Raw genomic sequence first — 55,335 nt, 5'->3', positions numbered from 1 at the left:
TTCTGAGCGAAAGCTGGATATTCGACGGGAAGACGATCAAACCGTTTCCCTGGGCCAGTTCGTTCTTCGGATAAAAGCTCAAAAGCGCGTTGAGCACGGCAAGCGCCCGATCGCCAATGCCGAGCAGCGGCTTTGCTTCGCACAGCGCGCGAAACAATTTCCATTTATCGACCGACTGATCCGGTTTGATCTCCCCAGCCATGACCTGGTTTGCGAGCATGCCAAGCGTCATCGACCGCCGCCCGAAGGGCGTCGTCACACTTCCGGTTTCCATATCTTCCACCTCAACGAGGCAAAAGAAATCCACTCACCAAAACGGCGCCAAAAACTCTTGACAGCGATTCTCGGAAGTGCGATTCTCGGAGGTGTTCAAGACTACGAGGAAAGCTTCCGCGACGGTGACGTTCGGGGGCTTTTTTCTTTTGCGCGTTAACTCCTATCCGAATTGTCAGCTGACAACCGGTCTAATTGCCTCATTTTCCTTCATTTTCCTCTTCAAACTCGGCGGCGAGGCCTATCAACCGCTGAGCCAGGAATTCCGAAAACGCCGCCGATTTGACGGTGATGCGAAAGGTTTTGCCGGACCGGGCCACCAAAGCAAGCGGCGCGCCGCCTTGGGTCCGGAGCGTCTGCTCGGCCCGCTGAGGAGGACTCTTCTCCTCTACCGCCCTCCAGATGACATCGAAGCGGCTGTTGGTCTCCAACGTCACGAAACCAGCAGCTCTGATGGCAGCCTGCGCCTTTTTCTGCCCGCCCGTCTCCCTGAATTTCTCGGCAAACGCCAACCAGCGCGGGCGTCCGACCTTGGGGGCCGGCCCGATGGCGAGAATGATCTCGGGATCGATCGTCTGAGCCACCTGCAGGAGCCTTGACGTTTCCGGCTTGTCTGTCGCCAGCGCCTTGGAAATCATGTCACGGGTGAAGCCATGCTCGTCCATGCGGCGTGCAAACAGTGCCCGTTCGATAAAACTCAAGTCGACACGCGGGCCGTTCTCCTGACCCTGCGCGAGGATCAGCTCTTCATCTGTGAGCTTTCGTACAACGGCCTTAACAGGAACCCCGATCTCTGCGGCCGCCCGCAGGCGCCGGTGGCCATAGGCGGCCTGGTAGTGCCCGGGCCTTGCCGGGTCCGGCCGCACCAGAATCGGAACCTGCTGTCCGCTTTCCTGCATGGACTGCTTCAATCGCTCGAACTCGGCATCCTTGTCGACCGGGATACGGTCGCGAATGAAGGACATTTCGACCGCAGCCGGATCGATCTCCAGCACCTTGTCGCCGGAAGCCAGCGATTCGCGTAGCGCCTTGGCGGCGGCTGCTTCCTCTCCCAGCCGTCCAAGCGACAGGTTCATCGCCTTGACCGCTCCCGAAGGCCGATGCGGCTGTTGCAGGCTTGGTACGTCCGGCCGTGTCGGTTCGACAGCGCCGACCATGCTTTTCAGGATGTCGCGTCCTTTTGGGCTCATGTCCTGCTCCATGCGCTGCGAATGAGTTGCTCGACCTCGGCATTGACGCTGTCGACGGATTCCACCCCGCGGTCATAGGTCTGGCGATGCATCGTTTCGCGTCCGGCCTCGTAGATCGTCTGTTTCGACAGGCCAGCATCCGAGACCGCTGTCGACTTGACCATCATCGAGGTCAGCACACGCTCGCCAAACAGGCTGCGCAGGAAGGCAACGATCTGCGCCTGCGGTCCATCATTGGACTCATAGCGGGTGACCAGATAGCGCATCCAGTCGTAATCAAGATTGCCGCCTGCCTGCTTGACCACGGCCAGAAGGTCGGAGGTCATCGTCAGGAACTGGTTCATCGACGCAACGTCGAGCATCTGCGGATGGACGGTGATAAGGACGGAGGTGGCGGCACAAAGAGCAGAGAGCGTCAGAAAGCCGAGGGTGGGGGGGCAATCGATGATGACGACATCGTAGCTCTGCTCCAGCGAATGCAGCGCATTGCCGACCCGCATGAAGAACATGTCCTTGTCGTCGCGGTTGGTGTCGGCGAGCGCCTTTGGCGTATCGTGTTCGAACTCGTGCAGTTCGAGATTGCCTGGAATGAGATCGAGCCCCGGAAAATAGGTCTGGCGGACGATGTCGGCTACGTCGCGGCGCGTTTCGTCATATTTGATGGCACCGTAAAGCGTCTCGTTTTCGCCGACGTCGAATTCGGGTTGATATCCGAGCATCGCCGACATCGACGCCTGCGGATCCAGGTCGACGGCGAGCACGCGGTAGCCGCGAAGAGCCAGGAACTGCGCCAGGTGGATGGATGTCGTCGTCTTGCCGGAGCCACCTTTGAAATTGGTGACGGCAATCACCTGGAGATGGTCACCCGGCCGGCGCATCGGCAGATAGGACGGTTTGGTGCGCCCGAGATGGTGGCGCATCGCATGGATTTCCTCAAGCGAGAACACCCGTCGACCGGCCGCCGTCTTTTCCGGATTGATGCTTTCTACCTGGGCGGCAAGGTGACGAACATAGCTGTCGGTGACGCCGAGCAGCTTGGCTGTTTCGGTGCTGCTAAACCGCCGTAGCGATTTGCGGGCGTCGGGCGAAAACAACCGCTCGAACAGCACCTGCAATTGGCTGCTGAGCATCGTCGAGTCCTGCGCGATCGTCTCGTCGATCGAGACTCGACTCGCTCTCTTGGCTTTCTCAACAATCGCGGCCTTATTCGGCATTCACGCAAATCCTGATAAATCGGGTCATTTTGCGCAAATGATCGTGAGTCTGCCGATTCCGTCAAGCGATTTCTTGGTTAGCCAATGGATAACAGACAGGATTCAAGGAAAAAATGATGTGGAATTCCGGAATCTTAGCTCAATTGTCAGCTGACAATGGCGGCGGTGTCCGCACCCGTCGATGCCAGACGCCAACGCCGTTGCCGACTCACCGGAAAACAACACCCGCTGCTTGGGCACGTCGGACCAGACAATCCATTTCTCATTTATAGACAGATAAACGGCATAGGCTTTGGGCTTCCATCCCGCGGACAGGTTCGTTGCCGGAGGACTTGTCACTTGTGTCCTGGGGTTCGGCATCGCGCCGTGGCTGCGCAAGGCCGAGCATTTGTTCGAGACGACCGGCATTGAGCGGAGCGCTTATTCCCTTGAAGTTCATGATCCATCTTTCGTCTGCGCATCGATTGCGTGAAGCCTTGGAGATAAGCGCAATTTGAAGCCGCCGAGAACCGCCCGCCGGTGTTATCACCATCTTTTCCAAGCACGCGCGAAGGGGAGGGGAGACACCCATTTTCAATCGCCGATCCGAAACGCGGCCTTTGGCGGCGCCGCTCGCCGCTCCGGTCTCTTCCCTGCGCAAGGATAGAAGAGTGGCGCGCAGGAGCGGCCTGACATGCGAAAGGCCCCATCTTACCGGCACCGGCGAACTGGGCTATCTCGGATCATGCGGCATCGCCAGAATTCGGAGACTGCGATTTGGGTTTTACCACAGGGAAGGCTGCTGCTTCGGACCAACGGGGGAGGGGATCCGCAGCCCGAATTTTCGTGCCGATCGAAGTCGGTGAGATACTGGGGGCGGCTGGGGTCCAGGGGTTCCGGTTCGTTTGTACGGAGATCCGATAATCGCTAGGCCAGGTCGGTGGCACCAGTCTAGTCACATGCCGCCAGTTGAGCGCCAACAGGGTTGCAGACATCCCGGGCTCTCATCAACCGCCACGATGAATACAGCGCATGCTAGGCGAATCAGGTTTCGGCGAGTATCATCGACAGTGCTAGCAACGACCGTACCGAGATCCTGCTGACGTTATTGGTAGCCCGGGCGACCAAATCTCACCTCCATGTTGGCGAAGCCGCCGTCTTCTAGCGGAACTTATTGCCGACTTCGCTTCCGTCCACGGAATTCCTTCTTGTTTACCTGCTATTTACCATAAAGCGGCACGGCAACGCCCGCATCGCGCATCGCGTTCGATCCAGCGTTCCTGCCTGGAGTGGAGCGAGGCAGGCAATCACTATCGCACCTTCGTTCCCTCGCGATTGGTAAAGTGCGCATTGCCCAACCCCGTGCCTATGGTCAGCACGGCCCATCTCGACACGTCGTTCATAAAAGGGATCTGCGACAACCCCTGCACGACTGCATCGTTGTGCATCATCACGAATGTGCTGTCGTCGCCAATCTCAGGAATGGCCTTCATCAGTGCGGCGGGGAGGTTGAAACTGTCGCTCTCCCAGTTTCCGCCCGGCAGGTTCTGTCCGCCGCGTTCGATGGAACCATCGGCTTTGATGATGCCGGGGCATGCGATCCCGATGATCGGCGCCGGCTTGAGATTGGCCTTCTCGGCCTTGCCGATCAGATCCCGCAACATCGCCGCCAACCGATCGATGGTGGCGGTTCGGCTTGGCTCATCGTCGGCATGGCGCCAGATGGCTGATTGCCAGACGCTCGCATCCGCAAAATTCGGCACATCGTCCTTTCCGAATTGAACGACGCCGGCGCGAACATTCGTGCCGCCGATATCGACGGCGAGGATCGCCTCGTGGCCTTTGAACATCCAGCGCGGCATCAGGTGGACAGCGCCGATCAGTCCGGCCTCATCGGGGTGGTGAACGATCGGCACGACCTCGACGTCGATACCGGCCGCGTTGAGAATGACCATGGTCCTGGCGATTGTCAGTTCGCCAAAGTGGCTCCGACGGAAGCCGCCGCCAACGACGATGCGTTCTGTCTTTCCCCAGCCTTTGTCCTTCAGAAACTTGCCTATCACATCGGCAAAGCCTTGTGCAAAATCCTCCACTGCCCCCATGACCAACGCCGCCGCCGCCAAATCATCGCCCTTCAAAATAGCGTCGATTTTTTTCTTGGAGAGTTTCTCCGTCGCGGTCTTGCCGATCGGGTCGTCTCCAACCTTGCGGACGCGTTTTCTCCAATCGTCGAGCTTCTGTTGGAACGTCTTTTTGTTGGCGTTGTCGCCAACGAAACCATCCTTGTCACGCAGTTCGTTGTTATAGTCGTCTATCGTCACCAATGGCAGGTTTAAAGCGCCATGCGCTAGCGGGGCATTGACCTCATCACGGGGATCGGAACTGCTTTTGGCCATCAATGTACCTTCTACGGCGCGAGTGCTCGAATGGGCGGCGAGATACAACGCGGACTAGCCTCTGGATGTTCCGGAGTCTGAAAAGCCACCTTGTCCTCGTCGGCCGGCGACCTAGCTTTCATGGTTGCAGAGTTTGGAGAATGCCGTGCAAGACGACGACGCTACTCAGGAAATGCTTTCACTGGTCTTGGAAGAGCCCGACCATTGGGCGATGTTTCTCGACATTGACGGGACGCTGCTCAATCTTGCGCCCACGCCGGATGCGATCGAGGTCCCAGAGGCGCTTCCGGGACAACTTCATCGCCTGTCGAATAAACTCGGCGGTGCCTTAGCACTGGTCACCGGACGATCGCTTGCCTATGCAGATGAGCTGTTCAAACCCTTTGCATTTCCGACAGCAGGCCTGCATGGCGCGGAAATCAGGAACGCCTCGGGAATGCAGACGGTCGAGGCGACAGCTGAGTTTCAGGCCCTGAAGCATGCGCTGACCACTGAAGCCGAGCACTATCCTGGGGTCTTGATCGAAGACAAAGGTGCGGCCGTTGCCGCCCATTACCGCCTCGCGCCCGAATATGAAAAGATCCTCGAAGAACGCATGCACCACTATGCGGAGCTCGCCGGGCCGAACTGGGCATTGCAACTCGGCAAGATGGTATTCGAGCTGCGTCCGGCACGGTCGAGCAAGGGCGATGCGCTGGAGCGGTTCTTCCAGTCCGACCCGTTCAAGAACCGCTGCCCGATTACCATCGGCGATGATCTGACCGACGAGTCGATGTTTGCGATCGCCAATGCGCGTGGCGGCGTTTCGGTGCGTGTCGGCGCGATCGGCGCGCCGAGCTGCGCCACGAGCCGGCTCTCCTCTTCTGCGCTGGTCAGAAACGTCATTGCCGCCTTGGCGGCCTGAGGCCGGCCCTTGGACGATGTACAATGCGGATTGCTGTCGTCTTCGCGCCGGCTGCGCAGCGTCAATTGTCAAAAAAGTATCGGTTTTAGCCGGGAATCGTGGTGGCGGGCGTGACATGAGCCCATTACACTCCCCTTCAACAATAAAGCCAAAAAGGGAATTTGGCTGGCGGGCCTGGAACCGTCCTCGGAGGAGGAGACAATGGAACCTGACTTGGAAGTCATTCAGATCCGGCCCGGCGAATCTTTCGCAACGAAGGCGCATGGCTATCCCTACCATACGGTTCGTTGGCATTTTCATCCGGAATACGAACTTCATCTCGTCGTGGCGACAACGGGACGCTATTTCGTCGGCGACTTCATCGGCGAATTCGAGCCGGGCAACCTTGTGCTTGCGGGGCCTAATCTTCCCCACAACTGGATCAGCGATGTCCCGAAGGGATCGAGCATTCCGCTTCGATGCCAGCTCATCCAGTTCAGCGAGGGCTTCATCAACGACACGATGAAGGTGCTGGCCGAGCTCGGCCCGTTCGATCCGGTTCTGGAAGCCTCCCGCCGCGGCGTGCTCTTTGGCGCCGATACCAGCCGGCAGGTTGCGCCTCTGATGAACGAGGTGCAGCAGGCCCATGGTGTGCGTCGCATCGAACTCTTCATGATGATCGTCGGCCTGCTCAGCCGGGCGCAGGATTCCCAGCTTCTCGCCAGCCCGAACTATCTGCCCGATCCATCGGGCTACATGTCGGCCGGCATCAACAAGGCGCTCGCCTATATCAGAGAGAACCTGACGAAATCCTTCGACGAAGCCGATCTCGCGGCGATCGCCGGACAGTCGACCGGCGCCTTTTCGCGAGGCTTCCGACGCCACACCGGCATGTCGCTGGTACAATATGTGAAACGCCTGCGCATCAATCTCGCCTGCCAGATCCTGATGAGCGATGACCGCGCATCGATTACCGATATCTGCTTCGAGGTCGGCTTCAACAATCTGTCCAACTTCAACAGGCAGTTTCTCGCGGAAAAAGGCATGACGCCTTCCCGTTTCCGGCGGTTGTTGGGTGACAATATCAACGTGGCAAAGGCGGCCTAAAATAGCCGAAGAAGCACGGGACGAGGGAGGACGAGGAGGAGGAGGAACAAAAACTGACACTGACTTGAACGCGGGCACGCGATGAGCGGCTCGCGATAGAAGATGCTTGTCCTCAAAAACGTCAAACCACCGGGACAGGCGCGACCGTTAATTTAGCCGAACGGCCACAGCAGACAGTGCAATCACGAATCTACACAATTTTTCCAATGGGAGGAGATGGAAATGATGAAATTCTCAACCAAGGCGGCAGGCGCCGCAGTATTTGTCCTGTCCTTGCTGGGCGGTACTTCCGCCTTTGCGCAAACCGCCGTTGCGGATGCGACAGTGGCATTCCTCATGCCCGACCAGGGCTCGACCCGTTACGAGGAGCACGATCACCCGGGCTTCGTCGCGGAAATGAAGAAGCTCTGCGCGTCGTGCAAGGTTCTCTATCAGAACGCCGATGCCGATATCGCAAAACAGCAGCAACAGTTCAATTCGGCCATCACGCAAGGCGCCAAAGTCATCGTGCTGGACCCGGTGGATTCGGCGGCGGCCGCATCGCTCGTCCAGCTTGCACAGAGCCAGGGTGTCAAGGTCATTGCCTATGACCGTCCTATCCCGAAAGGCAAGGCCGATTTCTACGTCTCCTTCGACAACAAGGCAATCGGCAAGGCAATCGCGGAATCGCTCGTCCAGCATCTGAAGGCGCAGAACGTACCGACCGATGGAGGCGGCATCCTGCAGATCAACGGTTCGCCGACCGATGCGGCTGCCGGGCTGATCAAGGATGGCATTCATGAGGGGCTGGCGAGCGGCGGATACAAGACGCTTGCCGAATTCGACACGCCCAACTGGCAGCCCTCGAATGCCCAGCAATGGGCGGGCGGCCAGATCACCCGTTTCGGCAAACAGATCGTCGGCGTGGTCGCCGCCAATGATGGTACCGGTGGTGGCGCCATCGCAGCCTTCAAGGCAGCGGGTGTCGATCCCGTGCCGCCGGTCACCGGCAATGATGCAACGATCGCTGCACTGCAACTGATCATCGCGGGAGATCAGTACAATACGATCTCCAAGCCGAGCGAAATCGTCGCCGCTGCCGCTGCCAACGTCGCCGTGAAGCTGTTGGCCGGAGAAACGATCAAGGCCGAGATGACGGTCTACGACACGCCGGCGCAGCTCTTCGTCCCTGCCGTCGTTACCGCCGAAAACCTCAAGGCCGAGATCATCGACAAGAAGATCAACACCGCCGAGGAGCTGTGCACCGGCCGCTATGCCGACGGCTGCAAGAAGCTCGGCATCACCAAATAATCAAGCCAAGCGAAAGCGCGGCCGGGCCACCGGTCGCGCTTCCGGTTTTCGCTTTTTCGAAAGGCCAGGCAATGTCTGAAACATCTCATACTCCTGACCCTTCCCGTCGGCCCGTCCTCAGTCTGCGTGGAATATCGAAGAACTTCGGGGCAGTGTCGGCGCTCACCGATATCGAGCTCGACGTGTATGCTGGCGAGGTCGTGGCGCTCGTGGGCGATAACGGCGCCGGCAAATCGACGCTGGTCAAGATCTTGGCCGGTGTGCACCAGCCAAGCTCGGGCACGATCCTCTTCGAGGGCAAGCCGGTGCACCTGCCGAGCCCAAGTGCCGCTCTCGGGCTCGGCATTGCAACGGTGTTCCAGGATTTGGCACTTTGCGAAAATCTCGACGTCGTCGCCAACATCTTTCTCGGCAAGGAGCTCAGCCCCTATCAGCTCGATGAGGTCGCCATGGAGATCCGCGCCTGGCAGCTTCTGAACGAGCTTTCGGCCCGCATTCCAAGTGTGCGCGAGCCCGTCGCCTCACTGTCCGGCGGACAGCGCCAGACCGTGGCCATCGCCCGATCGCTGCTGCTCGAGCCGAAACTGATCATGCTCGACGAGCCGACCGCGGCGCTCGGCGTTGCCCAGACCGCCGAAGTGCTTGACCTCATCGAGCGCGTGCGGGAACGCGGCCTCGCTGTCATCATGATCAGCCACAACATGGAGGATGTGCGCGCCGTTGCCGATCGTATTGTCGTCCTTCGGCTCGGCCGCAACAATGGCACCATGCTGCCCGACGCATCCAACGAGCAGCTCGTCAGCGCCATCACCGGCGCATCCAACAATTCCGTCTCCCGCCGCGCGTCGCGCCGCCAGGCGCAAAGCCAACCGAACGAGGAGGGCAGGCCATGATGAAGTCCATCGAAAATGATCCGGCGGCACCGGCGCTGCTTGACCGGCGTGATGAGAGAGTGCGTCATGACGACAGTTTCGGTGGCTCGATCCAGGCCTTTTGGGATCGCATTCGCTCCGGCGATCTCGGTTCACTGCCGGTCATTGTCGGCCTGGCGATCATCTGGACGGTGTTCCAGGCACTCAATCCGGTGTTTCTCTCCAGCGCCAACCTCGTCAACATGCTGTTTGACTGCTCGACGGTCGGCGTCATCTCTCTGGGTATCGTCTGTATCCTGATGGTGGGTGAGATCGATCTTTCCGTCGGCTCCGTCAGCGGCTTTGCCTCGGCGCTGGTCGGCGTCTTTTGGGTCAATCAGGGCTGGCCAGTGGTTCTCGCGGTCCTCGCCGCCATGATTGTCGGCGCCCTGATCGGCTCGCTCTACGCGTTTGTCTTCAACCGCTTCGGCATGCCGAGTTTCGTATCCACCCTGTCCGGGCTGCTCGCGGTTCTCGGCCTGCAGCTCTATATCCTCGGAGCGACCGGTTCGATCAATCTTCCCTATGGTTCCTGGCTCGTGAGTTTCGGCCAGATCATGGTCATGCCGGACCCGATCGCTTATCTGCTGGTGGCACTTGCCGGCATTGCCTACTTCTTCGCCAGCTACCGCACGTCGGCGCGCCGGCGGGCGGCCGGCCTGTCGGCGAAATCGGCCCGCGGGCTTCTCCTGCGCGCCGTCATCATCACACTCGCCCTGGAAGCTGTCGCGTTCTATCTCAACCAGTCGCGCGGCATTCCGTGGATGTTCGGCCTTTTCGTCGGGCTCACCGCCGCCATGAACTACGCGCTGACGCGCACCAAATGGGGACGCTCCATGCATGCCGTCGGCGGCAACAGGGAGGCTGCCCGTCGTTCCGGCATCAACGTCTCGCGCATTTACACGAGCGCCTTCGTCATGTGCGCCCTGCTTGCTGCCACCGGCGGCGTTCTCTCCGCCGCGCGGCTGGCGACGGCAAGTCAGCAGGCCGGCACCGGCGACGTCAATCTCAATGCCATCGCTGCGGCGGTGATCGGCGGCACGAGCCTGTTCGGCGGGCGCGGCAGTGCCTATTCAGCCCTTCTCGGCATCATCGTCATTCAGTCGATTGCCAGCGGGCTGACGCTTCTCGATCTGTCGTCGTCGCTTCGATACATGATCACGGGCGCCGTCCTTGCCGTCGCCGTCATCGTCGACTCGCTGGCACGCCGATCACGGATCTCGCACGGCCGGGCTTAGAGCAATTTCAGCAAAAGTGCGCAGCGGTTTTGCGTCCGGAATTGCGTGAAAACAAAGAGATAGAGCACTTCCGTAATTCGAAGAAAACGGAAATGCTCTAATCAACCAGGAAACCAGAGGAAGAAAATGGGACAGGATCTGTCTGGAAAAGTCGCGGCCGTCACCGGAGCGGCGTCGGGTATCGGCCTTGAATGTGCCAAGGCTTTGCTTGCCACGGGCGCTCGGGTCGTGCTGGTTGACCGCAATGAAGACGCCTTGAAGGAAATCTGCTCGAAACTCGACGCGAACGCCATTCCCTTGGTCATCGATCTCACCGATCCGAAAAGCGTCGAACGGATGATGCCGCAAATTCTCGAAAAAGCGGGTCAGCTGGATATCTTCCACGCCAATGCCGGCTCTTATATCGGCGGCGAAGTGCTGGGCGGAGATCCTGATGCCTGGGACCGGATGCTCAATCTGAACATCAACGCCGCATTCCGTTCGGTGCATGCCGTTCTGCCGCATATGGTCAAGCGAAAGACCGGCGATATCATCCTGACGAGTTCCGTTGCCGGCATGATCCCTGTCGTCTGGGAACCGATTTACACCGCCTCGAAACACGCGGTCCAGGCATTCGTCCATACTCTGAGGCGGCAGGTGGCCAAGCATGGCTTACGCGTCGGCGCCGTCGCTCCAGGCCCAGTGGTCACGGCCCTCCTCAGCGATTGGCCGCAGGAGAAGCTGGATGAGGCGCTCGCAGCAGGCGGCCTGATGGAGGCGAACGAAGTGGCCGAAGCCGTACTTTTCATGCTGACGCGCCCACGCAACATTACGATCCGCGATCTCGTTATCCTGCCGCAGAGCGCAGACATCTGACGAAAGTGCGTCCGCCTTCAACACTCGCGGAACGCCCACTCAAGAGGAAACGGCCATGATCTTCGATAGATTCCGCCTAAACGGACAGGTGGCGCTGGTGACAGGCGGCACGCGCGGCATCGGGCTTGCCATCGCCGAGGCGCTCGGCGAGGCGGGCGCCAAGATCATCATCACCGGACGAAGCCGTAATACAGCGGCGGAAGACCGGCTTTCCAAGGCCGGCGTCGATTGCGATTTCATCGCTGCCGACCTGATGAAGGAAAGTGCTGCCGACGAACTCGTCGCTGAGACCCTTTCACGAGCAGGACGGCTCGACATCCTCGTCAACAATGCCGGCATCGCCATTCATGGCGACAGCGGCGAGTTCTCCGATGCCATCTGGCGGGAGATCATGACCGTCAATGTCGACACTGTCTTCCGCGCCTGCCGAGCCGCACTCGCTCCCATGCGGCGCCAGGGCGGCGGCGTCATCCTCAATATCGGCTCGATATCGGGCATCGTGTCCAACATTCCCCAGAACCAGGTCGCCTATAATACTTCCAAAGCGGCGGTCCACATGATGACGAAGAGCCTCGCCAGCGAGGTTGCCGCTGAAAACATTCGCGTCAACGCCATCGCCCCCGGCTATATCGAGACCGACCTGTCGCGCGGCGGCATCGACAATCCCGACTGGTTCCCGACCTGGCGCAGCATGACCCCAATGGGACGCGTCGGGCAGCCGGAGGAGGTGGCGAGTGCCGCATTGTTCCTCTGCTCGGCAGCGGCAAGTTATGTCACCGGCGAAGTGCTTGTCGTCGACGGTGGTTATACGACACGATAAGACGCGAACATCGGATAGGGGAGGGCGGTTTGTCGTCGCCCTACGATCTTAGGCACCATTCAGGGATCTCTCCTCAACCCTTTGAGAACTGCACGGGTATGGCAATTTCGAACTTGGCGCCGTCGCCGGTCGTCTGCAGCAGGCGGATCGTACCGCCATGGGAGCTCAGCCCACGCCTGATCGGCATCGACTCTGTCAGGGTGTTGGTTGTGTCCATTGCCGCTCCTCTGGTAAATGCCGCTTTTCGGTCACGATGAGCATGTTTACCGGGCTGCTCTCAGAGGCGGTCTCTCGAGGCCAGCCTGCCTCCGTCAGCCACCATCCGTCATTGCGGAGGCGATCCGGCAAAACGGGCGGTGTGACGCGAGGCGGGAAGTCGTTCTTGCTCATGGCGGAAGAATGCCGCGCCGGATTGCAGATTTTGTGCAGAGAGTGAGCAGCAATTCAGGAAAATCGCCCGGACCTATGAGGTCATGCAGCAGGCATCTCCAGATCATATCGCGTGAAGATGGCCTAGAATTTACGATTGCCGCGGACGGCTCTTTCCATTCGTGCGGGACGGCGTCGCCGGCCTGTTTCCGGCGATCGGGATCGAGGCAATCAGCCTGGCCAGAGCCGCCTGGGATCGCACCCCCGTTTTGCCAAAGCATCGGCCGGTGTGGGTTTTTACCGTGTTGGATGAAATTCCAAGAACCCGGGCAATCTCGGGCAGATTCATTCCGCTGCCGATCAGTGCAGCGACCCGGGTTTCGGCTTCGGTCAGGCCAAAGATGTGTTGCAGTTGTTGCGCTTGCCGACGCGTCTTCGCTTCTGGATCGACGATATGAATGAGGACGCGCGCTCCGCTATCAACCGCATCCCATATCGAAACCGCTGTCGGTGCAAGCGGCGTGATCATCACCAGATAGGGCGGCAAACCCGATGGCCGAGAGATCGACAATGCCCCGTCGAAAGGCGTGTCTTCGCCATCGGCTATCAGCAAAGCCTGACGAATGGCGTTCGCCAGCCGGATGGATGTCTTCGAAATATGGGCGGCAAGCGAGGGCCTCTCGGATCGGCTGAGAAAAATGCCGTCGGCCTGCTGGAGCAGTGCTTCGGCTGCCGCATTCAAGAGAAGGACTGCACCCCGACTATCGATCAGCACGGCCGCATCCGCGATTGCATCGATCAGCCGTTGCGGCAATTCGGGTGCGCGGGCGATCCGATTTACCTGAAAGGAAAGATCGATCGCCCGCGCCATATGAGGGCTCAGCCGCTCTAACCGCGCTGCCGCTTCCACGGCGTGTTCGTCTTGCTGACGAGACAGGAAAAGAGCGACACCGCCAATACCTCCCCGCTCGTGCAGGCTGGCATGCGGCAGGAAGAGCTGATTGAAGATGTTTTGAGGCTCGCAGATATCGGCGTAAAACGCGGAATGCCGGACGGCCTCTGCATCGATCAACCTATTGCCGACTGCAATCTCGCCCGGCTTTACCTTCTCGAATGCGCGGGCATAGGGGTTGCTCGTGTAATGCTGAAGATAGAGCGCATTCAAATCTTCACGCATGCGGCCGGGGATCAGAAAGCTGCCGCGGCCATCGGGCGCCTGATAGACAATATTTCCGGCGACGGCGCCGACGTAATCAACGATCGCGCACAGGGTATCCGGCCATAATTCTGAACGGATCGCCGCCTGATAGACAGCATCAACGATATCGACATGATCCATTTCAGCACCGCTCGTTTTCACGATGATGGTTCCGCCAAATGCAACGATCGCACCATTTCCATTACTGCCTAAATGTCTAAGGAGAGGCAAGATAGCGAGCGTCACCCGATCAGGCGATATCTTGCGCCGTCTCGTTCACCGAATGACTTGCCGGGATTTGTGAGAAGATCGTTGAAGAAATGGAGGAGGTCTCATCTGAACCTTGGCGCGCGCTTGGCATTGTGAAGCAATTCGGAGGCGGTCGCGAACGGCCCGAAGAGTTTGAGCAGCAGCGCTTGTTCCTCGGCATCTATCCGGTGACGAGCGCAGAACTCCGTCACGGACCAGACTTTCGTCAGATCGTCTGTTTCGACTTGCCTGGGTTCGATGTGTTCGGTCACGGCGTGTCCTCCGAACATCAAGACTACGCCACGCCGGCATTTATAAGAACTAGCTAAAAAGAATTATGCCGCTTTGCAGATCATCGAAATATGACTGGCCCCCGGCGGACTTGCGCCAATCAAGCGGAATACGAAGACGCCCGCCGATTGCGCGGCGGGCGTCGTGTCTCACTGATCTATGACTGCTGATCAAACGAGAGCGTCGGTGCCCGTGATGTTGAGCGTCAGAACGCCAGCATCCGTGTGGCCTTCGCCATCGGAGATCTTGTAGTACTGGACGGTTTCGGTGACGGTCTGGCCAGCAGCCAGGTCACCCGTCAGCTCATAGGTGAATTCGCCATTCGGCTTGACGTGGAAGATGCCATAGTCGCCGGCGATGTCGGTAACCGCGTCGGGACCGCTCTTGGCACTGACATTCGTGCCGTCGAACTGGCGGAGGAAGAGGTGACCATTGTCGCCGGCAATGTCGTTGTCCAGAACGTTGCCGCCGATGGCGTCGCCTTCGTTGAAGCTGTAGTGGTCGTCAACAGCGATCGGCTTTACCTGGGTTACGCCCTGGATGTTCAGGGTGAACAGGCCGACGTCGGTATGACCGCTGCCGTCGGAGATCTTGTAGGAAACCTTCTCCTGGAACGATTCGCCGTTGGCGAAACCGATCTTGGCAGCGTCGCTGAGGACATAGGTGTAGCTGCCGTCCGGCTTGACGAAGAAAGTGCCGTAGTCGCCCTGGATCTCGGTGACCTGGCTGTTGCCGGCCTTGGCGCCAACGCTTGCACCATCGAAGGCGCGCAGGAACAGGTGGCCGTTGTCGGAGGAATCGTTGGAAAGCAGATTTCCGGAAATAACGTCGGTTTCTTTAAATGTTGCACTATCATCAGTTGCATGAATCGGCGAAGCCATAGCTCTCTCCTCAAATTGTTTATTAGCGGGTCAATTTCGACCTCAGCGAGCGGCTCCTTTAACAACCTATTAATACTACAAGTCAATGGCCTATTTAACAGAAGGTTAATTTCGATGCCAATCTCCCCGTTGCTTCCCTTTCGGCGGAATAATGTCACTTTCAAGCCAAATTGAAGACAATTTGGCAAAAACTATACCCGGCTAACTTGAATAAAATGGCACTGAGTATATCTGAAGGCGATTAGCGATGCCCGCGCCATGCCATCCGGGCTATCCGTTGCAATTGTGCCCGCCGATAGCTATGTTGCAGGAATACCCGATCAAGCGGAAATCTAAGCCGTTGCTGGCTCATGATTGAAGCGCTTGTGCATCCGTGCGCGCCGTTATGGCTGCGTGACGGGCAATCCCACAAACAATCGATGACGCCGGCCGAGATCGGCAAAGGATTTCTTTTTGAACCACATAAATACAGCCACCGCGGTTGCGGCGGCGAAACCGCGTGAGAATGACGAGGCTGTCCGCCGCGTTGCTGGGAGCTGGAAGCCGTTTCCCTGCCTTCTCACCCGCCGCGAATTGCAGGCTCTGATCGCCGAGCAGCTCGGCTGAGCGGCGATCGTCGCACCACCCAAACAAGGAGAACTCGAAATGCAGGTACTCGTCAGAGACAACAATGTCGATCAAGCGCTCAGAGTCTTGAAAAAGAAAACGCAGCGCGAAGGGCTGTTCCGCGAAATGAAGGAACGGCGCGCCTATGAGAAGCCGTCCGAACGGCGCGTCAGGGAAAAGGCGCAGGCGATCAGCCGACATCGCAAGGCTGCACGCAAGCAGATGCAGCGTGAAGGCCTGCTGCCCACTCCGAAGCGGGCGGTGGCCGCCCGTTAGCGGCTTTATCCTCACCAGCCTTCCCGGGCTTTGGCGGTTACATTCCCCTGAAAGGACAGACAATGGACGAACTCAATAGCCTCACCGTTTCGGAAGAACGCCTCGAGGATTGCCGCGATGTCGTGGAGCCGGATCTGCAGGATCTGATTCAACGCGCTCTGACATCGGGCTTTTCCCGGGAGGAAGTTCTCATCGCTGTCAGCGAACTGGTCGCCGAAGACTTCGCAATGGTCATGAAAACCCCAAGCGTCCACTGATCGACTGCGTGCCTGGATCTCCTTGGGAATGGGCTCACTAGCCCCTCCGCTGGGAACATCGGCTTCGGTGGACGGTTACTTCGTCTCTTGCACAGATGGAGATGACAATGGCCAATCAAGACGATGCGACGCGGGTATGGGAATTGATCGACAAGATCGGGTTTTGCATGCTGACGACCCGCAGCGGCGACGACCTGCGAGCCCGCCCGATGTCCGCCTATACCGCGCAGATCGAGAATGCGATCTATTTTCTGACGGATGTCAGCAGTCATAAGGACGATGAGATCGTCCGCTGGCCGAACGTGTGCCTCGCCTTTGCCGACACCAAGGGGCAAAAATATGTTTCCTTGTCGGGCATAGCCGAAGTGCAGAACGATCGAGACAGGATCAGGGAATTATGGGCGACACCGGCAAAGGCGTGGTGGGACAATCCCGACGATCCTTCCATCCGCATCCTGAAGATTACCCCGTCTTCGGCCGAATATTGGGACAGCCCAGGCACGATCATCAGCTATATCAAGATGGCCGCCGCAGCGGTCTCGAACAGCAAACCTGATATGGGCGACAATGCCGAGGTCAAGCTCTAACGCATAGAAGCACTCAACGAAGATCGGGAGGCATGTCTCTAGCCGTCAAACATCAAGCCTGATTGGCTGATGCCTTGACAAAATCGACGAACGCCCGGAGCGGAGCAGGCACCAGACGCCGTCCGGGATAATAGAGGAATGGCCCGGAGAAGCGCTGCCACCACGGTTCGAGGATGGGCTCGAGCGCGCCACTGTCTATATGCGGGCGCAACCAGTCCTCGAAGAGGCAGACGATCCCTGTTCCTGATATAGCGGCATCGACGGCCAAATCGGTCGCTCCGCCGACCCGCACGATCAGCGGCCCCGTCGGGTCCACTCGCACTATCTCGCCATCGCGCTCGAACTCCCACGGCGCCGTCATCGCGCCGCTGTCGAAACGGCCCAAAAGGCAGGCATGGCCGAGCAGCTCGCTCGGATGTTGCGGCCGGCCACGGCGATCGAGGTAGTCGGGGGAGGCGGCGATGGCAAAGCGCTGGACGCGTGGCCCGATCGGTATTGCGATCATATCCTGCTCCAACCGCTCGTCATAGCGGATGCCGGCGTCGCAGCCGGCAGCGATTACGTCGACAAAGCTTTCGTCGGTGACCACCTCCAGCCGAATATCGGGATAGGCGGCGAGAAAGGGTGGGACGATGGCGGGCAGCACCAGCCGCGCCGCGCTGACCGGCACATTGAGGCGCAAGGCACCGACCGGCCTGTCGCGAAATCCGTTGACGACGTCGAGGGCAGACTCCACCTCGCTCAAAGCAGGGCCGAGACGCTCCAGCAAGCCCTTGCCCGCTTCGGTCGGGACGACGCTGCGTGTCGTCCGGTTGAGCAGCCTGACGCCGAGCTGGCCCTCTAGGCGGCGCACCGCTTCGCTGAGGAAGGAGGCGCTGCTACCACTGAAGCGCGCACCTTCGCGAAAACCGCCGGCACGTGCCACGGCAACGAAGGCATTGAGATCACCTAAATCCGCTTTCATTGTTCGCCGTCCCGCACAACCCGTGCGGATTATAGCCAATTTTCATGCGCTCCGACAATGCTTATCTTGGGTCTATCTTGGCGTCCTCTTGAAAGGAGTTAGATCATGTCCACTATCGATCAGTCCGGCACGTTTAACCTCGGCGGCCGCAGCGTAAAGCGGCTTGGCTATGGCGCCATGCAGCTTGCCGGGCCTGGCGTATTTGGCCCGCCCAAAGATCATGGCGCGGCCTTGGCCGTGCTGCGGGAAGCGGTCTCGAGCGGCGTGAACCACATCGACACCAGCGACTTCTATGGCCCGCACGTCACCAACCAGATCATCCGCGAAGCGCTGCATCCCTATCGCGACGATCTCGTCATCGTCACCAAGATCGGCGCCCGGCGCGGCGCGGATGGATCATGGAATCCGGCCTTCTCGCGTGAAGAGCTGACCGCGGCAGTGCACGACAATCTCCGCAACCTCGGCCTCGATGTGCTTGATGTCGTCAATCTCAGGATCATGTTCGACGTGCACGGCCCGGCCGAAGGGTCGATCGAAGCGCCCCTGACGGTGCTCGCCGAACTCCAGCGGCAAGGCCTGGTCCGTCACATCGGGCTGAGCAACGTTACATCCAAACAAATCGCCGAAGGGCGTGGGATCACCGAGATCGTCTGCGTGCAGAACCAGTACAATCTGGCGCATCGGGCCGACGACAGGCTGATTGAAGATCTCGCGCGCGACGGCATCGCCTATGTGCCGTTCTTCCCGCTCGGCGGGTTCAGCCCGCTGCAGTCGTCCACCTTGTCCGATGTCGCTGCACGCCTTGATGCCACGCCTATGCAGGTGGCGCTCGCCTGGCTGCTGCGTCGCGCGGAAAACATCCTGCTGATCCCCGGCACCTCTTCCGTCGGCCATCTCAGGGAGAACCTCGCCGCCGCCGGGCTGGTGCTGCCGGACGACGCTGTCTCGGAATTGAACCGCATGGCTTGATGTCGCCGCCGCCTGACGGCATCCGATCGCTACGCCACGCTCTCGCATGGCGTAGCGAAGCAATACGGCTCCCGCTATTTCCTCAACTCCGCCGACCCGTGGCGGCTATGATTTCAATAGCGCTCCGGCACATACATTTCAGGCGGAACCGGCGCCCTGTTGTAATCGGCGTTGCGGATGCGGTCCGGCAACTGGATCTCCGGTTTCGGAACATCCTCGTAAGGGATCTGCTCGAGAAGATGGGCAATGCAGTTCAACCGCGCCCGTTTCTTGTCCACGGCCTGAACCACCCACCAGGGTGCATCCTCCGTGTGGGTACGCGCCAGCATTTCCTCTTTGGCTTTGGTGTATTCCTCCCAATGGACACGGCTTTCCATATCCATCGGTGACAGCTTCCATTGCTTCAGCGGATCGTGGATACGCATATTGAAGCGGAATTCCTGCTCCTCGTCGGTGATCGAAAACCAATATTTGATCAGCACGATTCCGGAGCGGACCAGCATCCGTTCGAATTCCGGCACCGAGCGGAAGAACTCCTCGAGTTCATCGGGGGTGCAGAACCCCATCACGCGCTCGACACCGGCGCGATTGTACCAGCTTCGGTCGAAGAGCACGATCTCGCCACCGGTCGGAAGATGCGGGACATAACGCTGAAAATACCATTGATGGCGTTCCCGCTCGGTCGGGGCGGGCAGCGCGACCGTCCGGCAGACGCGCGGATTGAGCCGCTGGGTCACGCGCTTGATCGCGCCTCCCTTGCCTGCCGAATCCCGGCCTTCGAAAAGCACCACCACCTTCAGCTTCTTATGCTGAACCCAATCCTGCAGCCGCACCAGTTCGTGCTGCAAGCGGAAAAGCTCCCGGAAGTAGATCTTTCGCTCGAGCGTCTGCTCCGCCGGTTCCGACATTCCTTCGGCGACCAGATCGTCGAGCCGGTCTTCCTCCATCTGCATTTCCAGCTCTTCATCGAAGCTGTCGGCAATTTCGGCCTTTATACGGCTGAGTTGGTCCTGATGTGATTGCGACATGGCCTTTTCCCTTTGCTTCTTTTGACAGGAGCATGTCAGTGCGAAGTTTGTGTGACGATCGAAGACCAAAACGGCTACTCGCCTCTCTCGTTCCCCGCGCCCGGCGGAGCAGGCGCCGCGCAGGATGTGAGCGCCTACAGCTGCCCTGTTCGATATTTGTCGACAAGATTCCAGCAGGCGCGGATCGTCAGGGCCATGACGGTGAGCGTCGTCCCGGCGATGCCGCTGCCGGGGAAGGCGCTGGCGTCGGTGACAATGAGGTTCGGGACATCCCAGACCTGGTTGTAGGGGTTGAGCACCGAAGCCTCACGGGTTTCGCCCATGCGCGCGCCGCCCGTCTCATGGATTGCCGCACCCATGCACATGGTCTTGCGGAACCATTTGCGGAACATGAAGCGACTGAAGGCATCGGCTTCGGGAAAGGCGCCCTTGCCCATCTCCTTGAGGCCGGTGGGCGAGCCGATGAATTCGAGGTCGCCGCCGACCTCCTTGATCATCGCGATCAGCGTTTCCTCCTGCCTTCTGAGCAGCGCCTGCTCCTCCTCCTGCATGACGCAGCGGATATGCGGCACGGGAATGTTCCAGGCATCCTTGCGCCTCAGATCGAGCGTGATGCGGTTGTCGGCATAGGGCAGCATGCGTCCGAAACCGAAGAAGGCGAGACGTGCATCTCTGTCCCCGGAGACCGGCGCGCGGCCGACGCTTCCCTGGTAGTCGAAATCGCCGCGGGCGGCGTCGCCCTCGGCGAAGCGGGGAATGAAGATCCCGCCTGACGGATTGTAAAACGGGTCGGTCGGCGCGGATTCGTCGGGCGCCCAGCCCTTCGCCTTGGAAAAGGAGCCGAAGGCGAGGCACGGCAGCTGGTCCATGAAATAGCGACCGAGAGCGCCTGAGCTATTGCCGAGCCCATCCGGATGTTTCGCCGAAGCCGAATTCAACAACAGCCGCACGCTCTCTATCGGCGAGGCGGAAAGCACCACCGTCGCGGCGCGGACCGTCGATACCGCGCCCGTGTTGCGATCGATGTATTCCGCGCCGGTGGCGCGGCCGGTCTTCTCATCCGTGGTGATGCGGCGAACGACGGCGTCGTAGCGGATGGTCAGGTCGCCGGTCGCCTTTGCTTCTCGCAGCGGTCGTGGCATCCGGTCGGCGTCAGGCGCGATGTAACGCCAGGAGACGACGTGCCTTTCCGGCCAGCGGCTTTCAACCGCCTGCTTGAAGATCTGTTCGGCCGGCGTCAGGCTTGCCGGCTTCGTATAGATGCCGTCCGGCAGCGTGGCCACGTTGTCCTTGTTGCCGTAGAGCCCGAGATAGGCCTCAACCTCGTCGTAGAAAGGCGCCAGTTCGTCATAGGAGACCGGCCAGTCCACGCCCTTTCCGGCGCGTGAGTGGATCTTGAAGTCGTCGTCGGTCCAGCGCAGCAGCACCCGACCAAAACTGTGGAGGCGCCCGCCGCCCTGGCGGCCGCGGATCCATAGGAAGGGCTCGCCCTTCGGCGTCGTATAGGGGTTCTTGCGGTCGTTGACGAAGAAGTGGCTGAAACGCTCGGTGAAAAACGCCGCGCGGGCCTGGATCGGCTGGCCCTTCAAGGTGGCCCGCGCGCGCTCCCAGATATTGATGCTGCTTGCCGGCGCCTTCTTGCGCGCGGGATCGAAATCCTTCGGCCCGACGGCGGGACCGGCCTCGAGCAACAGCACCGACAGCCCCTGTGCCGTCAGTTCTTTTACCGCAAATGAACCCGCCGCGCCGGAGCCGATCACCAGCGCATCATAGACGATCTCAGACATGTCTTTTCAAATCCTGTCCTGAAGCAATCCTCAAAACGGCGCGAAATGCACCCGGAATTGCGGGAAAACAAAGGGATGGTGCGTCACAGCCGCGATCCGTCAGCGCCGAAGAGGGAGGCCTTGGCGATATCGAGCCCGGGAGCCAGAGCATCGCCGGGCTCAAGGGTCACCTCGCCCATCAGCCGGAGCGAGAGGCTTTGCTCCGCCCAGTCGAACCAGATAACGGCGTCCGAACCCATTGGCTCGACGACGACAACGCGGCCCGGAATGGTGGGCAGGCCGCTCGCGGCTCCATCGAGTACAAGGTGTTCCGGGCGAAAGCCGAGCGTTGCCGGTCCTTCCGCTGCGTCCGCTCTAACGGAATAACCGGAGAGATCGACAGTGAGTTCCTTGCTCCTGAAGACCGGCGCGCTATTGCCCCGCTCAATCCGGCCCTCGACGAAATTCATCGCCGGAGCGCCAATGAAGCCGGCGACGAAGAGATTGGCCGGGCGGCGGTAGATTTCGGCCGGCGAGGCGAGCTGCTGGATGACGCCGTCGCGCATGATGGCGATGCGGTCGGCCAGCGTCAGGGCCTCGACCTGGTCGTGGGTGACGTAGATCATGGTGTTGCCGAGGCGCTGGTGCAGTTTCTTAATCTCGACGCGCAATTCGTTGCGCAGCTTGGCATCGAGGTTCGACAGTGGTTCGTCGAACAGGAAGACATCCACTTCACGCACCAGCGCCCGGCCGATGGCGACGCGCTGGCGCTGACCGCCGGAAAGCTCAGCAGGACGCCGATCGAGCAGCTTGTCGAGCTGGAGAAGGGCGGCGGTGCGGGCGACACGGGCCTCGATCTCGGCCTTCGGCAGGCGTGCGACGCGAAGGCCGAAGGAGAGGTTCTTGCGGACCGACATGCGCGGGTAGAGCGCGTAGGACTGGAAGACCATGCCGATGCCGCGGTCTTTCGGCTCCTCCCAGCTGACATTCTTGCCCGAGATCCAGACCTCGCCTGATGTTATATCCTGGAGACCGGCAATGGCGTTCAAAAGCGTAGACTTGCCGCAGCCGGAAGGGCCGAGCAGCACCAGGAACTCTCGCGGCGCGATGTCGATCGACATCTTCTCGATCACCGTATGGTCGCCATAGGCGATCTTCAGGTCCTTGACGGAGACGGCAGATTGCATGGAAGCGTTACCCCTTGACTGCGCCGGCCGCGATGCCGCGCACGAACCAGCGGCCGGACAGGAAATATATGGCGAGCGGAACGATGGCGGTGAGGATCGTCGCCGCCATGTTCACGTTGTAGGTTCGCTCGCCCATCGTGGTGTTGACGATATTGTTGAGCTGCACGGTCATTGGCAGGTTGTCGCGCCCGGCAAAGACGAGACCGAGCAGGAAGTCGTTCCAGATGCCGGTGAATTGCAGCATGGAGACCACCACGATCATCGGCACGGCAATCGGCAGCATGATCTCGAAAAAGATGCGCCAGAAGCCCGCGCCGTCGACGCGCGCCGCTTTGCAGAGCTCCTCCGGCACGCTGACGAAATAGTTGCGGAAGAGCAGCGTCACCAGCGGCAGACCGAAGATGACATGCACGAGAATGATGCCGGCCAGCGAATTGTAGAGATCGATATTCGCCATCGCCCGGACCATCGGATAGAGGAAGATCTGGTAAGGGATGAGGCCGCCGGCCATCAGCAGGCCGAAGAGCAGGTTTGCCCCGCGCGGCCGCCAGAGCGAAAGCGCATAACCATTGATGGCGCCGATGAAGACCGAGAGCGCGACCGAGGGAAGGGTGATCGCCACCGAATTCCAGAAGCCGCTGCGAATGCCGACGCAGACGGTTCCCATGCAGGCGCCGGACCAGGCGGTCACCCAGGCAGAGAAATCGAGCGTCGCCGGCAGGGCAAAGATCTGCCCGAGCCGAATTTCGTCCATGGACTTCAGGGAGGTGACGACCATGGTGTAGAGCGGCAAAAGGAAGAAAAGTGCGGCGATGAAAAGGAAGGCATAGAGGCCGATGCGCCCGGCGGTGATCTGGGCCGGCTTCGGGCCGTTTGGATGAGGACGGGCCATCACGCAGCCCCCTTTGCTTTGTCACGCATGTGCATGATGTAGCGGAACGGGGCGACTGCGATGATCACGCCGAGGACAAGCACCGTCGCGCCTGCCGTGGCGAGGCCGAGGTTCTGGCGCCCGAATAAATTGTCCATGATGAATTTCGCCGGCACCTCCGTCGCATTGCCGGGGCCGCCATTGGTCATCGCGACGACGATGTCGTAGGTCTTGATCACGCCCATGGCGAGCAGCATGCCGGCCGCGGCCAGCGCCGGCCCGAGCTGCGGCAGGATGATCGAAACATAGATGCGCCAGACGGGAATGCCGTCGATCCGCGCCGCCTTCCATTGTTCGGCTTCGATGCCACGCATGCCGGCGAGCGCAATGACCATGACGAGCCCCGCGCCCTGCCATACGCCGGCAAGCACCAGCGCATAGATCGCCATGTCGCGATTGACCACCCAATCGAGGACGAAGCTTTCCCAGCCGAGCGAACGCACGCTCGCCTGGATGCCGAGCGTCGGATTGAGCATCCATTGCCAGATCAGCCCGGTCACCACGAAGGACATGGCGTAGGGATAGAGGAATATGGTCCTGAAGGCGCTTTCGAAGCGGATCTTACGATCCAGCGCCGCGGCGAGCAGGAAGCCCAACAGCAAACAGCCTGCGACGTAGAGGACGCCGAAGATCAACACGTTTTGCAGCGAGGCCAGCCACTTGGCGGAGGAGAAGAGCTTCGAATACTGCGCCAAGCCGACATAGGTCGAGGACGGAAAAAGCGTCGAATTGGTGAAGGACAGGCGGATCGACCACGCCATGGTGCCGATGAAAACCACGACCGCGACGAACCATGTCGGCAGCAAGGCGATGGTCGCGGAAAGATTGGGCTTGCGTTTGATGGACATCGACCAGCTCGTTGACGGAGTGGAAAGCAGGGCACGGGACGCCGCGTGAGGCGGCAGCCGGCAGCCGTGGCGTCGGATCGGGCCGACGCCACGGGTACTATCCTACTCGAAGATGGCGAAGAAATTCTCGGCCGCGGCATCTGCTTCGTTCGAGCCGCCGCTCCAGTATTCGTCGACGAAGTCGTCGAGCGCGCCGACCTGCTGGGGCGTCAGCACGATCGCCTGATCCGGCACGATTGCACCGGCGCTCATCAGCTCGACACCCTTCTGCGCGCAGGCGTCCAGCTTCGACTTATCGACGTCGGCTCGCATCGGAACTGAGCCCTTCTTCAGGGCAAATTCGACCTGAACGGCCGGATCCATGACGACTTCGGCGAGAAGTTTCTGCGCCTTGTCGGTCTCGGCATTGCCGGTCTTGGGGAACCAGAGGGAGTCGGCGATGTAAACCATGCCCTTCGACTCCGGCACGATCATGCAGCCATAATCCTTGCCCGGCTCCTTGCCGGCAACGGTGAATTCGCCCTTGGCCCAGTCGCCCATGAACTGCACGCCGGCCTTGGCGGTGATCAGCATGGCGGTCGCGTCGTTCCAGTTGCGGCCGGCTGCACCCGCATCGACATAGCCGCGCAGCTTGCCGAGGATATCAAGGGTCTTCTTCACGCCTTCGACGGATGCCGGGCTCTTGTCCTTGTCGACATAGATCTTCAGGAAGCCGTCGATCCCGACCTGCGAGAGCAGGATCATGTTGAAGACCTTGGTTTGCTGCCAGGGCTGGCCGCCCCAGGCGACCGGAACCATGCCGGCAGCCTTCAGCTTGTCGAGATCCGCAAAGAGCTCGTCCCAGGTCTTGGGCTCTTGCGCGATGCCAGCCTTCTCGAAGGCTTCCTTCGAATAGAAGATCCAGCTTTCGCCATGGGCGCCGGTCGGCGCAAGATAGACCTTGCCGTCATAGGAGATGAGATCGTGGATCGATTTCGGCAGGGCGTCTGCCCATTTGCCGGAGGAAGCCACGTCGTCGATCGGATTGAACAGGCCCTGGTTGATGAAATCGGCGGCAGCGAGACCGATGACGCCCTGCTTGGCGCCGGGCGCGTCACCCGCGACGATACGGTTCTGGAAGGCGGCATCGGCCGCACCGAAGCCGGCGATCGAGGAATCTTTCCAGACGCCGCCGCGCTTTTCGAACTCGGTCTTGATGACGTTGAGCGCGGCTGCTTCGCCGCCCGACGTCCAGGACGACATGATCTCGATCGTCGGCTTGTCCTCGGCATGGGCCGAGGCAGATAGGCCGGCGAATGCCACGCCGGCAAGAAAAAGCTTCATCATGTTCTTCATTGTTCCACCTCTTGAAAAATGCCCTCTTTGCGGGGCGTTTTGTTGTCTTAGGAATGACTGTCAGCGATAGATCGGCAGGAGCGCCTGCCGGACGAGCGTGAGCCCGTTGGCGATGTCGCGGACGGGATCCGGCGCGGCATCGAGTTCGAGGATCGCCCAGCCTTCATAGGCCCGGTCGCGCAGCAGCCGGATCCAGGCCGGCCAGTCGACCCGTCCGAGGCCGAAGCTGCAGAAATAGGGCTGGTGGCGTTCATGGATGTGCCTGTCGATCAGCGTGTCGGCGGGCATCGGGCCCCGCGCATCCTTCCAGTGGGCGATGATCATGCGCTCGTGATGGCGATCGACGAGCTGGACAGGATCGGAGCCGGCAACGATGATGTGGGCGGTATCCGGGCACATGTGCACATAGGCCGGGTCGGTCAAAAGCATCATCAGATCGACGTCGCGCGCGGCGGCAAAGATCGAGTGCGCTTCAGTGTGCAGCGCCAGCCGTACGCCCCTGGCATAGAGGGTCGCGCCGAGCCGGTTCAGAAAATCGGCGATCACCTTAGCGCGATCGAAATCATGGAACTGCACCGGCTGGGCACCGAGCGTCTGGCGTAGCGGCGCGCCGATCACCATGATGTCGCTGCCGCAGGCTTTCAGGAAGTCGGCATATCGTTCCGCCTTGTCGATCAGCGCGCGCTGGGCCTCGGGCTCGGCGAAGTCGCCGGCCGCCTCAAGTTCCGCGAAGAAGCCGCTGCACAGCGTCAGACCGCGTCTTGCCAGCTCGGCCGCGAAGGCGTCGACGGAACCGTAGGTCTTGATGGCGTCCTGCCAGTTGAAGGGAGAGAAGGTCAGCTCGACGCCGGTAACGCCGGAAGCCTGGACGCTGTCGAGGATCTTGTCCCAGAAGGCGCGCGGCTCGGCGCGTGCATAGTCGACGATCGCGTCATGGCTATCGACGTCCCAAAAGCCGGGATGGAAGAATGTCACGAGATCGACGCCGAAGCGCAGCCTGTCGTCAGCAGCCATAATCACTCCCTTTTCAAGGCATGACCTATCCGTTTGCGGAAAGGGCCGTTCCGCATTCATAAGTCGTAGAATTTTCAATGCATATCGCTTGGCAATCGTTTGCCATGATTAGATAATAGCCAAGCTGTTTTTTTACGCAAGCGGTTTTTGGCAAACGTTTGCTATAAGCTGCCGCTTGTCTTAGAGTTGCAAACAAAAGCATCCGAGGGAAAGAAAGAACCGTGAACAAAAACAAGGATGTAGTCGGAGAGGATCAATCAGGCGCGTTGATGGCCGATGTCGCGCGGCTCGCCGGCGTTGCGATATCGACAGTGAGCCGGGCGCTCGCCAATCCCGGACGGGTCAATGAAAAGACGCGCGCCAAGATCAATGCCGCGGCGAGGCAACTGGGCTACACCCCGAACGCGATGGCGCGCGGTCTCAGGGTCGGCAAATCCAACATCATCATGATCATTCTGCCGGGATCTCTCTACTATGGTGCTTCCCAGGTCATTCCGCAGGTGCTGCAGAGTATCAATAAATCGCTGATCCAGGGCGGCTACAACCTGATGATCGCCAACCTCGACCGCGACGAGATTTCCGAGCGGCACATTCTCGACCTCGCCTTCGGCGGCAGCGTGCGCGGAGCCATCATCCTGTCGTCGAAGCTTCCGGAGGTTGACGGACGCTCGCTGGCCAATTCCGGCCTGCCGATCGTGTCGATGCTGCTCGACATGAGCGATGCCGGCCTGCAGAGCGTCGTTACCAACGACCGCGAAGCCGTGCGCGACGTCACGGCCGAACTGATCCGATTGGGTCATCGACGGTTCTTCTATCTTGCAGGGCCTGAAGGCAACTATCACGATGTCGAGCGTTACGGCGGCGTGCTCGAGGCGCTCGAGGCGGCAGGATTGTCCGAGGACTCGGTGCATCGCTCGGGTGGCCATCTCGATTATCAGCACGGCTTCGACATTGGTGTCCAGGCGGCGGATGATTTCGCCGAGTTGACCGAAAAACCGACAGCAGTCATCGCGACCAGCGATGACATGGCCATTTCATTTGTCAGCCGTATCCAGCGGACGGGCCTAAGTATTCCCGGTGATGTGTCCGTCGTCTCCTTCGACGGCTCCCCCGTCTGCGAATTTTGCTCTCCGCCACTCTCGACGATCAAGCAGCCGGTGGAAGAGATGGGGCGCGCCGCGGTGGATCTCCTGCTCGACGCCATTGACCAGAGGCAGAATACGGCGGCGGTTCGCACCGTCATCCGCAGCAGCCTGATCTTGCGGGAGAGCATCGCTGCTCCGAAGAACTGACGGAGCTGGAACCGGCTATGCACAGAAGGACATGGTGATGTCACGGGCCTTTAGTTCAAGCCTCGTAACGGCCGTGATCCGTCAGAAAAGCTTTGTGCGTTCGTTGAACGCATTCATAGACAAACACTGTAGGAAAGCCTAAGTTAGCGCCGGGTAATACCTTTGACTAAGGAGGTCTCATGGCATCGCCAACCTCGCTCAAGCTCGATGATGAGCTAAAGGGCCGCGTTCAGCAACTGGCCGAAGCTCGCCGCCGCTCGTCCCACTGGATCATGCGGGAAGCTATTGCGCAATATGTTGAGCGCGAGGAGAAGCGTGAGACGCTGCGACAGGAGACGCTTGACGCCTGGAATGAATTTAAAGCGACGGGACTGCATGTCACCGGCGCCGAGGTCGAAAAATGGCTTTCGACTTGGGGAACTGACGACGAGTTGTCCGCACCCGAATGCCACAAGTAGTCTTCTCCCCCGCCGCAATTCGCGACCTTGAGCGGCTACGGGAGTTCTTGCGGCTGAAAAACCCATCGGCCGCAAAGCGAGCAGCCGAAACTATCCTCAACGGCTTGAGAGTCCTCAGCGCACATCCCCATATTGGACGCCTCATCGAGGACTTGCCCGAGCACTATCGGGAGTGGCTCATCGATTTTGGAGATAGCGGATACATCGCCCGTTATCGTATTGATGGCGACATTTTGACGATCCTAACCGTACGGCATCAGAAGGAAGCAGGGTTCTGACACGGGCGCCATTGCCGACGATAGGTTTCAGCAAGGCCGCTTGAACTCCATCAAAACTTCGTCTGACCCCATCAGTCGGCGCGTCGTGCTACGAAAATCACAACGCCGGGCGATCTGAAACTTCAGGTCTGCGCGGTGGAATTCTGAAATTCAGAGCACGCATATGGACCTCTCGAAGATCAAGACGCTGATCGACTTTGTCGGACGATCGAACATTACCGAGCTGACCGTGACCGAAAAGGACGTGACGGTGCGGATTTTCCGCACGTCGCAGGGTCAGGAGGCTGCTGCCGAGCCCCAGCAAAAGGCAGGATCGACGACGAGCTTTGCCGATGATGCCGGCTCCCATGCGCCTTCGAGCGTCGAGAAAACCTCCTATGCGGTGAAGGCGCCCGTCTTCGGCGTTCTGCACCGGACCCCGTCGCCCGGGGAACCGCCATTCATCGCAATCGGTGACGAGGTGGAGGAGGGGCAGACCCTTTTCATCATCGAGGCAATGAAGGTCTTCAACACGATCGCTGCGCCGCGGTCAGGGCGCATTACGCACCTCACCGAAATCGACGACGGCGAGGTCGAGACCGGCGACCTGCTGGCGGAGATTGCCTGATGCCGGAAACGCCTGAACAATCTGCGGCCGGCCGCTTCGATACCGTTCTGATCGCCAATCGCGGCGAGATCGCCGCCCGGATCCAACGCGCCTGTCGTGAGCTCGGCCTGAAGACGGTCGCCATCTGCTCCGAGGCGGACAGGGGAGCGCCCTACGGCAAGACCACAGACAGTTTTCTGTGCATCGGCCCGTCGACTGCCGCCAAGAGCTATCTCAATCAGGATGCCATCCTTCTGGCGGCGCGTCTTGCCGGTGCAGGCGCCATCCATCCAGGTTACGGTTTTCTGTCTGAAAACGCCGCCTTCGCCGACGCCATCGAAAAGGCGGGGCTGATCTTCATCGGTCCGACCGCGTCATCGATTGCGATTATGGGCGACAAGATCGCGGCAAAGCGCGCGATGACGGCGGCCGGCGTGCCCTGCGTTCCCGGTCCGGACACCGCGCTGCCCGATGACCCCGCCACGATCGAGCGCATAGCGCTGGAAATCGGATATCCTGTCATCATCAAGGCAGCCGGCGGCGGCGGCGGACGCGGCATGCGCGTCGTGCCAAAGGCCGATGTGTTGCATGAAGCAATCGCGCTGACGCGGGAAGAGGCCCGCAAGGCCTTCGGTTCCCCCGCGCTCTACATGGAGAAATTCTTAGAGCATCCGCGCCACATCGAGATCCAGGTCATTTGCGACGATCACGGCAATGCCGTGTGGCTCGGACACCGGGATTGCTCGATGCAGCGCCGCCATCAGAAAGTGGTGGAGGAGGCGCCGGCGCCGGGGATCGCACCCGACATCATCCAGCCGGTCGGCCTGGCTTGCGTAGAGGCCTGCCTTCAGATCGGCTACCGGGGCGTCGGAACCTTCGAATTCCTCTATGAGGACGGCGCTTTCTATTTCATCGAGATGAACACGCGACTTCAGGTCGAGCATCCCGTCACCGAGATGACGAGCGGCGTCGATATCGTCCAGGCGCAGATAAAGGCGGCTCAGGGTCACTTTCTGAATCTCGCCCAAGGCGATGTGACATGCGAAGGCCATTCCTTCGAATGCCGTATCAACGCCGAGGACCCGGAAACCTTCCTGCCGTCGGCGGGTGTCGTCACCCACCTGGCTTTGCCGGCGGGACCAGGCATCCGCGTCGATACGCATATTCATACCGGCTACAAGGTCTCGCCCTATTACGATTCGCTGATCGCCAAGCTGATCGTCCATGCGCCGACGCGGGCGGAAGCGATGGCAAGAATGCGCGAAGCGCTTGCCGGTACTGAGATCGAGGGGATTTCCACCAACATCCCCTTCCTGTGCGCCCTATTCGAGGACGGCGCATTCGCGCGCGGCGAGACGGACATTCACTATCTCGAACAATGGCTGAAGCTGCGGAGGGCGGCATGAGCGCGATCGATTTCAGCGATCCGGCGACGATCGCATTGCTCACCGAGGCGCTGATGGCCGCAGGCGTGGACGGTCTTGAAATCTCCCGGCCGGACGGACAGCTTCGCATCGTCGTCGCTGGAAAAGATGGCGCCCGGATCAGCCCGCCCGAAGCGACGCCCCATGCTCCTGGTTTGGCTCCCGGCTCCGCATCCGCCGTCGTGAAGGCGCCGATGGCGGGCCGCTTCTGCGTCGAGCACCCGGCCGCCTCCGCCGCGCCGCAAAATCTACCGCGATCCGTATCCGATGCGGATATCGTTGGCTTTGTCGGGGTAGGGCACATCCTGCTTCCTCTTCGCGCCGGCCGTTCCGGTGTTTTGACCAGGCTGCTCGCCGAGCCTGGTGCGCTGGTCGGCTTCGGTGATCCTCTGTTCGAAATCGAGCTCCAGTCATGATCGTCACGACGAACAGACATGCATCGCAACGCGAGATCGTTCCGGCCGCCAAAAGCCTGGCGCGGGTTTCCTCGATCGGCGCCAGATCCTTCCTGCTCGAAGCGCCAGGCGACTTCGACCTTATCGCGCAGCGGCGGATCTGGGCTCTGTCCCAGACTGTGAAAGGTTGGACGGACCTTGCGGAAAACATCCCGGGCATGACCAATCTGCTGGTGATCTTCAAGGAGACTCCCGAGGATCCCGATGCGGTGGTCGCTCGGCTGCTGGAGGCATGGGAGTATGCCCGCAGCATCGATCTCAAGGGCAAGACCATCGAGATCCCCGTCCATTATGGCGGCGAATATGCGACGGATCTTCCAGCCCTTTGCGATCTCTCGGGCTTGAGCGACCGCGAGGTCGTCCGCATCCATCATGAAGCGACCTACCGTGTGTTCGCCTTGGGCAGCGCTCCCGGTTTCGGTTATCTGCATGGTCTCGATCCGCGCATCTACATGCCGCGAAAGACCGTGCCCTCGCTGAAAATGCCGAAGGGCTGCGTGACCATCGGCGGCATGCAGACCGGCGTCGCCATGCTCACAGGTCCGAATGGCTGGAACTCCATTGGCTTCGCGACGCTTGAGATGTTCGATCCCACGTCACCGACCCCCGCGATGATGGCGCCGGGAGATACGGTGCGGTTCCTGCCAGCAGGGATTGAGCTATGATCGAGATCATCGAAAGCGGCCCGTTCAATACAGTGCAGGATCTTGGCCGCCCCGGCTATCGCGACATCGGCGTATCGGCGAGCGGCGCGATGGATCCGCTCGCGGTCCGGATCGGCAACATTCTCGTCGGCAATGACGAAGATGCCGCCGCGATAGAGGTGCAGACGTTCCCGTTCTGCCTGCGTTTCGAGCGGCGCGTCGTCTTTGCCGTTACCGGTGCCGACGGCAATCCCGATCTGGATGGATCGGAACTGCTTCCCTGGTGCGCCTATCTCGCGGAACCCGGACAGGTTCTCGGACTGAAACAGCCCCCGCGGCTTGCACGCTCCTATGTTGCGCTCGGAGGCGAGCTGGATATCCCAGTTGTCATGGGCTCGCAAAGCACATCGCTCCGCGGCGGCTTCGGCGGCAATGCCGGCCGGCCCCTGGCGAAGGGCGATCGGATCGCGGTCGGCGAGGACGCAGAGATGGCCATGTTGCCGGCCTCTGGTCTCGCCGTCGTCGAACCGGCCGTGGCGCTGCGCGATGTCTTCCCGGCCACTGTCGACGGCGTTTTGCCGATCCGCGCCCTGCCGGCCGGCGAGCATGATCTTTTCGCCGGAGATGGCGAAGCCTTCTGGAGCCAGACCTGGAGGATTTCCTCCCGAAGCGACCGGACGGGCTACCGCCTGTCCGGCGAGCCGATCACGCCGACAGCATCCATCGAGATGCGCTCCCACGGCGTCGTGCCCGGCGTGATCCAGGTTCCGCCCGGCGGCGAACCGATCGTGCAGATGAGCGATGCCAACACCGCCGGCGGATATCCGAAGATCGCCGGAGTGATCGAATGCGATCTCTGGCGGCTTGGGCAAGCCCGCATCGGCGCCCGCCTGAAATTCGTTCGCTCGACGCATGCGGAGGCGCGCACGGTGGAACAGGCTGTCGCCCGCTATGTCGAAGACGTCAGGCAGACATCCCGAATGGTCAAGCGCGCCTTGAAGGCGATGGCCTGATGCGTGTCGCCCAACAGGCCGTCAAAAGGAGGAACTGATGAAGATCGATCTGAATTCCGACATGGGCGAAGGATTTGGTCCCTACCGGCTGTGCGATGACGAAGCGATGATGAAACTCGTCTCGTCGGCCAACATCGCCTGCGGTTTCCATGGCGGCGACCCGGAGATCATGGGGCGAATGGTCCGGCTTGCGAAGCTGAACGGCGTCGGCATCGGCGCGCATCCCGGTTTGCCTGATCGGCTCGGCTTCGGCCGGCGCGAAATACCATTCCAGGCAGACGAGCTTCGCCAGCAGATGCTCTATCAGTTGGGGGCTCTAATGGCGATCGCCAAAGCCGAGGGTGTCACTGTCTCCCATATCAGCTTCCACGCGGCGATGGGCAATATGGTCAATCGCGATCCTGCGCTGGCCGATCTGATGATGGATGCGATCGCCACGGTGGACGCTGGTCTCGTCGTTTTCGTTACCCATGGCAGCGAGGTTCAGCAGGCGGCCAAACGCGCGCGTTTGAAGACGTTGGCGCTTTTCCTTGCCGACCGGGCTTATGACGCCAGCGGAAAACTCGTCGCGCGCGGGCTGCCGGGCGCCGTCATCAAGGACGAAGCCGCGGTGCGTGCGCGTGTGCGGCAATTCCTGCTCGAAGGCACGGTCGAGACAATCGACGGAGCCGTGATCGCGATGCCGGCCCGCTCCATTCTCGTCCACAGCGACACACCCGGCGCCCTCGAGCTTGCCGGCATCGTACGCGGCGAGATCGAAGCCACGGGTGCTGCGCTCGCGCCTGCCGCCGAACTCGCCGACTGACGCAATCCCGATCGCCCGCGGGCGGTTTCCCGTTCCCATCTCTCATCGAAGGACCATGTCGATGTCCGTCATCGCTGACCGCCTGAAAAACGTCTCCATCTCCGCATCCGCCGCCATGACCCAGCGCGCCAGGGAACTGGCCGCCAAAGGCATCAAAGTTGTCAGCCTCTCGTCCGGCGAGCCGGATTTCCCCACTCCGGCGCACGCGATCGAGGCGGCCCATGCGGCCGCTCTTGCCGGCGATACGAAATATCCTCCGATGGACGGCACACCGGCGCTGAAGGCCGCCATCATCAAGAAGTTCAAACGGGACAACAATCTCGACTATGATGCCAGCCAGATCGTGGTGTCGGGTGGCGGCAAGCAGGTGATCTTCAACGCCATGCTGGCAACCTGCAATCCGGGCGACGAGGTTGTTATTCCGACACCCTCTTGGGTCAGCTATGCCGATATCGTCAAATTCGCCGGCGGTGTCCCGGTCGCCGTCCCCTGCCACGAGCAGGCCGGCTTCAAGCTGCGTCCCGAGGATCTGGAGGCGGCGATCACGCCGCGCACCAATTGGCTCTTCCTGAATTTCCCGAACAATCCGACCGGAGCCGCCTGCTCCCGGGCGGAGATGGCTGCCATCGCCGAGGTCATGCTGCGTCATCCCAATGTCTGGATCATGACCGACGATATCTATGAACACCTGGTCTATGACGACTTCCAGTTCTGCACGATCGCCGAAGTCGAGCCCAGGCTCTATGATCGCGTCCTGACGATGAACGGCGTTTCCAAGGCGTACGCGATGACAGGCTGGCGGCTCGGCTTTTGTGCCGGGCCGAAAGACCTGATCTCCGCCGTCAGCAACGTCAACGGACAGAATGGTGGCGGCATCGCGACGCTGACCCAGGCTGCGGCGACCGCAGCCCTGGACGGGCCTCAGGATCTCTTGAAGGAGCGTGCGGCGATCTACAAGGAAAGACGCGACTTCGTTCTCGACAGATTGTCTGAGGTGGAAGGGCTGCGCTGCCATCGGCCCGAAGGCGCCTTCTACATCTACCCGAATATCTCGGGGCTGATCGGCAAGACCAGCAAGGGCGGTCGAAAGATCGAGACCGATGTCGATTTCGTCATGGCGCTCGTCGACGAGCATCATGTCGCGACCGTGCAAGGAGCGGCTTACGGAATGAGCCCATTCTTCCGTATTTCCTACGCGACGAGCATGGAAAAACTCGGCGAAGGATGCGCGCGCATAGCTCAATTCTGCAAGGATATGCGCTGATCGGCGTCGCACTTTAGATCTGAATTCAGATCTAAAGCAAAGGAAGGGAGCATGATGTCGTCCGAAAACCGCTCACACTTTTCGGCATCATGCTCTAGCTTTTAAGCCGCGCCGTCAGCTCGAGAAGGATGTCTCTGACGGCGAGGGCCGGTTCCGATAGGGGATTCTGGTCGGAAACGCACAGCGACAGGGTTTCTTCGATCCGCGGCGACACGAGCCGGCAGATCAGCGGCTCACTCGATTCCGATACGATGCGGTCGGCGATGGCTTTCGGCATGATCGTCGCGCCGAGACCGCTGCCCACCGCGCGGGCCAGCGTGCGGACGATCTCGACTTCCGCCACGACTTTCAAATTGGTTCGCGTGCGCGTGAAGGCGGTATCGACCGCGCGGCGGACGAAATTATAGGCCGGCGGCAGCAGCAGCGGTATTCCGTCCAGAGCATTGAGCGGAACCGGTTTCGCATCCGCTTCGATGGCAAAGTCCCGATGCGCGACAAGGAAAAACTCTTCGCTCAGGATCGGCTCGAACCGGACACCCTTGATCGGTCCGGTTCCATGGAGAAGCGCCATCTCCAGCCGGCCATTCATGATCATCTGGCTATAGGTCTGGCCGACACTTTCGGTCAGGTGCAGCAGAATACCGGGATGTCGTTTGCGGGTCTCCGCCAGGAGGTCGACCGACAGCGTGGCCGCACTGCTGAAGGGCACGAGGCCGACGGACACACGCCCGGCAAGCGAATTGCCGGCTGCGGATGCATCCGCTTGCGCCTGCTCCATCTGCCGAAGGATAATCTGCGCATGGCGATACACCGCATGTCCCGCATCGGTCATGCTGACGCCCTGCTGGCTGCGGATCAGCAGCTTGTGGCCAAAATGCTCCTCCAGTGCCGCAAGCTGCTGACTGAGCGCCGGCTGGGCGATATGCAAAAGGTCCGCCGCTCGCGTGATGCTGCCGCTGTCGACGATCACGATGAAAGATTTGAGGCGTCTGATGTCCATGAGGATCGAGGTACCGTTCTGATCTGCGCTGCTTACATTTGCAGACACGCACTGCTTTTGCAACGCGACGCCGTCGCTGCTTTCCTCAGGCCCGGACGCCGCAAGACGATGCCCGGCATCAGCTCTTTCTCTTCTTCAGCAGCCTGCGCGGGCTCCATAACCGTTGCTTATTGCTCCAGAGATAATCGGTCTTAGGCAAGGGGTTTAAGCTTCGCTACTGTCTCAATCAACAACAAGGGAACGACAATGCCATTCTCCGACTACAAGACCGCACTGGTGACCGGCGCATCCTCCGGTATCGGCGCAGCCGTGGTTGAGCGGCTCCGCCGGGAGAACATCGAGGTCCATGCCGTTGCCCGCAGCGCCGAAGCGCTGCAGCAGCTGGCCGCTCGGACGGGCTGCGTCGCCCACGTCATCGACGTGACTGACCGTCAGGCCATGGCCGAGCTCACGCGCCGGGTGGAGTTCGATATTCTCGTCAACAATGCCGGTGTCGACCGGCCGAAGAAATTCCTGGAAGCCGAGGACGGCGATATCGATCTCATCGTCGACGTCAATCTCCGGGCGGTCCTGCACCTCTGCCGGCTGGTCGTGCCCGGCATGGTGGCGCGCGACCGCGGGCATGTCATCAACATCTCGTCGATCGCCGGCGCCTACAATTTCGGCGGAAACTCGTCCTATCACGCCACCAAGGCAGGGGTGAGCATGCTGTCCAACCAGCTGCGCATCGACGCCTTCGGCAAGCGGGTACGGGTCACGGAAATCTGCCCTGGCCGGGTCGCCACTGACATTTTCAATCACGTCCACGGCGATGACCCCAGCATCCGCGAACGGTTCATCGACGGCTTCGAACTGCCGCAGGCGACCGACATCGCCGACGCGATTGCCTTCGCCATAGCAGCCCCCGTCGCCGTCAACATCGGGCACATGGAGATCACGCCGACGCTGCAGGTCATGGGCGGGCTGCAGACGGCAAAGCCCCAGCCTTCGGCGAAGACGGATCAATCCGGGGAGCCAAACCCGTGAGCGGTTTCGACCTTTCGGCAATTCTCGGAAATCCGGAATATACCGCCATGCTGCTGCATGGCATCGAGATGACCTTCATCATCTATGCCGGCTCCTGGTCGATGGCGATGGCGCTGGCACTTCTGCTGCTGGCGTTGCGTTTGTCACCCTTTCGCTTCGGCGATCCGTTAGTCGCAGCTTACGTCTCCTACCATCGGAACGTCCCCACCCTGGTTCAGCTCATGCTGTGGTATTTCGGGATCTTCACCCTGATGCCAAGCGGAGTAGCCGAATGGCTGGCCGTCCATAATGCCGAAGCCATCTTCGCCGTGATCGGGCTCGGGCTCTGCCAGGCGGCCTATTTCAGCGAAGATCTTCGGTCCGGCGTACGCTCGGTCAGCCCCGGCCAAATGCAGGCAGCCCGCGCCCTTGGCCACGGTTATCTCTCGGCGATGCGTTTCGTCATCATGCCGCAGGGGGTGCGCAACGCGCTGCCGCCGCTCATCAATCACAGCGTTTCCCTGTTCAAGAACAGCAGTCTCGCCGTCGTCATCGGAGCCTCGGAGCTGACGCATGCCGTCAAGGAGATCGAGAACCTCAGCTTCCGGACCTTCGAGATCTACCTGATCGGCACGGTTCTCTACCTTTTCTTCTCGCTCGTGATCATGAGCATCGGCGCCTATCTGTCGATGCGCACCGATCCTGCCAGGAGCGCGCGCGCATGATCCACGACATGATCGCCATCGTCCAAGACTACTGGCTGCTGCTGCTGATCGGCCAATATCCGAACGGGCCGCTCGGCGGGCTCGCCAATACGCTGATCCTTTCGGCACTCAGCATCGCTCTCGCCTTTCCGGTCAGTATCCTCTTTGCGCTCGCGCGGCTCTCCAAGTCGCCGCTGCTGCGCTGGCCGGTCACCGCGCTCGTCTATTTCACCAGGGGCGTGCCGCTCTTGATGCTCATCCTGTGGAGCTATTTCCTCGTTCCGCTGCTGACCGGCGCCGATGTACCGAGCTTCGTCACGATGCTGACGACGCTCGTGGTCTATCAGAGCGCGTTCCTGAGCGAAGTCGTCCGTGCCGGCATTGTTGCGCTCGGACCGGGCCAGATGGACGCGGGGCGTGCGCTTGGCCACGGCTATCTCGGTGCGATGCGCTTCATCATCCTGCCGCAGGCGCTCTACAACATGATCCCGAGCATCATCTCCACCTTCGTCTCGACGATCAAGGACACGACGCTCGGCTACGTGATCAACGTGCCGGACCTGACCTTTGCCGCAAGCCAGGTCAACAACCAGCTCCTGACGCAGCCTTTCCAGGTCTTCCTCATTCTGGCGATCGTCTACTTCGCCATCTGCTGGACGCTCACCTACTTCGCAAATCGCCTCGAGCGGAGCATCACGCGGCGGCGTGCGGGACTTTCCAACCTTCCTGCCGCCGCTGTGGTCGCGCCATCGAAAATCATATCGGAGCAGCCATGACCATGTCAGTTTCAGCACAGGAATTGCAGACGATCCGGCTTTCGCAGGTCTGCAAGAGCTACGGCGATTATCCGGTCCTGAAGGACATCGATGCGCAGGTGACGCGCGGCGAAGTCGTGGTCATCTGTGGGCCGTCCGGCTCGGGAAAATCGACGCTGATCCGCACGATCAATCGCCTTGAGGAAATCAACAGCGGATCGATTACGCTCGACGGGCAAAACATTCACGCCGCCATGCGGGCAAAGGAACTCAATGCACTGCGCAGCCGGATCGGCTTCGTATTTCAGAACTTCAACCTGTTTCCGCACCTTTCGGTGGTCGAAAACGTGTCGATGTCGCCGATCCGGGTGAAAGGCGTGGCCCCGGATGTTGCAGAGGACAAGGCCCTCAAGCTTCTCGATCGGGTCGGCCTTGCCGACAAGGCCCGGGCCTATCCCGGTCAACTCTCAGGCGGCCAGCAGCAGCGGGTGGCAATCGCCCGCGCTCTTGCCATGGAACCGCCAGTGATGCTGTTCGACGAGCCGACCAGCGCGCTCGATCCTGAAATGGTCGGCGAAGTGCTGGCCGTCATGAAGAGCCTGGCGTCGGAAGGCATGACCATGCTCTGCGTCACCCACGAAATGGGTTTCGCGCGCGACGTCGCGGATCGAGTCTGGTTCATCGACGCGGGCCAGATCCTCGAAATGGCGACCCCCGAGGAATTCTTCAGCAATCCACGCCATCCCCGGGCTCAGCGTTTCCTCGCTGATCTCAGGCATTGATACCAACCACCAAAAACAAAGGAGAACAGCAATGAACTGGAAATGCCTAACCCTCACCGTCGCATTTGCCGGCATAGCGGCGGCCGTGCCCGCAAAAGCCGATCAGCTCGACAACATCATCTCGGCGAAAACCCTGCGCTGCGCGACGTTCGCCGACGTTCCTCCCTTCGCTTCGCCCGATCCGAAGACCCGCGAAATGGCCGGTTTCGACGTCGATCTCTGTGGCGCCATCGCCAAGGAACTGGGCGTCAAGGCTGAAATCAAGCCGGTTTCGGTCGAGGCGCGCGTACCCGAGGTCAAGCTCGGCCGCGTCGACATCACCGTTGCCAACCTTGCCTATACTCTGAGCCGCGCCGAGCAGATCCAGTTCAGCGATCCCTATTATCTCGCCAAGGAAATGCTGATCGTGCCGGCGGACGATGCCGGCAAGAAGAAGGCCGACTACGCAGGCCAGCGCATCGCTTCGACCAAGGGTTCGACCTCCGAGATGTCGATCAAGCTCAACAAATCCGATCCGCTGACCTTCCAGGATACCGCCTCGGCCTATCTCGCCGTCCAGCAGGGCAAGGCGCGCGGCATGGTGGCCAACACCATGACGACGACCAAGTTCGTCAATGAATCGAAGAGCAAGGGCAAGGCAATGCGGATGATCGAGGAGCCGATGCTGTACCAGCCGATCGGCATCGGCATGGCCAAGGATCAGCCGGCGCTGACCGCCAAGATCAACGAGATCCTTCGCAAGCTAGACACATCGGGCGAGATCAACAAGATCTGGGACAAGTGGCTCGGCCCGGATACCGAATACAAGATGACGCGCACCGACAAGGTCGTATCGCTCTCGGAGCTGAAGTTCGACCCGATCCCTTAAGACCTCGGCGTCTTCCAATGACGATATCCAAACGAAATCAGACGGCGGGACATGCCCGCCGTCGGCCAACGATGGGAGGCATCCGTGATCCATATTAAAGATATTGCCGAACGGCCAAGCAAAGCCGATATCGACGCCGTTTCCAAATTTTCACCCGCGACGATCCACGAGGCTCAAGGGCGCCGCGGAGCCCTTTCCTCCCGCCTGAAGCCCGTCGACTACCGCATGAAACTCTGCGGTCCGGCCTTTACGGTGAAATGCGCGCCGCGTGACAACATCATGCTGCAGCTTGCCATCAACTACGCAAAGCCGGGCGATATCATCGTCGTATCGGCCGGCGAATACGAAGAGGCCGGATCCTTCGGCGATGTCCTCGCCAATGCCTGCCTGGCAAAGGGCATCGGCGGTCTCGTGACCGATACCGGCGTGCGCGACACGCTTCAGCTCAGGGAACTTGGCTTTCCGGTCTTCTCGCTCAGCGTCTGCATCAAGGGGACGGTGAAGGAAACCATCGCGGCGGTGAACGACACGATCATCGTCGGCGGCGAAATCATTCATCCCGGCGACATCATCGCCGGCGATGCCGACGGCCTAGTGATCGTGCGTCGCCAGGAAGCGCAGGAAGTCGCCAGGCTGTCACAGGCCCGCGAGGATGCCGAGGCCGGCTATATCGCGGCATATAAGCAGGGCAAATCGGTCATCGAGGTCAGCAATCTCGAACCGGTGCTGAAAGCCAAGGGCCTCGTCGTCGACATCTGACGCAAGACCGCAATAGCTATCAGCCCTGCCAACTTCAAAGGGCGGCTGGCCTTTTCGGCCAGCCGCCATTTTCAAAACCCGCTACCCGGCGGACGCCTGCGTGCAAAGATCAGTCTGGACACTATTATGGACACATGTTCTATAAAATGGACAGATTCGACGGGAGCACGCCATGCATCTTTCCATGTGGACTTACCCCTGGGATATCCAGGACCAGGGGCTCGCCGCACTCGCCGCCGACCTTCGCGACCGTGCAGGCCTGACGACGGTCAGCCTGGCGACGTCCTATCATGCTGGCCGGTTCCTGCAGCCGCGGAGCCCGCGGCAGAAGGCCTATTTCCCCGAAGACGGGACGGTCTACTTCCGGCCGGATGAGAGCCTATGGCGGGATAAGCTGATCCGGCCGCTGATGGCTGGGAATGTCACCGAGCGCGGCGACATGCTGGAAGCCCTCGTCCAAGGACGCGAGGCGACGGGTCTCAAGGTCTCCTGCTGGACGGTCTGCCTCCACAATACCCGTCTCGGCATGCTGCATCCCGATCACGTGACGCGGAACGCCTTCGGCAATCCCAACTACTACAATCTTTGCCCCTCCAGCCCGGCGGCGCGGGCCTATGCCGTCACCCCGATATGGTGGAACTCGAGAGCCCGAACTTCATGGGATTCGCGCACGAATATCATCACGAAAAAGACGGCGTCGGTCTGAATGCCGAAGACGATTTCCTGCTGTCGCTCTGCTTTTGCGACCATTGCACGGTGCGCGCCGAGAAGGCCGGTGTGCCGGTCGAAGGTGCGCGCCGGTCGGTCGCGCGCTTCATCGCCGAACTCTGCGAACGGGCAGTCCCGGAACGGCAATTCCTCGACTTTCCGGCAGCCGGCATCGATGCCTTCCGCGACCATCGCGATCTACATGCCTACCTCTCATGGCGCAGCGAACCGGTGACCAGCCTGATCGGCGAGATCAAGGCGGCCGCCGATCCGGCGACTCGCATCGTGCTGATCGACCTGAAGGACGGCTGGCTCGGCGGCGTCGATCTCGCAGCCGTAGGCAAGCTCTGCGACGGGGCGATCCTCTGCTGCTACGACATGCAGCCGGACGCCGTCGGCGATGTCATCCGGACCGGCCGGGCGGCAATGGGACCGGGCAAATTCCTCGGGGTGGGCCTGCGCGTCTTCTATCCGGAGGTTGGCGGGCCTGAGATCCTGGCGGCACGCACCAAGGCCGCCGTCGATGCCGGCGCTGACGGCGTGAACTTCTACAATTACGGCCTGATACCGGCAAAGCGCCTCGACTGGGTCAAGACAGCGGTCGACGCAATCACTTGAACGGATCAGCGCTCCTCAGGATGCGATGGGTTCGGCGACCTGGATCAGGCAGTCGCCGGCTTGGCTGTCGCAATGCAGCCTGTGGGAAATGACAATGCCGCTTTCGGCAAAGCGCAGCTCTTCCTCCGGCTGCTCCAGCCGTTCGAGGTCATGATACCATCCGGCAAGGTCGCCGGCGGAAACGGTGGCGCCGAGGGCAACAGCCGGCTCGAACCAGCCTCTGCGGTTCGCATAGATGCCCTGGCTGTGCCGGGATAGTGAAAGCAGTTGCAACGGTCCGGGCTCAGCGAGCGGCGCGCGCGACAGGACCGGACGCTCGACGATGCCGAGTGTGACGAGCAGCCGGTCGATCGCCGCCGCGGTGAAACCCATTGTCTCAGGCGTCACGGTGCCGCCGCCGCCGAACTCGCCGGAAAGCCCTACGGTCCCAGCCCTTGCCGCAGCCCCCATCGATGTCGGTGCGGTCGGCCCGTTGTCGGCGATGAAGGCATGCGCCGCACCCATGGCGCGCATCAGCGAAACGGACCGTTCGAAGCGGGCGGCATCGGCCTGCCGCTCGATCAGCGTGCAGGGCAGGTGCGCCATGGAAGTGCCGCCCGAATGCAGATCGAGCACGACGTCATGGCCGGGAAAAAGTTTGTGTTCGAGGAAATGCGCCATCCGCGCTGTCGGCGAGCCGGTGGGATCGCCGGGAAACGCTCGATTGAGGTTGCCGCCGTCGAAGGGCGAGCAGCGCTTGGCCGCCATCACCGCCGGCAGGTTCGCCATCGGCAGGATGGTGACGGCGCCGCTGATTTCAGCGACATCAAGCAGCCGCATCAGCCGGCCGAGCTGGAGTTCGCCCTCATATTCGTCGCCATGGTTGCCGGCCATCAGCAGCAAAGACGCCCCCTCGCCATTTTTGAGGCGAAGGACCGGAATGCGGATCTGATAATAGGGCGAACGGTCGATCGAATACGGAATGGCGAGGTGGTTGGCCTGCCGGCCCTCGCGCGAAAAGTCGATCGGATTGACGAGACCGCTATGCATGATGTCTCCAATGCGGACGGCTTTTGTGCCGTTAAAGAGCGGCGATCGCGGTCATTTCGACGCGCAGATCGGGATCGGCGAGACGAGCTTCGGTGCAGGCGCGGGCCGGCGGGTTTTCGATGTCGATCCAGTCATCATAGACGCTGTTCATCGCCTCGAAATCGACGATCGCCGGCAGGAAGACATTGACGGCGATGAGACGCGAGCGGTCGATGCCAGCTTCTTTCAAAAGGGCGTCGATCTTGCCGAGCACGTCGCGGGTCTGGTCCTTGATATCAGCCTTGCGATTTTCCGCGACCTGGCCGGCAATATAGACGAGACCGCCGTAGCTGACGGCTTGGCTCATACGCGAACCTTTCTGATAGCGCTGGATCATTGAGGGTTTTCCTTTTCTTGCTTTTGGAGGGAAAGTTCAGCCGAAGCTGGTCAGATAGGCTGTCGTCACCGAATGGTCGGGGTCGAGGCCGTAGAGGATGGCGTGCCGGTCAAGGCAGGTGCAGGGATGCGAGATGCCGCATTCGATGACGTCGCCGACCGCGACGTCGCTGCCGTCGGCAAGGCTAATGAAGGCGTGCTGATCGTTGAGGCGAAACACGTCGGCGCCCACGAGATCGGCGAGATACGCCCCATCGCGATAGAGCGCCAGCGGCCGCGGCAGGCCTTGGTCCATCGCCACGTCGCGCATGCCCATGCCTGAGATCGCCAGCCGCGGCTCCGGCCGGGAGAGGACCTCGGCCCAGACCCGCAGCGCAGGACGGAAAGCTGCGGCCGCCGAAACCGTCTCGCCGCCGATGCGGAAACCGCTGCGTGCATCGAGGCCGGCAAGGCCGCGCTCGTAGATGCCATGATCGTGGAAGAAGATCGCGCCGCTGCGCAGCACCAGCCGGCAGGCGGGATCGGCCGTAACGGCGGTTGAAAGCCTGGCAATCACAAGGTCGAAAAACACCGAGCCGCCGGCCGTGACCAGGAGCGGCCGCTCGTCGCCTATGCGGGCGCGCACCTGCGGCAAGAAATCCGATGTCACCGCCATCAGCGCGTCGATGCGACGCATCGTCTCTTCCTCATCGGCGGTCGCGGCTGCGCCCTCATAGGCGGCGATGCCGGTCAGCTTAAAGGCCGGCGTCTCCGCGGCAAGGATCGCGTCGAGAATTGCCTCGGCGGCGTCGACACTGCGAGCACCGGCACGGCCGGCGCCGAATTCCACCAGCAGGCCGAGGGGCGGCAGATCCGCGCGCTCCTGCCAGGCGGAGCGAAGAGCCTCGACCAGCGCTGTGGAATCCACGAAGATATGGAGTTCCGCATCGGGATAGTGGCCAAGCAGGGCCGCGAGCCGGCGGGCGGCGGCGGCCCCGCCGATCTCGTTGGCGAGGATCAGCCGGCGTTGTCCCGCCTTGAGCAGGACAGCGGCCTGGCGGATATCGGCGACTGTCATGCCCCAGGCGCCTGCCGCCAGAAGTGCCTCCGCCAGCGCCGTCGACATCGGTGTCTTGGCGTGCGGAGCGATGTCGACACCGTGGCTCTTCACATAGGCCATCATCAGTTCGGCATTGCCGGAGAAAGCCTGCCGGTCGAGCGACATCAGCGGCAGGGCCATCCTGCCGTCATAGGGCTTCCATCCCTGCTTGCCGATTGCATCCAGCGCAAGCGGCGGATTGCCGGGCGGAAAGCCGCGCACCCGCTCGTCGATCAAAACGTTTTCCGTCGCAGTATGAAGGTCAGACATGGCGGCCACTCCTGATCTCGGCCGGGTCGGCGATGCCGAGGCGATAAGTGTCGTTGGCCGTGGCAAAGAACAGGGCGCGCTTCTCGTCGTAAGAGAGCTCTGAGGCGACCGCTCGGAAGACCTGGTAGACCTCGTCGAAAGAGGCATGCAAGCCCGCGACCGGAAAGTCGCTCGCGAACATGGCGCGCGCCGGGCCGAAACAATCGAGGCAATGCTCGATCACCGGCTGCAAGCTTTCGAGCGTCCACTTATTGTCGTAGGCGACGAGGTCGGAAATCTTCAGGCGCAAATTCGGCTCGCTGCCGAGCGCCCGCATGCCGCGGCGCCAGAGCGCCATGCCGTCCTCCGTCCGATCGGCCGGGCTGCCACCGTGATTGAGCACGAAAAGCGTTTGCGGAAAAGCGCGCACCAGTTCGAGCGCCTCATTCATCTGCCAGGGATAGAGCATCAGGTCGAAGACCAGCCCGAGCCGCGTGGCGTGCGCTAACCCTGCCCGCCAGGCGGGATCGCCCATGCGGTTCGGGCGCGAAGCAAAACTCTTCGCCACATCGGGATGCCAGCTCAGAATATCACGGATACCGACGACGTTGGGATTTGCCGCTTCCGCCTCGAGCAGGCGCAAGGCGTCCGGCCCGTCGAGGGGCACGCGCGCGATATAACGGTGCGCCACACCGGAGCTGCGGTCGAGGCCATCCAGCCAGCGGCTCTCTTCGAGCGGGTAGGCAACGGACCAGCCGGCCTCCACATGCACGGTCGCAACTACATTCTGGCGGGCAGCATCGGCGCGATAATCGTCGATGCCGTAGTCGCGCAGGATCGGTGCGAGGCTTCCGAAAACCATTTCCTCGCCGGAAGCCTGCGCCTTCTGAAGCCAGGGATGGCGTTGCAGGCTGAGATCCCAGAGGTGATGGTGCGGGTCGATCACCGGCCCGTCGTAGAGCTCAGTCATCTGCGCGCCTCGCGGCCGGAAACGAGCAAAAGGGCAAGGATCAGTGTGCCGAACATGATCGAGCGCCAGCCGGGCGAAGCATTGACGACGGTGATCAGCGCCGTCGTCGTGACGAGCAGGATTGCCCCCGGAATGGTCCCGGCATAGGTGCCGCGGCCGCCGAGGATGGAGGTGCCGCCGAGCACGACGGCGGCGATCGAGGTCAGCAGATAGGGGTCGCCGATGCCGACATAACCTTGCCGGTTCATGCCGAGCACGAGAATGCCTGCGAGCCCTGCGAAAAAGCCCGACAGGGTATGGACGATCAGCGTGTTGCGGGTGACGCTGACGCCGGAAAGCCGAGCCGCCAGCGGGTTCGCCCCAAGCGCCAGGAAACGCGCGCCGATCGGCATGCGGTGGACGAGCAGCAAGACGACGATCGAGACGACGAGCCACAGAATGATGCCCGAGGGAATGCCGAACGGCCGCGCCTGCCCGAGCAGAATGACCGCCGGATTGCTGACGGTGACCGCGCTGCCGCCGGCGACGATGACGAGCAAGCCCTGCAGGAAGGTCGCCATGGCAAGCGTCATGATGATCGGCGGCACGCGAAGATAGGCGGCCCCGGCACCGTTCATCAGGCCGATAGCCGTGGCGATGGTAAGGGCCGCCGCGATGCCGGCGAGGCCGGTTGGATCCCACGCCGGCGAGATGAGCGGCAACAGGATCGCCGTGACGGTGATGACCGCGCCGACGGACAGATCAATGCCGCCCATCAGGATGACGAGCGTCTGGCCGGCAGCCGCAATGCCGATCACCGCGGCGAGTTCGAGCAGATAGCGCAGGTGGCCATAGGCGCCGAAACCACGCAGTGAGCCGCTTGCGACGATCCAGACGAGCGCGACCAGAAGGAAGGTCAGCAGCGGCGGATTGCGGAACGCGGACCTGATGATGTTCATCGTCTTGCCCTCCAAGCCCCAAGAAGTTCCGGCACGGCGACCGCGCCGACGATGATCAGACCTTGCGCGACATATTGCGCGACCGGCGGGAAGCCCAGGAAGAACATGACGTTGATCATCACCGAGAGCAGCAGGCTGCCACAGATCGCGCCGCGCATTGTGCCTTTGCCGCCGAGGAAACCCACGCCGCCGAGCACCGCGGCGGCGATCGAGTTCAGCGTGAAGGGCGTGCCGATAACGGGATCACCCGACCCGGTCTGCGCAGCGACGAAGAGACCGGTCAGGGCTGCGAGAAGACCGGACAGCGCGAAGGCTGCGACCTTCACCCGTTCGACCGGGACGCCGGAGCGGAACGCGCCGACCGGATTGTCGCCGGCCGCGTAGATGCCGAGGCCGAGCGGCGTTGCCAGAAAGACCTTCCAGAGTCCGAGGATCACGACGAGCAACGCGAAGGCGACGGGCGTGTGGCCGGCCAGCACCGTCGACAGCCAATCGGGAATGAACCCGCCCGGCCGCGGCAGCAGGATGAGCGCGACCCCGCCGATGATGAAGGAGCCGGCCAGCGTGACGATGATTGCGGGAAGCCTCAGATAGGTAACGATGGCGCCGATGACGGCGCCGATCGAAAGACCGGCAAGCGAGACCGCGAGAATGCCGCCCGGCACGCCGAGCGCGCCTTCCATTGTCGTCGCGGCGATCACCGCTCCAAGGCTGACGAGCGGGCCGATCGCCAGCGTGATGCCGCCGTTCAGCATGAGCAATGCCTGCGCCATGGTGACGAGCGCCAGCGGGAACCAGTTCTGCGTGAACTTGGAGAAGCCGCCGATCGAAAGGATGCCGGGAAAGAGCAGCGCATAGAGGATGAGAAAGGCGGCGACAACCAGATAAAGGCCGGCAAGGCCGCGGTTGCGTCGAAGCTGGATCGAGCCGTAAAGCCGGGATGACGAACTTGTGCTCATGCCGCCTCTCCCTGCGTTGTGGTGGTGATGCCCATGGCTGCGCCGACGATCGCTCCTTCGCTGATTTCATCCTGCGACAGCGACGCGGCGACGCGTCCCTCGCGCAGAACCACGACACGGTCGCAGAGATGCACGAGCTCCGGCGTATCGGAGCTGGCCAGTATGACGAGCCGCCCCTCGGCGGCGAAGGCGCGGAGCATGAGGTAGATTTCCCGCTTGGTCTCGATGTCGACGCCGCGCGTCGGATCGTTGAGGAGCAGAACGGAGGGATCGAGCGGCAGCCATTTGGCGAGCGCCACCTTCTGCTGGTTGCCGCCGGAAAGCGCCTGTACCGGGCGGGCCGTGTCGCCCTTGATCGTCAGCCGGCGCGCGAGATCGGCGACCAGGCCGTTTTCCGCCGGCCGGTCGCGCAGCCCTTTGCGCGCGAGCCGTCCGAGCGAGGGCAGGATGAGATTGGATGCGATAGAGTGGGGCAGCACCAGCCCCTCGTGCTTGCGGTCGGCCGGGACATAGACGATACCGGCGGCGTTCGCCTCGCCGACATGCGCGGGCAGGGCGGGTTTGCCGGAGACCTCCGCCCGAGCGGCCGAGGCCGGAATCGCGCCGTAAAGGCCGAGCAGCAGGTCTTCCTGTCCTTGCCCCACCAGCCCGCCAATGCCGACGATTTCGCCGGCGCGGGCGGAGAAGCCGATGTCACGCACCATGCCGGCGGAAAAGCCTTCGACGTTGATGCGCATCGCGCCGGGTGCTGTGAAGGAGCGCGGTGGGAACAGGTCGCCGGTCTCGCGGCCGACCATCAGCCGCACCAGGCCTTCACCGTCGATGCCGGACAGCGACTGGTCGGCGGTGACCAAGCCGTCCTTCAGCACCGTGACATGCGAGCAGAGCGCCTGCACTTCGTTGAGGCGGTGAGAAATGTAGAGAAGTGCCGTGCCGCGGTCCTTGAGGGTCTCGATCAGACGGGCAAGGATGCCGGCTTCGTGTGCGGAAAGCGACGACGTCGGCTCGTCCAGGATCAGCACGCGCGGTTTGCGGAACAGCGCCTTGGCGATCTCCACCATCTGACGGCGGCCAAGCGCCAGATCGGCGACCGGCATGTCGAGCGGTTCGGTGAGCCCCACCATGTCGCAGACATCTGACACGCCGCGATGAAGCGCTTTGTAATCGATGAAACCGAACCGGCGCGGAAAGGCGCCGAGCCCGATATTTTCGGCAATCGACAGATTGGCCGTTAGGCTCAGCTCCTGCTGAACGACGGCAATACCCGCCGCGCGTGCAGCCGCCGGGCTGAAGCGCCCGACCGGCTTGCCGTCGACGAGGATGGAACCGCCCTCCGGCTGGAGAGCCCCGGACAGGAGGTTGATCAGCGTGGACTTGCCGGCGCCGTTTTCGCCGAGCAGGGCGTGAACCCTGCCCGGCAGAAGGGCGATATCGACGCCCTTCAAAACGGGATTGCCGAAAAATCCCCTGAACACCTGCCGGGCTTCCAGCAGGGGTTTTTCTTCCGTCATGACGGCTTTCCTCAACCCGGGATTACTTGGTGGCAAGCAGCTTGTCGAAGAGCGCCTTGTCGTAGTCCGAGTAGATATAGCCATCAGCCGGGAACTTGTCGGCCCGGGCGAGGTAGCTACCGATCGTGCTGTCGTCGATGACAGGCAGCGGCACCTTGACGAAGGCCGGAACGTCCTTGCCTTCCAGCGCCTCCACGGCGGTGTAAACGGACAGCGCGCCGAGCCAGTTGGGCTGCATGGTGGCCCAGCCCTTCAGTCCCTTCTCCTTCCAGAGTTCCAGGAACTGCCTGGCGTTTTCGCCTGTTGTCGGCACCTGGTCGCGGCCCTGGCGCTCGAAGGCCAGCACCGAGCCGGCCGACAGCGCGCCGCCGAGCGACAGCACGCCGTCGATTTCGGGATTGGCGAAGAGCAGGCTGGTCATCGCTTCCTGTGCCGGGGCGACGTTATATTCCGTGTTCGTCTCGGTGATCACCTGGAGACCGGGATTGGCGTCGAGGACCGGCTGGGCGCCCTTGCGGCGGTCATCGCTCACCGAAATGCCGGCCGGGCCGTTCATGATGATGATCTTGCCCTTGCCGCCGAGCTGGCCGACCATCCACTTGGCAGCGGTCGCGCCCCATTCGTTGGAATCGGTGTTGATCTTCGCCGTCACCTTGTCGGTGTTGACAAGGCTGTCGAAATTCACGACGGCGATGCCCTTGTCGCAGGCATCTGATATGACGCGGTCGAGCGCGTTGGAAGAACCGGCGATCACCACGATGGCGTCGACATTGGCGTCGATCATCGACTGGATCTGCTGGATCTGCGTCTGGGCGTTGCCCTGCGCGTCCGTGATCATCAGGTCCTTCACCAGGCCCGCCTTCTTCAGTTCCTCCACTTCAGCCGTGATGGTGCCTTCGGTCTGCTTCATCCAGGTCGGTACCGAATAGATGTTCGCCCAGCCGATCGTATAGGGCGCCTTCCTGTCACCCTTGATGCAATTGGCGGCGGCCGAGGCCGTGCCGGCCGAAAAGACGAGGAGTGCCGCAGCAGCGGCGGCACCCGCAAGAAGGCGGCGGCGCAGCGAAGCGGAAATGCCGGTTTCAAGATTCTTCATGTCGATCCCCTTTTTGTGTGCGGCAGCGTTGACGGCTTGCCATCCGTGTCCAATATAATGTACATGTGATCTATATACCGGACGGGGTGATCTTATGCCGATTTTTTTACCTCGCAAGAGGGGTGCAAAAATTTCATTCGCAATGAATGACGGGATCGATTGACAGATGCGGCAGACGGCTTGAAAAGCTTGGCCGGACAAAAAAAGGGATCGACAGCAATGGATGCAGTTCAGGACGAAGCAGCCGGCAAGCGGGCCCGCGGGCTCGACCGCGCCTTCGAGATCCTCGATTTCCTGCGCCAGAAACGCCAGGCTCTGAAGCCGAATGAAATCGCCGCGCAGATCGGCGCGCCGCGCTCATCGGTTTACGAGCTCGTCAACCTGCTGCTGCAGAATGGCATCCTGGAATTCACCGGCGGCGAGGGGCGTGTCTATCTCGGCCGCAAACTGTATTTCCTCGGCGCAGCCTATGAGAACCATTTTGATTTCACCCGCGAATGCGAGGCGGCGCTGGAACAGCTTGCCGACGAGACGCGGGAGACGGCGCAGTTCTGCATGCTGGATGGAAACAGATACACGGTCGTCCGCATGCGCGAAGGCGCGCGCCCCTTCCGCATTTCGACGGATGTCGGGCAGTCGGTGCCGATCCCGTGGACGGCGTCCGGCCGCCTGCTCGTCGCGCATCTGTCGGATCAGGAAATCCTGACCTTCATTCCGCCGCAGGATTTCCGCCTGCCGAACGGCGAATGGCTCGAGCCGCAAACCTTCATCGCCGAGGTGCGCCAAGCCGAGCGCGAAGGTCTCTTCACCTTCAACAGTATCGTCGACAGCTTCACGCACTGTTTTGCTGTACCGGTGCGGGGCGAGGAAGGTCATGCCGCCGCAACGCTCTGCCTCGTCACGCCGCGCGACGATGGCATTGCCAACCGCGACCGCTACCTCGACTGTCTGAAGAAGGCCGCCGCCGGCCTCGACCATGCCCCGACCCGGCCAAAATGAGACCGATGCCCTGAGCACATCAAGGCATCGATGTCAGGTGGCACGGATGCTCGTGCGTAAGCCGGCATTCAATTCCATGCTCGTCAAATCGGATCATGTTCGCTCCGGCGGCGCTGCAGCGGGCACAGGGCGCTATTTTTGTCGTCTCAGCCGGGCTCTTCGCCACGCCTGCAGATCCCGGCTGCCGGCCTGTGCTCGCATACCCGGAGTAGCCGCCCCGATCGTTGATTTCCGATTTCCTGCCAATCCAGGAAATCTATTCACTCTTCCTCCGAAACTATGAAATTAAGTTTCTCTATAAAATTGATAGAGAACGTATTTTAGCAGTCCAACAGCCAATTTTTTACTTGGCCTTGGGGAAGGCCGAGCTGTTGACGGCAACCGGAGAGAACGCGCAATGACACGGAAAATCAGGCTTGGGGCATTTCTTCCCGGTGGCGGACAGCATGTTGCTTCATGGCGGCATCCCGACCAGCCGGCCGACGGCGCGACCAGTTTTGAGTTTCACAAACGTCTCGCTTTGACAGCTGAGCGCGGGCTCTTCGATGCCTATTTCCTGGCCGACGGGCTGGCGGTCGGTTTCGGTGGAGCACGCGAAGGCGGCAACGCCCGCGTCGCCGGCTTCGAACCCGTGACCCTGTTCTCCGCCCTTGCGCCTTTCACCACTCATCTCGGCTTTATCGCCACGTCCTCGACCACCTACGAGGAGCCTTACACGACCGCGCGCAAGTTCGCCTCGCTGGATCTGATCTCGGATGGCCGCGCCGGCTGGAACGTCGTGACCACGACGGGCGACCTGACGGCGCAGAACTTCAACCGCGATACCCAGCTTCCGCATGCGGACCGATATCGCCGCGCTGCCGAGCATGTCGACGTTGTCCGCAAACTCTGGGAAAGCTTCGAAGACGACGCATTCATCCGGGACAAGGACTCCGGCGTGTTCTTCGACCCGTCGAAGCTACACGACACCGACCACCGCGGCGAGCACTTCAGCGTGCGCGGTCCGCTTAACGTGTCGCGATCGCCGCAGGGGCATCCCGTCATCGTCCAGGCCGGCCAATCCGACGACGGACGCGGGCTTGCCGCAGCAACGGCCGAGGTCATCTTCACCGCCCATCAGCATATCGAAACCGCCCAGGAGTTCTACCGGGACATCAAGGCACGCGCCCGTGGTCTCGGCCGAAACCCCGATCACATCCTCGTCATGCCCGGCGTATCCGCTTTCGTCGGCAGGACCGAGGCGGAGGCGCGCGAGAAATACGACCGCCTGACCTCGCTCATCGTCGAAGAGGACGGGATCGGCCTCCTCAATGGCCTGACCGGCGGCACGCTCGATCTGCACGGTTATGATCTCGACGGGCCTCTTCCGCCAGCGCCGCCGACGGAAGGCATGAAGAGCCGCCAGGCCCTCATCCGCCAGATCGCCGATGAAAACAACTTCACCATTCGCCAGCTCTATCAATGGATCGCCTCCGCCCGCGGTCACTACACCATCGTCGGAACGCCCGAACAGATCGCCGATACGCTACAGAACTGGTTCGAGAACGAAGCTGCCGACGGCTTCAACATTCTGCCGCCCTGGCTGCCGACGGCACTCGACGACTTCGTCGATCTTGTCATCCCGGAGCTGCAGCGTCGCGGCCTGTTCCGGACGGCCTATGAGGGCAAGACGCTTCGCGAAAACCTCGGCCTGCCTTTCCCCATCAATCGGTTGGCTGCAGGACGTGCAGCTCTCCAGGCAGCAGAGTGAGGAGCGGTGAATGTCTTATGAGATCAACCAGGTTCTTCCGAGAAGCTTCGGCCGCCCGAAGAGCAGCGAAAGCAATATTTCCACTCTCGCCTCCAATGTGCGCGGGGTGCTCGCATCGCTTTTGCCGCGTTATGGCCTTCTCATCGGCTTCCTCGTGTTCTGGCAGGTGTCGAGCACCAGAGGCTGGGTCAACCCCGCCGTCTTCCCGCCCCTGAACGTCATCCTGTCGGCTCTTTGGACCAATCTGGCCAATGGCGCGCTGCTCGATGACATCGCCATTAGTCTGCAGCGATCCGGAACCGCCTTCGCCTTTGCCGTCGTGATCGGCATTCCACTTGGCCTGTTCATGGGCCAGGTTCGTGCGGTCGAACAGGCGCTCGATCCGATCCTGCAGCTCTTCCGCCAGACCTCGGCGCTCGCGCTCTATCCGGTCTTCATCCTGCTGCTCGGCCTCGGCGAGACATCCAAGATCTTCGTGATCTTCTGGGCCACACTGTTTCCGGTGCTGCTCGCCACGATCAGCGGCGTCAAGGAGGTGGACAAGAAGCTTATCGAGATGGCGCGGACTTATGGCGCCGGACCGCTGACTATCTTTCGCCGCGTCATCCTGCCGGCGTCGGTGCCGGCGATCTTCGTCGGCCTGCGTCTTTCGGCGACGACCGCGCTTCTCCTGTTGATTGCCGCCGAAATGATCGGCGCCAACAAGGGTATCGGCTTCCAGGTCATGAACGCCCAGTACAATTTTCAGATCCCGCTGATGTTTGCGGCGATCCTTCTGCTCGCCTTCCTCGGGCTTGCCGCCAATGCCCTGCTCGTTTTGCTGCAGCGGCGCCTGTGCCGCTGGTCTCAGCCGAGCCGCTGACCTGCTTTCCCGATTTTCCTCTTCCGAAAGGTCTCATCATGACATTCCATCCCCGCCACCTCCTCCTGCCGGCAGTGATCGCTCTCGGTCTTGCCACACCCGCCGCGGCCACCGATACGGTGAAGCTGCGCTACCTCGCCAGCCAGGGCGGTCTTGCCGCCCACGAACTCGCCGCCGAACTCGGCTATTTCGAAGGAACGGGCATCACGCTGGAAAATGTCGGCTATGCCCAGGGTGGTCCGGCCTCCCTCATCGCTCTCGCATCCGGTGATGTCGAGATCGGCAGCGCGGCAACCTCCGCCGTCCTGAATTCGATCATCGGCGGCAATGACTTCGTCGCGGCCTATCCCTCGAACGGCATCAATGACGAGGTGCAGTCGACCTTCTACGTGCTGGACGACAGCCCGATCAAGGGCATCAAGGACATCGTCGGCAAGAGCATCGCGGTCAATACGCTCGGTGCCCATCTCGATTATACCATTCGCGAGGCCTTGCATTCCGTCGACCTGCCGACGGACGCAGCCAATCAGATCGTCGTTCCCGGGCCGCAGCTCGAGCAGGTGCTGCGCTCCAAGCAGGTGGACATTGCCGCCTTCGGCTATTGGCAGACGACCTTCGAGGGGGTCGCGCTCAAGAATGGCGGTCTGCGCGCGATTTTTGACGATACCGACGTGCTTGGAGACATTGCCGGGGGCTTCGTGGTCCTGCGCCGCGATTTCATTCGTCAGCATCCGGAGGCCTCGAAGATTTTCGTCGAGCAGTCGGCCCGCGCCCTCGACTATGCCCGCGAACACCCCGAGGAAACCAAGAAGATCCTGGCCAAGGCCCTCAGTGAGCGTGGCGAGAACGCTGATATCGCACAGTATTTCCGCGGCTACGGCGTGCGGGCCGGAGGTCTGCCGGTCGAGCGCGACATCCAGTTCTGGATCGACGTCCTGGTTCGCGAAGGCAAGCTAAAGCAGGGCCAGTTGGCGGCGAAAGACATCCTCTTTACCGCCGACGCCAAGCCGGCAAGCAACTGAGGAATGGTGATGAGCATCGCTGAGGACACGCGCCGCGGAGAGGTGACGATCCGTCACCTTTCCAAATCCTACAAGCTGAACGGGACACCTCTACAGGTTCTCAGGGATGTCAACCTCCACGTCCGCTCTGGCGAAAGCCTCGCCATCGTCGGCGCCAGCGGCTCGGG

59 protein-coding genes and 1 pseudogene (2 of these 60 running past the window's edge) are annotated in these 55,335 nt (G+C 61.3%); 34 read left to right on the top strand and 26 right to left on the bottom strand.

Annotation, left to right across the window (positions count from 1 at the left end; all coding sequences use genetic code 11):
• The 5 genes from repC to A6U98_RS29975 form a co-directional block, all read right to left on the bottom strand.
• Window positions 1-274 carry the 5' portion of a plasmid replication protein RepC gene (gene repC / locus A6U98_RS29995; RefSeq protein ID WP_064654555.1) on the bottom strand. The gene continues 1,034 nt to the left of window position 1, outside the view, so only the first 274 of its 1,308 coding nucleotides appear in the window; its start codon is at window positions 272-274; the stop codon falls past the left edge of the window.
• Window positions 275-473: 199 nt separating this feature from the next.
• Window positions 474-1,463 carry a plasmid partitioning protein RepB gene (gene repB, locus A6U98_RS29990; RefSeq protein ID WP_064654553.1) on the bottom strand — a complete coding sequence of 330 codons (990 nt, stop codon included), beginning with the start codon at window positions 1,461-1,463 and terminating at the stop codon, window positions 474-476.
• Window positions 1,460-2,677 (bottom strand): plasmid partitioning protein RepA, encoded by a 1,218-nt coding sequence (gene repA, locus A6U98_RS29985; RefSeq protein ID WP_064654551.1) that lies wholly within the window; start codon window positions 2,675-2,677, stop codon window positions 1,460-1,462. The genes repB and repA overlap by 4 nt, the downstream gene beginning before the upstream one ends.
• A 262-nt stretch (window positions 2,678-2,939) precedes the next feature.
• Window positions 2,940-3,116 (bottom strand): hypothetical protein, encoded by a 177-nt coding sequence (locus A6U98_RS37380; RefSeq protein ID WP_197496460.1) that lies wholly within the window; start codon window positions 3,114-3,116, stop codon window positions 2,940-2,942.
• Window positions 3,117-3,966: 850 nt separating this feature from the next.
• Window positions 3,967-5,052, bottom strand: a complete 1,086-nt coding sequence (locus A6U98_RS29975) for an ROK family protein (RefSeq protein WP_064654547.1) — start codon at window positions 5,050-5,052, stop codon at window positions 3,967-3,969.
• Window positions 5,053-5,176: 124 nt separating this feature from the next.
• On the opposite strand from A6U98_RS29975, the gene otsB reads away from it, so the two are divergent.
• From otsB to A6U98_RS29940, 7 genes are all read left to right on the top strand, one after another.
• Complete coding sequence (gene otsB / locus A6U98_RS29970) at window positions 5,177-5,956, top strand: trehalose-phosphatase (protein WP_184498523.1); 780 nt, start codon at window positions 5,177-5,179, stop codon at window positions 5,954-5,956.
• A gap of 201 nt (window positions 5,957-6,157) precedes the next feature.
• A complete protein-coding gene (locus A6U98_RS29965) occupies window positions 6,158-7,042 on the top strand; it encodes an AraC family transcriptional regulator (protein ID WP_064654544.1) in 885 nt (294 codons plus the stop codon).
• A gap of 216 nt (window positions 7,043-7,258) precedes the next feature.
• Window positions 7,259-8,332 (top strand): sugar ABC transporter substrate-binding protein, encoded by a 1,074-nt coding sequence (locus tag A6U98_RS29960; protein WP_197496459.1) that lies wholly within the window; start codon window positions 7,259-7,261, stop codon window positions 8,330-8,332.
• Window positions 8,333-8,403: 71 nt separating this feature from the next.
• Window positions 8,404-9,225, top strand: coding sequence for an ATP-binding cassette domain-containing protein (locus A6U98_RS29955; protein WP_064654543.1), 822 nt, complete (start codon window positions 8,404-8,406; stop codon window positions 9,223-9,225).
• Window positions 9,222-10,481 carry an ABC transporter permease gene (locus A6U98_RS29950; RefSeq protein WP_064654542.1) on the top strand — a complete coding sequence of 420 codons (1,260 nt, stop codon included), beginning with the start codon at window positions 9,222-9,224 and terminating at the stop codon, window positions 10,479-10,481. The genes A6U98_RS29955 and A6U98_RS29950 overlap by 4 nt, the downstream gene beginning before the upstream one ends.
• A 126-nt stretch (window positions 10,482-10,607) precedes the next feature.
• Window positions 10,608-11,336, top strand: coding sequence for an SDR family oxidoreductase (locus A6U98_RS29945; RefSeq protein WP_064654541.1), 729 nt, complete (start codon window positions 10,608-10,610; stop codon window positions 11,334-11,336).
• A 55-nt stretch (window positions 11,337-11,391) separates the two neighbouring features.
• On the top strand, window positions 11,392-12,156 hold the full coding sequence (locus A6U98_RS29940; RefSeq protein ID WP_064654540.1) for an SDR family NAD(P)-dependent oxidoreductase: 765 nt from the start codon (window positions 11,392-11,394) through the stop codon (window positions 12,154-12,156).
• A 73-nt stretch (window positions 12,157-12,229) separates the two neighbouring features.
• Here the strand turns inward: A6U98_RS29940 and A6U98_RS36965 are convergent, their stop codons facing one another.
• From A6U98_RS36965 to rapA2, 4 genes are all read right to left on the bottom strand, one after another.
• Window positions 12,230-12,373, bottom strand: coding sequence for a hypothetical protein (locus A6U98_RS36965; RefSeq protein WP_156667907.1), 144 nt, complete (start codon window positions 12,371-12,373; stop codon window positions 12,230-12,232).
• Between the two features lie 303 nt (window positions 12,374-12,676).
• Window positions 12,677-13,969 carry a helix-turn-helix transcriptional regulator gene (locus A6U98_RS29935; protein ID WP_064654539.1) on the bottom strand — a complete coding sequence of 431 codons (1,293 nt, stop codon included), beginning with the start codon at window positions 13,967-13,969 and terminating at the stop codon, window positions 12,677-12,679.
• An 86-nt stretch (window positions 13,970-14,055) separates the two neighbouring features.
• Window positions 14,056-14,244: a hypothetical protein gene (locus A6U98_RS29930; protein ID WP_003555203.1), complete on the bottom strand. Its 189-nt coding sequence runs from the start codon at window positions 14,242-14,244 to the stop codon at window positions 14,056-14,058.
• 189 nt (window positions 14,245-14,433) lie between these two features.
• On the bottom strand, window positions 14,434-15,144 hold the full coding sequence (rapA2, locus tag A6U98_RS29925) for a calcium-binding lectin RapA2 (RefSeq protein WP_064654538.1): 711 nt from the start codon (window positions 15,142-15,144) through the stop codon (window positions 14,434-14,436).
• Between the two features lie 453 nt (window positions 15,145-15,597).
• Here rapA2 and A6U98_RS37375 point away from each other — a divergent pair, with 453 nt between their 5' ends.
• From A6U98_RS37375 to A6U98_RS29910, 4 genes are all read left to right on the top strand, one after another.
• Window positions 15,598-15,750: a hypothetical protein gene (locus A6U98_RS37375; protein WP_197496458.1), complete on the top strand. Its 153-nt coding sequence runs from the start codon at window positions 15,598-15,600 to the stop codon at window positions 15,748-15,750.
• A gap of 39 nt (window positions 15,751-15,789) precedes the next feature.
• Window positions 15,790-16,026, top strand: a complete 237-nt coding sequence (gene rpsU / locus A6U98_RS29920; protein ID WP_064654537.1) for a 30S ribosomal protein S21 — start codon at window positions 15,790-15,792, stop codon at window positions 16,024-16,026.
• A gap of 62 nt (window positions 16,027-16,088) precedes the next feature.
• Complete coding sequence (locus A6U98_RS29915; RefSeq protein ID WP_003538349.1) at window positions 16,089-16,283, top strand: hypothetical protein; 195 nt, start codon at window positions 16,089-16,091, stop codon at window positions 16,281-16,283.
• Between the two features lie 107 nt (window positions 16,284-16,390).
• Window positions 16,391-16,870, top strand: coding sequence for a pyridoxamine 5'-phosphate oxidase family protein (locus A6U98_RS29910; RefSeq protein ID WP_064654536.1), 480 nt, complete (start codon window positions 16,391-16,393; stop codon window positions 16,868-16,870).
• Window positions 16,871-16,922: 52 nt separating this feature from the next.
• Here the strand turns inward: A6U98_RS29910 and A6U98_RS29905 are convergent, their stop codons facing one another.
• On the bottom strand, window positions 16,923-17,834 hold the full coding sequence (locus A6U98_RS29905; RefSeq protein ID WP_064654535.1) for a LysR family transcriptional regulator: 912 nt from the start codon (window positions 17,832-17,834) through the stop codon (window positions 16,923-16,925).
• Between the two features lie 105 nt (window positions 17,835-17,939).
• Between A6U98_RS29905 and A6U98_RS29900 the strand changes: the two genes are divergently transcribed.
• The gene (locus A6U98_RS29900) at window positions 17,940-18,803 is read left to right on the top strand and encodes an aldo/keto reductase family oxidoreductase (RefSeq protein ID WP_064654534.1); all 864 of its coding nucleotides are present in this window, start codon (window positions 17,940-17,942) and stop codon (window positions 18,801-18,803) included.
• Window positions 18,804-18,916: 113 nt separating this feature from the next.
• Here A6U98_RS29900 and ppk2 read toward each other — a convergent pair whose 3' ends face one another.
• From ppk2 to A6U98_RS29865, 7 genes are all read right to left on the bottom strand, one after another.
• Window positions 18,917-19,831 carry a polyphosphate kinase 2 gene (gene ppk2, locus A6U98_RS29895; RefSeq protein WP_064654533.1) on the bottom strand — a complete coding sequence of 305 codons (915 nt, stop codon included), beginning with the start codon at window positions 19,829-19,831 and terminating at the stop codon, window positions 18,917-18,919.
• A 134-nt stretch (window positions 19,832-19,965) separates the two neighbouring features.
• On the bottom strand, window positions 19,966-21,618 hold the full coding sequence (locus tag A6U98_RS29890) for a GMC family oxidoreductase (protein WP_064654532.1): 1,653 nt from the start codon (window positions 21,616-21,618) through the stop codon (window positions 19,966-19,968).
• Between the two features lie 83 nt (window positions 21,619-21,701).
• Entirely contained in the window at window positions 21,702-22,784 is a 1,083-nt protein-coding gene (locus A6U98_RS29885; RefSeq protein ID WP_064654531.1) for an ATP-binding cassette domain-containing protein, read from the bottom strand.
• Between the two features lie 7 nt (window positions 22,785-22,791).
• Complete coding sequence (locus A6U98_RS29880; RefSeq protein ID WP_064654530.1) at window positions 22,792-23,676, bottom strand: carbohydrate ABC transporter permease; 885 nt, start codon at window positions 23,674-23,676, stop codon at window positions 22,792-22,794.
• Window positions 23,676-24,563, bottom strand: coding sequence for a sugar ABC transporter permease (locus tag A6U98_RS29875; protein WP_017958256.1), 888 nt, complete (start codon window positions 24,561-24,563; stop codon window positions 23,676-23,678). Before A6U98_RS29875 ends, A6U98_RS29880 begins: the two co-directional genes overlap by 1 nt.
• A gap of 102 nt (window positions 24,564-24,665) precedes the next feature.
• Window positions 24,666-25,898, bottom strand: a complete 1,233-nt coding sequence (locus A6U98_RS29870; RefSeq protein WP_064654529.1) for an ABC transporter substrate-binding protein — start codon at window positions 25,896-25,898, stop codon at window positions 24,666-24,668.
• Between the two features lie 60 nt (window positions 25,899-25,958).
• Entirely contained in the window at window positions 25,959-26,912 is a 954-nt protein-coding gene (locus A6U98_RS29865; protein ID WP_064654528.1) for a sugar phosphate isomerase/epimerase, read from the bottom strand.
• Between the two features lie 221 nt (window positions 26,913-27,133).
• On the opposite strand from A6U98_RS29865, the gene A6U98_RS29860 reads away from it, so the two are divergent.
• The 10 genes from A6U98_RS29860 to A6U98_RS29815 all read left to right on the top strand — a co-directional run bounded on the left by A6U98_RS29860 (window position 27,134) and on the right by A6U98_RS29815 (window position 35,131).
• Window positions 27,134-28,204: a LacI family DNA-binding transcriptional regulator gene (locus tag A6U98_RS29860; RefSeq protein ID WP_082934011.1), complete on the top strand. Its 1,071-nt coding sequence runs from the start codon at window positions 27,134-27,136 to the stop codon at window positions 28,202-28,204.
• 179 nt (window positions 28,205-28,383) lie between these two features.
• Entirely contained in the window at window positions 28,384-28,662 is a 279-nt protein-coding gene (locus tag A6U98_RS29855; protein ID WP_064654526.1) for a CopG family ribbon-helix-helix protein, read from the top strand.
• Window positions 28,650-28,940, top strand: a complete 291-nt coding sequence (locus A6U98_RS29850) for a type II toxin-antitoxin system RelE/ParE family toxin (RefSeq protein ID WP_017958251.1) — start codon at window positions 28,650-28,652, stop codon at window positions 28,938-28,940. Before A6U98_RS29855 ends, A6U98_RS29850 begins: the two co-directional genes overlap by 13 nt.
• A gap of 163 nt (window positions 28,941-29,103) precedes the next feature.
• Window positions 29,104-29,547, top strand: coding sequence for an acetyl-CoA carboxylase biotin carboxyl carrier protein subunit (locus A6U98_RS29845; protein WP_064654525.1), 444 nt, complete (start codon window positions 29,104-29,106; stop codon window positions 29,545-29,547).
• The gene (accC, locus tag A6U98_RS29840; protein WP_064654524.1) at window positions 29,547-30,932 is read left to right on the top strand and encodes an acetyl-CoA carboxylase biotin carboxylase subunit; all 1,386 of its coding nucleotides are present in this window, start codon (window positions 29,547-29,549) and stop codon (window positions 30,930-30,932) included. The genes A6U98_RS29845 and accC overlap by 1 nt, the downstream gene beginning before the upstream one ends.
• The gene (locus A6U98_RS29835; RefSeq protein WP_017958248.1) at window positions 30,929-31,366 is read left to right on the top strand and encodes a biotin carboxyl carrier protein; all 438 of its coding nucleotides are present in this window, start codon (window positions 30,929-30,931) and stop codon (window positions 31,364-31,366) included. Before accC ends, A6U98_RS29835 begins: the two co-directional genes overlap by 4 nt.
• Window positions 31,363-32,070 (top strand): 5-oxoprolinase subunit PxpB, encoded by a 708-nt coding sequence (pxpB, locus tag A6U98_RS29830; RefSeq protein ID WP_064654523.1) that lies wholly within the window; start codon window positions 31,363-31,365, stop codon window positions 32,068-32,070. The genes A6U98_RS29835 and pxpB overlap by 4 nt, the downstream gene beginning before the upstream one ends.
• A complete protein-coding gene (locus A6U98_RS29825; RefSeq protein WP_064654522.1) occupies window positions 32,067-33,062 on the top strand; it encodes a biotin-dependent carboxyltransferase family protein in 996 nt (331 codons plus the stop codon). Before pxpB ends, A6U98_RS29825 begins: the two co-directional genes overlap by 4 nt.
• A 37-nt stretch (window positions 33,063-33,099) precedes the next feature.
• Window positions 33,100-33,867, top strand: coding sequence for a 5-oxoprolinase subunit PxpA (locus tag A6U98_RS29820; RefSeq protein WP_064654521.1), 768 nt, complete (start codon window positions 33,100-33,102; stop codon window positions 33,865-33,867).
• Window positions 33,868-33,928: 61 nt separating this feature from the next.
• Window positions 33,929-35,131, top strand: coding sequence for a pyridoxal phosphate-dependent aminotransferase (locus A6U98_RS29815; protein ID WP_064654583.1), 1,203 nt, complete (start codon window positions 33,929-33,931; stop codon window positions 35,129-35,131).
• 94 nt (window positions 35,132-35,225) lie between these two features.
• Here the strand turns inward: A6U98_RS29815 and nac are convergent, their stop codons facing one another.
• Complete coding sequence (nac, locus tag A6U98_RS29810; protein ID WP_032980242.1) at window positions 35,226-36,131, bottom strand: nitrogen assimilation transcriptional regulator NAC; 906 nt, start codon at window positions 36,129-36,131, stop codon at window positions 35,226-35,228.
• A gap of 246 nt (window positions 36,132-36,377) precedes the next feature.
• Between nac and A6U98_RS29805 the strand changes: the two genes are divergently transcribed.
• The 7 genes and pseudogenes from A6U98_RS29805 (at window position 36,378) to A6U98_RS29775 (ending at window position 42,330) form a co-directional block, all read left to right on the top strand.
• On the top strand, window positions 36,378-37,157 hold the full coding sequence (locus tag A6U98_RS29805; RefSeq protein WP_064654520.1) for an SDR family oxidoreductase: 780 nt from the start codon (window positions 36,378-36,380) through the stop codon (window positions 37,155-37,157).
• Window positions 37,154-37,861: an amino acid ABC transporter permease gene (locus A6U98_RS29800; protein ID WP_064654519.1), complete on the top strand. Its 708-nt coding sequence runs from the start codon at window positions 37,154-37,156 to the stop codon at window positions 37,859-37,861. Before A6U98_RS29805 ends, A6U98_RS29800 begins: the two co-directional genes overlap by 4 nt.
• Window positions 37,858-38,616, top strand: a complete 759-nt coding sequence (locus A6U98_RS29795; protein WP_064654518.1) for an amino acid ABC transporter permease — start codon at window positions 37,858-37,860, stop codon at window positions 38,614-38,616. Before A6U98_RS29800 ends, A6U98_RS29795 begins: the two co-directional genes overlap by 4 nt.
• Window positions 38,613-39,377, top strand: a complete 765-nt coding sequence (locus tag A6U98_RS29790) for an amino acid ABC transporter ATP-binding protein (RefSeq protein ID WP_064654517.1) — start codon at window positions 38,613-38,615, stop codon at window positions 39,375-39,377. Before A6U98_RS29795 ends, A6U98_RS29790 begins: the two co-directional genes overlap by 4 nt.
• Before the next feature lie 31 nt (window positions 39,378-39,408).
• Window positions 39,409-40,245 carry an ABC transporter substrate-binding protein gene (locus A6U98_RS29785; protein ID WP_064654516.1) on the top strand — a complete coding sequence of 279 codons (837 nt, stop codon included), beginning with the start codon at window positions 39,409-39,411 and terminating at the stop codon, window positions 40,243-40,245.
• Between the two features lie 84 nt (window positions 40,246-40,329).
• A complete protein-coding gene (locus A6U98_RS29780) occupies window positions 40,330-41,004 on the top strand; it encodes a 4-carboxy-4-hydroxy-2-oxoadipate aldolase/oxaloacetate decarboxylase (RefSeq protein WP_028755774.1) in 675 nt (224 codons plus the stop codon).
• A 172-nt stretch (window positions 41,005-41,176) separates the two neighbouring features.
• Window positions 41,177-42,330 (top strand): annotated as a pseudogene (locus A6U98_RS29775) (hypothetical protein).
• Between the two features lie 15 nt (window positions 42,331-42,345).
• Here A6U98_RS29775 and A6U98_RS29770 read toward each other — a convergent pair.
• Genes A6U98_RS29770 through A6U98_RS29735 form a run of 8 tightly spaced genes read right to left on the bottom strand, consistent with a single transcriptional unit; the run spans window position 42,346 to window position 50,535 of the window.
• On the bottom strand, window positions 42,346-43,359 hold the full coding sequence (locus A6U98_RS29770; protein ID WP_064654515.1) for a succinylglutamate desuccinylase/aspartoacylase family protein: 1,014 nt from the start codon (window positions 43,357-43,359) through the stop codon (window positions 42,346-42,348).
• Window positions 43,360-43,390: 31 nt separating this feature from the next.
• The gene (locus tag A6U98_RS29765; RefSeq protein WP_018246876.1) at window positions 43,391-43,735 is read right to left on the bottom strand and encodes a RidA family protein; all 345 of its coding nucleotides are present in this window, start codon (window positions 43,733-43,735) and stop codon (window positions 43,391-43,393) included.
• A 36-nt stretch (window positions 43,736-43,771) separates the two neighbouring features.
• Window positions 43,772-45,082 (bottom strand): alanine racemase, encoded by a 1,311-nt coding sequence (locus tag A6U98_RS29760; RefSeq protein WP_064654514.1) that lies wholly within the window; start codon window positions 45,080-45,082, stop codon window positions 43,772-43,774.
• Complete coding sequence (locus tag A6U98_RS29755) at window positions 45,075-46,031, bottom strand: amidohydrolase family protein (RefSeq protein ID WP_064654513.1); 957 nt, start codon at window positions 46,029-46,031, stop codon at window positions 45,075-45,077. The genes A6U98_RS29760 and A6U98_RS29755 overlap by 8 nt, the downstream gene beginning before the upstream one ends.
• A complete protein-coding gene (locus A6U98_RS29750) occupies window positions 46,028-46,969 on the bottom strand; it encodes an ABC transporter permease (protein ID WP_064654512.1) in 942 nt (313 codons plus the stop codon). Before A6U98_RS29750 ends, A6U98_RS29755 begins: the two co-directional genes overlap by 4 nt.
• A complete protein-coding gene (locus A6U98_RS29745; protein WP_064654511.1) occupies window positions 46,966-47,928 on the bottom strand; it encodes an ABC transporter permease in 963 nt (320 codons plus the stop codon). The genes A6U98_RS29750 and A6U98_RS29745 overlap by 4 nt, the downstream gene beginning before the upstream one ends.
• Window positions 47,925-49,439 carry a sugar ABC transporter ATP-binding protein gene (locus A6U98_RS29740; protein WP_064654510.1) on the bottom strand — a complete coding sequence of 505 codons (1,515 nt, stop codon included), beginning with the start codon at window positions 49,437-49,439 and terminating at the stop codon, window positions 47,925-47,927. The genes A6U98_RS29745 and A6U98_RS29740 overlap by 4 nt, the downstream gene beginning before the upstream one ends.
• A gap of 22 nt (window positions 49,440-49,461) precedes the next feature.
• Window positions 49,462-50,535, bottom strand: a complete 1,074-nt coding sequence (locus tag A6U98_RS29735) for an ABC transporter substrate-binding protein (protein WP_064654509.1) — start codon at window positions 50,533-50,535, stop codon at window positions 49,462-49,464.
• 219 nt (window positions 50,536-50,754) lie between these two features.
• Here A6U98_RS29735 and A6U98_RS29730 point away from each other — a divergent pair, with 219 nt between their 5' ends.
• From A6U98_RS29730 to A6U98_RS29710, 5 genes are all read left to right on the top strand, one after another.
• Entirely contained in the window at window positions 50,755-51,534 is a 780-nt protein-coding gene (locus A6U98_RS29730; RefSeq protein ID WP_028732419.1) for an IclR family transcriptional regulator, read from the top strand.
• Window positions 51,535-51,931: 397 nt separating this feature from the next.
• Complete coding sequence (locus tag A6U98_RS29725) at window positions 51,932-53,284, top strand: LLM class flavin-dependent oxidoreductase (protein ID WP_064654508.1); 1,353 nt, start codon at window positions 51,932-51,934, stop codon at window positions 53,282-53,284.
• A gap of 10 nt (window positions 53,285-53,294) precedes the next feature.
• Window positions 53,295-54,146, top strand: a complete 852-nt coding sequence (locus tag A6U98_RS29720; protein WP_064654507.1) for an ABC transporter permease — start codon at window positions 53,295-53,297, stop codon at window positions 54,144-54,146.
• 38 nt (window positions 54,147-54,184) lie between these two features.
• Window positions 54,185-55,168 carry an ABC transporter substrate-binding protein gene (locus A6U98_RS29715; protein ID WP_064654581.1) on the top strand — a complete coding sequence of 328 codons (984 nt, stop codon included), beginning with the start codon at window positions 54,185-54,187 and terminating at the stop codon, window positions 55,166-55,168.
• 9 nt (window positions 55,169-55,177) lie between these two features.
• Window positions 55,178-55,335 carry the 5' end (the start) of an ABC transporter ATP-binding protein gene (locus A6U98_RS29710; protein ID WP_027667366.1) on the top strand. The gene runs 613 nt beyond the window's last position, so only the first 158 of its 771 coding nucleotides appear in the window; its start codon is at window positions 55,178-55,180; its stop codon lies beyond the right edge, outside the window.

The organism is Rhizobium sp. WYCCWR10014 (genome assembly GCF_001657485.1).
GTDB lineage: Bacteria > Pseudomonadota > Alphaproteobacteria > Rhizobiales > Rhizobiaceae > Rhizobium.
The sequence above is the reverse complement of the archived record's forward strand: the minus strand, read 5'-3'. Positions and strand labels throughout refer to the sequence as shown.

Excerpts from the sequence above, each read along its gene's own strand:
- repB (WP_064654553.1), bottom strand. The coding sequence starts at position 1,463 with ATGAGCCCAAAAGGACGCGACATCCTGAAAAGCATGGTCGGCGCTGTC.
- repA (WP_064654551.1), bottom strand. The coding sequence starts at position 2,677 with ATGCCGAATAAGGCCGCGATTGTTGAGAAAGCCAAGAGAGCGAGTCGA.
- A6U98_RS37380 (WP_197496460.1), bottom strand. The coding sequence starts at position 3,116 with ATGAACTTCAAGGGAATAAGCGCTCCGCTCAATGCCGGTCGTCTCGAA.
- A6U98_RS29975 (WP_064654547.1), bottom strand. The coding sequence starts at position 5,052 with ATGGCCAAAAGCAGTTCCGATCCCCGTGATGAGGTCAATGCCCCGCTA.
- A6U98_RS29965 (WP_064654544.1), top strand. The coding sequence starts at position 6,158 with ATGGAACCTGACTTGGAAGTCATTCAGATCCGGCCCGGCGAATCTTTC.
- A6U98_RS29960 (WP_197496459.1), top strand. The coding sequence starts at position 7,259 with ATGGAAATGATGAAATTCTCAACCAAGGCGGCAGGCGCCGCAGTATTT.
- A6U98_RS29955 (WP_064654543.1), top strand. The coding sequence starts at position 8,404 with ATGTCTGAAACATCTCATACTCCTGACCCTTCCCGTCGGCCCGTCCTC.
- A6U98_RS29950 (WP_064654542.1), top strand. The coding sequence starts at position 9,222 with ATGATGAAGTCCATCGAAAATGATCCGGCGGCACCGGCGCTGCTTGAC.
- A6U98_RS29945 (WP_064654541.1), top strand. The coding sequence starts at position 10,608 with ATGGGACAGGATCTGTCTGGAAAAGTCGCGGCCGTCACCGGAGCGGCG.
- A6U98_RS29940 (WP_064654540.1), top strand. The coding sequence starts at position 11,392 with ATGATCTTCGATAGATTCCGCCTAAACGGACAGGTGGCGCTGGTGACA.
- A6U98_RS36965 (WP_156667907.1), bottom strand. The coding sequence starts at position 12,373 with ATGGACACAACCAACACCCTGACAGAGTCGATGCCGATCAGGCGTGGG.
- rapA2 (WP_064654538.1), bottom strand. The coding sequence starts at position 15,144 with ATGGCTTCGCCGATTCATGCAACTGATGATAGTGCAACATTTAAAGAA.
- rpsU (WP_064654537.1), top strand. The coding sequence starts at position 15,790 with ATGCAGGTACTCGTCAGAGACAACAATGTCGATCAAGCGCTCAGAGTC.
- A6U98_RS29915 (WP_003538349.1), top strand. The coding sequence starts at position 16,089 with ATGGACGAACTCAATAGCCTCACCGTTTCGGAAGAACGCCTCGAGGAT.
- A6U98_RS29910 (WP_064654536.1), top strand. The coding sequence starts at position 16,391 with ATGGCCAATCAAGACGATGCGACGCGGGTATGGGAATTGATCGACAAG.
- A6U98_RS29905 (WP_064654535.1), bottom strand. The coding sequence starts at position 17,834 with ATGAAAGCGGATTTAGGTGATCTCAATGCCTTCGTTGCCGTGGCACGT.
- A6U98_RS29900 (WP_064654534.1), top strand. The coding sequence starts at position 17,940 with ATGTCCACTATCGATCAGTCCGGCACGTTTAACCTCGGCGGCCGCAGC.
- ppk2 (WP_064654533.1), bottom strand. The coding sequence starts at position 19,831 with ATGTCGCAATCACATCAGGACCAACTCAGCCGTATAAAGGCCGAAATT.
- A6U98_RS29890 (WP_064654532.1), bottom strand. The coding sequence starts at position 21,618 with ATGTCTGAGATCGTCTATGATGCGCTGGTGATCGGCTCCGGCGCGGCG.
- A6U98_RS29885 (WP_064654531.1), bottom strand. The coding sequence starts at position 22,784 with ATGCAATCTGCCGTCTCCGTCAAGGACCTGAAGATCGCCTATGGCGAC.
- A6U98_RS29880 (WP_064654530.1), bottom strand. The coding sequence starts at position 23,676 with ATGGCCCGTCCTCATCCAAACGGCCCGAAGCCGGCCCAGATCACCGCC.
- A6U98_RS29875 (WP_017958256.1), bottom strand. The coding sequence starts at position 24,563 with ATGTCCATCAAACGCAAGCCCAATCTTTCCGCGACCATCGCCTTGCTG.
- A6U98_RS29870 (WP_064654529.1), bottom strand. The coding sequence starts at position 25,898 with ATGAAGAACATGATGAAGCTTTTTCTTGCCGGCGTGGCATTCGCCGGC.
- A6U98_RS29865 (WP_064654528.1), bottom strand. The coding sequence starts at position 26,912 with ATGGCTGCTGACGACAGGCTGCGCTTCGGCGTCGATCTCGTGACATTC.
- A6U98_RS29855 (WP_064654526.1), top strand. The coding sequence starts at position 28,384 with ATGGCATCGCCAACCTCGCTCAAGCTCGATGATGAGCTAAAGGGCCGC.
- A6U98_RS29850 (WP_017958251.1), top strand. The coding sequence starts at position 28,650 with ATGCCACAAGTAGTCTTCTCCCCCGCCGCAATTCGCGACCTTGAGCGG.
- A6U98_RS29845 (WP_064654525.1), top strand. The coding sequence starts at position 29,104 with ATGGACCTCTCGAAGATCAAGACGCTGATCGACTTTGTCGGACGATCG.
- accC (WP_064654524.1), top strand. The coding sequence starts at position 29,547 with ATGCCGGAAACGCCTGAACAATCTGCGGCCGGCCGCTTCGATACCGTT.
- A6U98_RS29835 (WP_017958248.1), top strand. The coding sequence starts at position 30,929 with ATGAGCGCGATCGATTTCAGCGATCCGGCGACGATCGCATTGCTCACC.
- pxpB (WP_064654523.1), top strand. The coding sequence starts at position 31,363 with ATGATCGTCACGACGAACAGACATGCATCGCAACGCGAGATCGTTCCG.
- A6U98_RS29825 (WP_064654522.1), top strand. The coding sequence starts at position 32,067 with ATGATCGAGATCATCGAAAGCGGCCCGTTCAATACAGTGCAGGATCTT.
- A6U98_RS29820 (WP_064654521.1), top strand. The coding sequence starts at position 33,100 with ATGAAGATCGATCTGAATTCCGACATGGGCGAAGGATTTGGTCCCTAC.
- A6U98_RS29815 (WP_064654583.1), top strand. The coding sequence starts at position 33,929 with ATGTCCGTCATCGCTGACCGCCTGAAAAACGTCTCCATCTCCGCATCC.
- nac (WP_032980242.1), bottom strand. The coding sequence starts at position 36,131 with ATGGACATCAGACGCCTCAAATCTTTCATCGTGATCGTCGACAGCGGC.
- A6U98_RS29805 (WP_064654520.1), top strand. The coding sequence starts at position 36,378 with ATGCCATTCTCCGACTACAAGACCGCACTGGTGACCGGCGCATCCTCC.
- A6U98_RS29795 (WP_064654518.1), top strand. The coding sequence starts at position 37,858 with ATGATCCACGACATGATCGCCATCGTCCAAGACTACTGGCTGCTGCTG.
- A6U98_RS29790 (WP_064654517.1), top strand. The coding sequence starts at position 38,613 with ATGACCATGTCAGTTTCAGCACAGGAATTGCAGACGATCCGGCTTTCG.
- A6U98_RS29785 (WP_064654516.1), top strand. The coding sequence starts at position 39,409 with ATGAACTGGAAATGCCTAACCCTCACCGTCGCATTTGCCGGCATAGCG.
- A6U98_RS29770 (WP_064654515.1), bottom strand. The coding sequence starts at position 43,359 with ATGCATAGCGGTCTCGTCAATCCGATCGACTTTTCGCGCGAGGGCCGG.
- A6U98_RS29765 (WP_018246876.1), bottom strand. The coding sequence starts at position 43,735 with ATGATCCAGCGCTATCAGAAAGGTTCGCGTATGAGCCAAGCCGTCAGC.
- A6U98_RS29760 (WP_064654514.1), bottom strand. The coding sequence starts at position 45,082 with ATGTCTGACCTTCATACTGCGACGGAAAACGTTTTGATCGACGAGCGG.
- A6U98_RS29755 (WP_064654513.1), bottom strand. The coding sequence starts at position 46,031 with ATGACTGAGCTCTACGACGGGCCGGTGATCGACCCGCACCATCACCTC.
- A6U98_RS29750 (WP_064654512.1), bottom strand. The coding sequence starts at position 46,969 with ATGAACATCATCAGGTCCGCGTTCCGCAATCCGCCGCTGCTGACCTTC.
- A6U98_RS29745 (WP_064654511.1), bottom strand. The coding sequence starts at position 47,928 with ATGAGCACAAGTTCGTCATCCCGGCTTTACGGCTCGATCCAGCTTCGA.
- A6U98_RS29740 (WP_064654510.1), bottom strand. The coding sequence starts at position 49,439 with ATGACGGAAGAAAAACCCCTGCTGGAAGCCCGGCAGGTGTTCAGGGGA.
- A6U98_RS29735 (WP_064654509.1), bottom strand. The coding sequence starts at position 50,535 with ATGAAGAATCTTGAAACCGGCATTTCCGCTTCGCTGCGCCGCCGCCTT.
- A6U98_RS29730 (WP_028732419.1), top strand. The coding sequence starts at position 50,755 with ATGGATGCAGTTCAGGACGAAGCAGCCGGCAAGCGGGCCCGCGGGCTC.
- A6U98_RS29725 (WP_064654508.1), top strand. The coding sequence starts at position 51,932 with ATGACACGGAAAATCAGGCTTGGGGCATTTCTTCCCGGTGGCGGACAG.
- A6U98_RS29720 (WP_064654507.1), top strand. The coding sequence starts at position 53,295 with ATGTCTTATGAGATCAACCAGGTTCTTCCGAGAAGCTTCGGCCGCCCG.
- A6U98_RS29715 (WP_064654581.1), top strand. The coding sequence starts at position 54,185 with ATGACATTCCATCCCCGCCACCTCCTCCTGCCGGCAGTGATCGCTCTC.